Consider the following 55,612-nt stretch of genomic DNA (forward strand, 5'->3'; position numbering starts at 1 on the left):
AACTGGAGCGGGGGCGCCTTCAGCGTGGGCACGTCGAGTACGGCGATGTCGCGCTTCCAGTCGTAGAGGACGACCTTCGCCGCGTACATCCGGCCTTCGCCGCCTATCTGTACGTTCGGCTCGTCCACGCCGCCGACCACGTGCGCGTTCGTCATGACGCGGCGGTCGGCGAAGACGAAGCCGGAGCCTTCGAGGACCTTGCCGCAACTGGGGGCCTGGCCGGTCACCTTGACGATGGAGCGCTTGGCCGTCTGCACGACCGGGCTGTTCGCCAGCTTCGGGTCGGGGGGCTGGACGTCGGTGATCGGCTCGTTCGAGAACGGGCTGAAGACCTGCGGGAAGCCGTTCTGCGCGAGCGCGGACGAGAAGTCCGCGAACCACGTGTTCGCCTGCGTGGGCAGGGCTCTGGACACGCCGAGCAGGACCTTGGAGTTGCGCACTTCCTTGCCGAGCGTGGGCAGCGTCGTGCCGGCCAGGGCCGAGCCGATGAGCCACGCGACGAGGAGCATCGCCACCACGTTCACCACGGCACCGCCCGTGGCGTCCAGGGCGCGGGCCGGGGACCAGGTGATGTACCGGCGCAGCTTGTTCCCCAGGTGCGTGGTGAACGCCTGTCCCACGGAGGCACAGACGATGACCACGATCACGGCGACGACGGCCGCGGTCGTACTCACCTTGGCCTCGTCGGTCACCGCGCTCCAGATGGCGGGCAGGACGTAGACCGCGACGAGGCCGCCGCCCAGGAAGCCGATCACCGACAGGATGCCGACGACGAAGCCCTGGCGGTAGCCCACGATCGCGAACCACACGGCGGCGACGAGCAACAGGATGTCCAGCACATTCACGTGGGCCACCCTGTCATGAGCGCCAGTCGAGTGGGACCTGCTTACTGCGGTCCCAGGGGCGCTCCCATCCCGCGTAGTGCAGGATCCGGTCGATCACTCCGGCCGTAAAGCCCCAGACCAGAGCCGATTCGACGAGGAACGCCGGGCCCTGGTGGCCCCTCGGGTGGACCGCCGTCGCACGGTGGCGCGGATCCGTGAGATCCGCCACGGGGACCGTGAAGACGCGGGCCGTCTCCGCCGGGTCGACCGCCTGCACCGGCGTCGGTGTGCGCCACCAGCCGAGGACCGGCGTCACCACGAAGCTGCTCACCGGGATGTACAGCTTCGGCAGGACGCCGAAGAGCTGGACACCGCGCGGATCGAGCCCGGTCTCCTCCTCCGCCTCGCGCAGGGCGGCGCGCAGCGGCCCGTCCGTACGCGGATCGCCGTCCTCCGGGTCGAGGGCGCCGCCCGGGAAGGACGGCTGGCCCGCGTGCGAGCGCAGCGATGTGGCGCGCTCCATGAGCAGCAGCTCGGGGCCGCGCTCGCCCTCACCGAAGAGGATCAGGACGGCGGACTGGCGCCCGTCGCCGCTCTCGGGCGGCAGGAAACGGCTCAGCTGCAGCGGCTCGACCGTGTCGGCGGCCTTCACGACCGGGTCGAGCCACTCGGGCAGCCCCTCGCGGCTCAGCCGCACGGGCTCGATCTTCGTCACGCGCTCTTCGTGCGCCTCACTGTGTGCATGCGTCATAGGCACCCCCGTCCAACTGAACACAACGCCCGCGCCCTCACCGTTCGTTCCGCGATGCGTCACTCCCCCGTGGCGGGCGGCGCGGTGGCGCCGAGCGGGGGCGCCGGGATACCGCCGGCGTCCAGGTACGACTGCGGGGGCTTCAGGCGCTGGCCGGGGAAGCCGCCCTTCTCGTACTTCAGGAGCTTCTTCGCCTTCTCCGGGTCGGTCTCGCCCTCCCCGTACGCCGGGCAGAGCGGCGCGATCGGGCAGGCGCCGCAGGCGGGCTTGCGGGCGTGGCAGATCCGGCGGCCGTGGAAGATCACGTGGTGGGAGAGCATCGTCCAGTCGCTCTTCGGGAAGAGCTCGCCGATGGCCTTCTCGACCTTGTCCGGGTCGGTCTCCTCCGTCCACTTCCAGCGCCGCACGAGCCGCCCGAAGTGCGTGTCCACGGTGATTCCCGGCCGCCCGAAGGCGTTGCCCATCACGACGAAGGCGGTCTTGCGGCCGACGCCGGGCAGCTTGACGAGGTCTTCGAGACGCCCCGGGACCTCGCCCCCGAACTCGTCCCGCAGTGCCGCCGCGAGCCCCATGATCGACTTCGTCTTGGCGCGGAAGAACCCGGTGGGCCGGATCAGCTCCTCGACGTCCTCGGGGTTCGCGGCCGCGAGGTCCTCCGGGGTCGGGTACCTGGCGAAGAGGGCGGGCGTCGTCTGATTGACCCGCAGATCGGTGGTCTGGGCGGACATCACCGTGGCGACGAGCAGCTGGAAGGGGTTCTCGAAGTCCAGCTCGGGGTGGGCGTACGGGTACACCTCGGCGAGCTCACGATTGATGCGCCGGGCCCGCCGGACGAGCGCGGTGCGGGACTCGGGCTTGGCAGCGGCCTTCTTCGGGGGCTTGTCCGACTTCGCGGCGGCGGCCTTCTTCACGGGCTTGGCGGCGCCGGCCTTCTTCGCGGCAGCACGCTTGCCTCCGGAACCCGCGGCACCACCGGAACCCACGCCACCACCAGTCCTCTTCCCCGCGGAAGCCGCAGCACCCCCGGCGCCATCCCCGGCACCCCTAGCCCGCTTTACCCCTTTTGCCGCTTTCTCGGGCGTGGCCGGGGCCTGTTCGCCCACAGCGGAATTACGTCCCGTGGTCACCGTCCCAGCCCCCTTGGCCTCTGCTCTCACCGGCGTTTTGGACACTCGGCCAGCCTAAAGGCCGCCGCTGACATCCGCCGTGGACCCCGCGGATCAGTCCTCGATTGGCCCCCTCCCCCACAGCTTGCGACGCCCGTGCGGCAGACTTGTGCCTGAGTGACTGATCACACTGTTTGGACCGTCCGGCAAAATGGGGAGCGGGAACCCGGTCCCCGGATGCAGGTCGACATAGGAGAGAAACTCGTGGACGACGTTCTGCGGCGCGCCCCGCTTTTCGCGGCGCTCGATGATGAGCAGGCCGCGGAGCTCCGCGCCTCCATGAGTGAGGTGACCCTCGCGCGCGGCGACGCCCTCTTCCACGAGGGCGACCCCGGAGACCGCCTGTACGTGGTCACCGAGGGCAAGGTGAAGCTCCACCGCACCTCCCCCGACGGCCGCGAGAACATGCTCGCGGTGCTCGGCCCCGGCGAGCTGATCGGCGAGCTCTCGCTGTTCGACCCGGGCCCGCGCACGGCGACCGCCTCCGCGCTCACCGAGGTCAAGCTCCTCGGCCTCGGCCACGGCGACCTCCTGCCCTGGCTGAACGCGCGCCCCGAGGTGGCCTCCGCCCTGCTGCGCGCCGTCGCCCGGCGCCTGCGCAAGACCAACGACCAGATGTCCGACCTGGTCTTCTCGGACGTGCCGGGCCGCGTGGCCCGCGCGCTCCTGGACCTCTCCCGCCGCTTCGGTGTGCAGTCGGAGGAGGGCATTCACGTCGTGCACGACCTGACGCAGGAGGAGCTGGCCCAGCTGGTCGGCGCCTCCCGCGAGACGGTGAACAAGGCGCTCGCGGACTTCGCGGGCCGCGGCTGGCTCCGCCTGGAGGCCCGCGCCGTGATCCTGCTCGACGTGGAGCGCCTCGCGAAGCGCTCGCGCTGACACCTTCGTTCAAGGCGTACGGGTCCCGTCTCCCTCCGGGGAGGCGGGATCACCCGTTCACCGCCGCGGAAAATGCCGGGACTGCAGCCGCCCGACCCGGCACAGTGGGCCCATGGACCTCACCGCCCGCGGCCTGGACGACCGCGGATTCATCGAGCGCGAAGGCTCTCTGAGCCGGATCCAGCCGGACTTCCGCCCCGTGGTGTCCGCGGCGCGCGACGGTCTCCTCGCCGGCTTCGGACCGCGGATGGCGAGCGCGTACCTCTACGGCTCCGTGCCGCGTGGCACCGCCCGCCTCGGCCGCAGCGACCTCGACCTCCTCCTCGCACTGCGCGAGGAGCCGACGGACGACGACAGGGCGGACGCGGGCGCCCTGGCCGAAGGCCTGAACAAACAATTCGCCCAGATCGACGGCGTAGGGCTGCTGATCCTCAGCCGGAGCCAGGTCCTCAGCGACCTCGAACGACACGACCTCGGCTGGTTCGTGGCCTGCCTCTGCACTCCGCTCCTCGGCGAGGACCTGGCCGAATACCTGCCGCGCTACCGCCCCGACTCCCTCCTGGCCCGGGAGACCAACGGCGACCTGCGCCTGCTCCTGACGCGCTGGCGCGAACGCATCGCGCGGGGCGACGACCCGCGCACCCTGGACCGCCAGATCTCCCGTCACCTCGTCCGCACCGGCTTCACGCTCGTCATGCCCCGCTGGAACGGCTGGACCAGTGATCTGACGCAGATGGCCGAGGTGTTCGGCACGTACTACCCGCAGTGGGCGGACGCGATGCGACAGGCCTCCGAGGCGGCGTACGAACCGGTGGGCGCACCGCACACCCTCCGGTCGTACACCGAGGACCTGGGCCCGTGGCTGGCGGCAGAATACGAAGCCGTGCACGGAGTGAAGGCCCCCCGCCCCTGACCCGGGAAGCAGGACACCGATGAGTTCAGCGTCGACGGACAGCCTGGCCGAGCGGTTCGAGGAGTCACGGGGGCACTTGCGCGCCGTGGCCTACCGGATGCTCGGCTCGTTCAGCGAGGCGGAGGACGCCGTACAGGAGACGTGGCTGCGGCTCCAGCGGTCCGACACCTCGGCCGTCGAGAACCTCGGCGGCTGGCTCACCACCGTCACGGGCCGGATCTGCCTGGACCTGCTGCGCTCGCGCAAGGCAAGGGGCGAAGAGCCCCTGGAAACCCACGTACCCGACCCCCTGGTCACGAGCCTCGACACCCCGGACCCCGAACAACAGGCGCTCCAGGCGGACTCGGTGGGCCTGGCGCTGCTCGTGGTCCTGGACTCGCTGGCGCCGTTGGAGCGGCTGGCGTTCGTGCTGCACGACCTGTTCGCGGTGCCGTTCGACGACATCGCGCCGATCGTGGAGCGCACACCGGCGGCGACCCGGCAGCTGGCGAGCCGCGCGCGCCGCCGCGTCCAGGGAGCCCCGCCTCCGGAGACGGACCTGGTACGCCAGCGCGAGGTGGTCGAGGCGTTCCTCTCGGCGGCCCGCGAGGGCGACTTCGAGGGACTGCTGGCGGTCCTGGACCCGAACGTACTGCTACGGGCGGACGCCGGGGCAACAGACCTCTCGCGCCTGGTCCGAGGCGCTCACGCGGTGGCGTCCGGGGCGATCATGTTCCAGCGCATGGCACCGCACGTACGCGTTGTGCTGGTCAACGGCACGATCGGCCTCCTGGCACTGCCGGAGGGCCGCCCGGCATCGCTGATGTCCTTCACGATCACGGACACCGGAATCACAGAGCTGAACGTTCTGGCGGACGAGGACCGTCTGCAGCGCCTGACCCGGGCGGCCCGACCCGGGCGGCCCTCTAGATGAGCCCGTGCTCCGTCAAATAATCGAGCTGAGCCAGCACAGACAACTCGGCAGCAGGCCACAGGGACCGATCCACACCCGCGTACACATGGGCAACGATTTCTGACGCCGTGACATAACCGCTCTCGACGGCGGTCTCGACCTGGGCGAGCCGGTTGGCGCGGTGGGCGAGGTAGAACTCGACGGCGCCCTGGGCGTCTTCGAGTACGGGCCCGTGCCCCGGCAGCACGGTGTCGACCCCGTCGTCGACGGTGAGGGACCGCAGCCGCCGCAGCGAGTCGAGATAGTCCCCGAGCCGCCCGTCGGGATGGGCGACGACGGTGGTCCCGCGCCCGAGCACGGTGTCACCGGTCAGCACGGCGCGATCGGCGGGCAGATGGAAACAGAGCGAATCAGCGGTATGCCCAGGCGCGGCGACCACACGCAACTCAAGCCCGCCAACAGCCACAACATCCCCACCGCCCAGCCCCTCGTCCCCAAGCCGCAGAGCAGGATCGAGGGCCCGCACCTTGGTCCGGGTCAGCTCGGCGAACCTGCCGGCGCCCTCCGCGTGATCGGGGTGCCCATGAGTGAGAAGGGTCAGAGCCACACGCTTGCCGGCAGCCTCAGCGACCGCGACAACCGTCCGCAGATGCACGTCGTCGAGCGGCCCGGGATCGATCACCACGGCAAGCTCGGAGTCAGGCTCGGAAACGATCCACGTATTGGTCCCGTCCAGGGTCATCGCGGAGGCGTTCGGAGCCAGCACGTTGACCGCGCGCGCGGTGGCGGGCCCGGACAGCACCCCGCCACGGGGCTGTCCGGGAAGGGCGGCGGCTTCGGTCATGCGGAGGCTCCCCCGGGCGTGGTCGGAATGTGCTTGGTGAACTCATCATGACCGGGCCAGGACAGAACAATCTCCCCGCCCTCCAGCCGGGCCCGAGCGAGCACAGGGGAAAGATCCTGCGTCGCGGCCCCCACGAGGGCCCCCTCGGCGCTGTCGAAGCCGGCCAGCGCCCGCAGCGTCGCGATCGTGGGCGGCATCATCATCAGCTCGCCCTTGTCGTACCCTTCGGCGGCCTGCTCGGGCCGGATCCACACGGTCCGATCGGCTTCAGTAGAGGCGTTACGGGTGCGCTGCCCCTCCGGCAGAGCGGCGACGAAGAACCAGGTGTCGTACCGCCGGGGCTCGAACTCGGGCGTGATCCACCGCGCCCAGGCCCCCAGGAGATCGGACCGCAGAACCAGCCCACGCCGCCCGAGGAACTCCCCGAACGACAACTCCCTCTGGACGAGCGCCTCCCGGTCGGCCTCCCAGGACTCACCGGTCGTGTCCCCCACCACGGACGCCGCATCGGGCCCGGCGAGCAGCACGCCCGCCTCCTCGTACGTCTCCCGCACGGCGGCACACACGATCGCCTGCGCCGACTTCTCGTCCACGCCGAGCCGAGCCGCCCACGCCGCACGCGAGGGCCCGCCCCACCGCACGACCGACTCGTCGTCACGGGGATCCACGCCGCCGCCCGGATACGCGTACGCGCCCCCGGCGAAAGCCATGGAGGCGCGTCGACGCAACATATGCACTTCGGGACCGGCGACCGCGTCCCGCAGAAGCATGACGGTCGCGGCCCGCCGCGGCACAGCGGCCGCCAGCTCACCCGCCGCGAGCGCACGAATCCGCTCGGGCCACTCCGGGGGATACCACTGCCCATTCGCCATGGCCGGAGGCTATCCGCTACCAAGCGGATGTTCGAGAGCCACAGACGATCAAGTACGGAACAGGGCAACCCGCGATCACCCACGTACGAGCAAGAAGGACCGCCGAACCACCCACAGCCCCGCAGCCACGTACGAACCAGAAGGGGCCGGCGGATCACCCACCGGCCCCCGCCCCCACGAGACGGAGCACACCAGGACGGCCCCGGACCGGACCCGGGACCTCAGCCCCAACTCCCAGCCCGCTCACAATCCTCAGCGGAGCGAAAAGCTCAACCCGAAACGAGCTCGACCTGAACCTCGACCTCAACAGGCGCGTCCAGCGGCAGAACGGCCACACCCACGGCGGACCGAGCGTGCACACCCTTCTCGCCGAGAACCTCGGCGAAGAGCTCACTGGCCCCGTTCACCACACCCGGCTGCCCGGTGAAGTCGGGCGCGGAGGCCACAAAGCCCACGACCTTCACCACACGAGCGACCCGATCGAGATCACCGGCAACGGACTTCACCGCGGCGAGCGCGTTCAGCGCACACGTACGGGCCAGCTCCTTGGCCTGCTCGGCGGTGACCTCGGCCCCCACCTTCCCGGTGACCGGAAGCTTCCCGTCCACCATCGGCAGCTGACCGGCCGTGTACACGTACACACCGGACTGCACGGCCGGCTGGTAAGAGGCGAGCGGCGGCACGACCTCGGGCAGGGTCAGCCCGAGCTCGGCGAGGCGCGCGTCGACGACCCCGCTCATGCCTTCGCCCGCTTCAGGTAGGCCACGAGCTGCTCGGGGTTGTTCGGCCCGGGCACGACCTGGACGAGCTCCCAGCCGTCCTCGCCCCAGGTGTCCAGAATCTGCTTGGTCGCGTGCACGAGAAGAGGCACGGTCGCGTATTCCCACTTGGTCATACGGCCGACTGTAGCCGCTGGACCGGCGATGACCGACAGCCTCCTGCGTAGCCCGCTCGCGGACTGGTTAGGCTCGAAGACGTGAGCAGGCTCCAGGTCGTCAGCGGCAAGGGCGGTACCGGAAAGACCACGGTCGCCGCCGCACTGGCGCTCGCCCTCGCGACCGAGGGCAAGCGCACTCTCCTGGTGGAGGTGGAAGGACGCCAGGGCATCGCACAGCTCTTCGAGACGGAAGCACTGCCGTACGAGGAACGGAAGATCGCGGTAGCCCCGGGGGGCGGCGAGGTGTTCGCACTCGCCATCGACCCGGAGCTGGCGCTGCTGGACTACCTCCAGATGTTCTACAAGCTGGGCGGCGCGGGCAGGGCGCTCAAAAAGCTGGGCGCGATCGACTTCGCGACAACGGTGGCGCCGGGCCTGAGGGACGTACTCCTGACGGGCAAGGCCTGCGAGGCGGTACGCCGAAAGACGAAACAGAACAAATACGCCTACGACTACGTGGTGATGGACGCCCCGCCGACGGGCCGCATCACGCGCTTCCTGAACGTGAACGACGAGGTCGCTGGCCTGGCCAAGATCGGCCCGATACACAACCAGGCGCAGGCGGTCATGCGGGTTCTCAAGTCTCCGGAGACGGCGGTGCACTTGGTGACGCTGCTGGAGGAGATGCCGGTCCAGGAGACGTCGGACGGTATCGCGGAGCTGCAGGCGGCGAACCTCCCCGTGGGCAGGCTCATCGTGAACATGGTGCGCCCTGCGGTCCTGGACGACGCCGAACTGACGCTGGCGCAGGGCGGCGTGCCCAGGGCGGCCATCGCCAAGTCCCTGTCCGCGGCGGGCCTGGGCGGCGCCCGCAGAGGCGGCAACGCCGAACGCCTGGTGACCCCGCTCCTCGACCAGGCGGCGGAGTACGCGGAACGGCACGACCTGGAGCGCAGCCAGCGCGCGGTGCTGGCCGATTCGGGCCTGCCGCTGCACGAACTGCCGCTGCTGACCGAGGGGATGGACCTGGCGGGCCTGTACCGGCTGGCCACGGAACTGCGGAAGCAAGGGATCTAGAGACACATGACGTCGTCCCTGAGCCTGAACCCGACGGACACCCACGTACTCGACGTGGACCCACTCATCGACGACCCCGGGACGCGCATCGTGGTGTGCTGCGGCTCCGGCGGCGTCGGCAAGACGACGACGGCGGCGGCGCTCGGCCTGCGCGCCGCGGAGCGCGGCCGCAAGGTGGTCGTGCTGACGATCGACCCGGCCCGCAGGCTCGCCCAGTCGATGGGCATCGACTCCCTGGACAACACCCCGCGCCGCGTGAAGGGGATCGTCACCGTCGAAGGAGCAGAGGGCGGCGAACTGCACGCGATGATGCTCGACATGAAGCGGACGTTCGACGAGATCGTCGAGGCGCACGCGGACGGCCAGCGGGCCGAGGCGATTCTGGGCAATCCGTTCTACCAGTCGCTCTCGGCGGGCTTCGCGGGCACGCAGGAGTACATGGCGATGGAGAAGCTGGGCCAGCTGCGGGCCCGGGACGAGTGGGACCTGATCGTCGTCGACACTCCGCCGTCCCGCTCCGCGCTCGACTTCCTGGACGCGCCGAAACGTCTCGGCTCGTTCCTGGACGGCAAGCTGATCCGGGTCCTGATGGCCCCGGCGAAGGTCGGCGGCCGGGCCGGCATGAAGTTCCTGAACGTCGGGATGTCGATGATGACGGGCGCGCTCGGGAAGCTGCTGGGCGGTCAGCTCCTGCGCGACGTACAGACGTTCGTGGCGGCGATGGACACGATGTTCGGCGGTTTCCGCACGCGCGCCGACGCCACGTACAAGCTGCTCCAGGCCCCCGGTACGGCGTTCCTCGTGGTGGCGGCGCCGGAGCGGGACGCGCTGCGCGAGGCGGCGTACTTCGTGGAGCGCCTCGCCGCGGAGGACATGCCCCTGGCCGGGCTCGTACTGAACCGGGTGCACGGCAGCGGTGCCGCGCAGTTGTCGGCCGAGCGGGCGCTCGCGGCCGCAGAAAATCTTGACGAGCGCGGCATTGTGGATCAGGGGGACGGGAAGGTAGAGCTGCGTACCGCTCCCGAAGCAGGCTCCCCCGCCCCAGCAAGGGACACGGCCGACGAGCACGCACAGACGCCGGATAAAACCCCACATAGCGCACCCGTGCACGCACACGCACCCAACTCACCTGACGCAGGCACGCCTGCCACCGCGACCACAGACCGCGCGGCCACAGACCACGCAGCGACAGACCAACTCACGGCAGGCCTGCTGCGATTGCACGCGGAACGCATGCAGCTGCTGGCACGCGAGCAGCGCACACGCGACCGTTTCGCGGCGCTCCACCCGGAGGTGGCGGTCACCGAGGTCGGCGCCCTGCCCGGCGATGTGCACGACCTGGCAGGCCTGAGGACCATCGGGGACCGGCTCGCGGCCGGTGCGGACCCGGCCGGAGCTGCGTGAGCCGTACGGACGTCTCCCGAGGCGCGGGCCGCCACACGGCTCGCACCCCTCGGACGCCCCGGAAGGAGCTCGGCCCCCTCACCCCACGGCGGCGTACCTCTCGTACGTCGCGTCGTCATCGATGTCCACGGGCAGCAGGCCCGCACCGCGCTCGTACTCCGTACGAGCCGTCTCGAGCAGCCGGCGCCACGAGGTGACGGTGGGGCGCCTGCGCAGCAGCGCACGGCGTTCCCGTTCGGTCATGCCACCCCACACGCCGAACTCGACGCGGTTGTCCAGCGCGTCGGCCAGGCACTCGGTCCGCACCGGGCATCCGGTACACACCGCCTTCGCCCGGTTCTGCGCTGCTCCTTGAACGAACAGTTCATCTGGATCGGTAGTGCGGCAGGCCGCCTGCGCACTCCAGTCGGTTACCCAGCCCATACCGGCGCCGTCCTCTCCCGAATCGAGGCTCCCCCACGGCGGCAGCGGCATATTCACCGCCGCCAGTTGAGGACGTTACGGAAGGTGGGCACAGCGCAACACCCCCTTCGGGCCCAATCTTGAATGGCCCGAACGGACTATGCGTAAGCGGCAGATCACCCGACGGAGTGAGCCGAGGGCATGTGCGACCAACCCGGCAAACCGGGGCGTTTCAGTTGAGTCACAGCGGACACCGGGTGACACTCAAGGCGGTTTCGGACACGCCCTCACCACCTCGGAACGACCGCGGAGGGGTGGTGAGATGACTACCGGAACGATTCGGGTTCGCCGGACGTCTTGATACGTGACCGTACTGCTGTGACAGTTGAGTGCAGCTTAGGCCAAGGCATATACGCCTGTCCGGAGAATCAGAACGTAGGCTGCCCTCATGGGAAAGAAGCGCTCGGGCGGTGGACTGTCACCGACTCAGCAGGCCGCCAAGTTCCTTGGTGTCAGTGTCCTCGCGGGAGCCGTCCTCGCCGGAATCGCGCTGCCCGCAGCAGGCGCGCTCGGCCTGGCAGCGAAGGGCTCGGTCGAGGGATTCGACGAGATCCCGGCCAACCTCAAGCAGCCGCCACTCAGTCAGCGCACCACGATCCTGGACAACAAGGGCGGCGCGATCGCGACGGTCTACTCGCGCGACCGCACGGTGGTGCCCCTCAAGGACATCTCGCCGTACATGCAGAAGGCGCTCGTCGCGATCGAGGACTCGCGCTTCTACGAACACGGCGCCGTCGACGTGAAGGGCATCCTGCGCGCGATCAACGAGAACGCGCAGAGCGGCGGTGTCGCGCAGGGCGCGTCCACGCTCACCCAGCAGTACGTGAAGAACGTCTTCATGGAGGAGGCCGGCGACGACCCGACAAAGCTCGCCCAGGCCACCCAGCAGACGATCGGCCGCAAGATCCGCGAGCTGAAGTACGCGATCCAGCTCGAGGACAAGCTCGGCAAGAAGCGCATCCTCGCCAACTACCTGAACATCACGTACTTCGGTGAGCAGGCATACGGCGTGGAGGCCGCCTCGCGGCGGTACTTCTCCAAGTCGGCGAAGGACCTGACGGTCGAGGAGTCCGCGATGCTGGCCGGCATCGTCCAGTCCCCGAGCCGCTACGACCCCGTCAACGACGAGGCGGAGGCCACCAAGCGACGGAACGTCGTGCTCCAGCGGATGGCCGAGACGCACGACATCTCCCAGGCCGAGGCGGACCGCGCCAAGGAGAAGCCGCTCGGCCTGAAGATCAGCAAGCCGCAGAACGGCTGCATCACGGCGGTCAAGGGCGCGGGCTTCTTCTGCGACTACGTACGCGAGGTGTTCCTCACCGACCCGGTCTTCGGCAAGACGAAGGAAGCGCGGGCGAAGCTCTGGAACCGGGGCGGCCTCAGGGTGCAGACCACCCTCGACCCGCAGACGCAGGAATCGGTGCAGGCGTCGATCAAGGATCACGTCTACCAGACGGACAAGGTCGCGACGGCGGCCACGTTCATCGAGCCCGGCACCGGCAAGATCCTCGGCATGGGCCAGTCGAAGCCGTACGGCTTCGGCAAGAACGAGACGCAGATCAACTACTCGGTCGACCGCAAGATGAGCGGGTCGAACTTCGGCTTCCCGACGGGTTCGACGTTCAAGCCGTTCCTCGCCGCGGCCGCCCTGGAGCAGGGCACCCCGGTGACGAAGTCGTACCCGGCGCCGTACCGGATGCCGTATCCGAAGTCGGTCCAGACGTGCAGCGGCAAGCCGTGGGTGAACAACGGCGGCTTCACCGTGGAGAACGAGAACGAGTCCGAGTTCGGTCCGTACGCGCTGGAGGAGGCGATGGCCAAGTCCATCAACACCTACTTCGTGCAGATGATCGGCGACACCGGGATGTGCCCGGTGATGGACATGGCCGACAAGCTGGGCGTCGTCCAGGGCAACGGCGACAAGCTCCCCGAGGTCCCGGCCATCGTCCTCGGCTCCAAGGGCATCTCGCCGCTGACCATGGCGAGCGCGTACGCCGCCTTCGCCAACCGCGGCACGTACTGCACGCCGGTCGCCATCGAGTCGATCACGGCCCCCGGCGACAAGTCGCTGCCGGTGCCGAAGTCGTCGTGCTCGCGCGCGATGACCACGAAGACCGCCGACAGCATCAACACCCTGCTGAGCGGCGTGATCGACTCCGGTACGGGCAGGGAGGCCGGTCTGACCGACCGGGCCAACGCGGGCAAGACGGGTACGACCGACAGCCGTAAGAACGCCTGGTTCGTGGGGTACACGCCGAACCTGTCCGGCGCGGTCTGGGTCGGCAGCGCCCTGCAGAACGTCGAGATGGAGAACATCACCATCGGCGGCGTGTACCAGCCGAAGGTCTTCGGCGGCCAGGTCCCCGGACCGATCTGGAAGGACGCCATGGTCGGCGCCCTCGCCGACAAGCCGTCCCCCGACTTCAACCTGATCGACATCCCTGACCCCGATGAGGACGAGGAGAGGGACCATGACAGGGACCATGACAGGGACGAGGAGCCGGGCCGGGGCGGCTCGAAGCCGGGCACCAACAGCGGCGGAAACGGCAACAGCCCGTGGCCGGGCCTCCCGACGGGCCTGCTGGGTGGCGGGAACGGGCACGGGGGCGGGCGCCGCTGAGGCGGCTACCGCTCGGACCGGACGGTGACGGTACGCGGATGGGGCGCCCCCTCTATCGGGGACGCCCCATCGGCATATGTGTGAGGGGTGAGGCGGAAGACCGGAACGAGACCGGAACGTCTTCCCCCACCCCGAAGGGCACTCTCAGCGGGCGAGCACCCCGGCGGACACCTCAGCCGGCGAGCAGCTGCTTCACAACGGCGGCCACGCGGCCGCCCTCCGCCAGGCCCGCGACCTTCGGGTTCACGATCTTCATGACCTGGCCCATGGCGCGCGGCCCCTCGGCGCCGGCCGCCTTCGCCTCCCCGACCGCCTGGGCGACGATCTGGTGCAGCTCGTCGTCGGAGAGCTGCTTCGGCAGGTACTCGGCGAGCACCACACCCTCCGCCTTCTCCCGCTCGGCCTGCTCGGCGCGGCCGCCCTGCGCGAACGCCTCGGCGGCCTCGCGGCGCTTCTTCGCCTCGCGGGTGATCACCTTCTGCACCTCGTCGTCGGACAGCTCGCGCGCCGTCTTGCCCGCGACCTCCTCCTTCGTGATGGCGGAGAGGGTGAGCCGGAGCGTCGAGGAGCGCAGCTCGTCACGCCCCCTGATCGCGGCGGTGAGGTCTTCCTGCAGCTTCGACTTGAGCGTGGTCATGCAGCGATTGTCGCAGGTACGCAATGCCCTACGCCCCTTGATTTCCGGGACCTGCCGGGTCTGACACGATGGGCGTATGCGCGCGCGATACGGGGTTCCCCTGAAAGTGACAGCAGGCATCACGGCGGCGGGCGCCGCCGGACTGATCTACGCGGCGGGGTTCGAAGCCCGTTCGTTCCGTCTCCGACGGGTCACGGTCCCGGTGCTTCCCGCGGGGATGCGCCCGCTGCGCGTCCTGCAGGTGTCCGACATCCACATGGTCGGCGGCCAGCGCAAGAAGCAGCGCTGGCTGCGCTCCCTGGCCGGCCTGCGCCCCGACATCGTGATCAACACGGGCGACAACCTGTCCGACACGGAGGGCGTGCCGGAGGTCCTGGACGCGCTGGGCCCGCTGATGGACTTCCCCGGGGCGTACGTCTTCGGCTCGAACGACTACTACGGCCCCAAGCCCCGCAACCCGGTCCGCTACCTCTTCGAGAAGGCCCGCGGCGCCCACGGCCTCAACGGCAACGCCCCCGCGGTCGGCGTCGTCCACAACCCGTGGGAGGACCTGCGCGACGGGTTCGACTCGGCGGGCTGGCTGAACCTGACGAACACGCGGGGCGCCCTCAAGATCGAGGGCATGGAGATCGGCTTCACGGGCCTGGACGACCCGCACATCAAGCGCGACCGGTACGCGCACGTGGCGGGCGGTCCGGACTCGGGCGCCGACTTCTCGATGGGGATCGTGCACGCTCCGTACCTGCGTGCCCTGGACGCGTTCACGGCGGACGGCTACCCGCTGGTACTGGCGGGCCACACCCACGGCGGCCAGGTCTGCATCCCCTTCTACGGGGCGCTGGTCACCAACTGCGACCTGGACACGGACCGCGTGAAGGGCCTGTCGACCCACGAGTCCGAAGGCCGCCGCTCCTACCTGCACGTCTCAGCCGGCTGCGGCGCGAACCGCTACACCCCGGTCCGCTTCGCCTGCCCGCCGGAGGCGACCCTCCTGACCCTGACCCCCGGACCCTGAGAAAACCGGATTTCGTCTACGGCCGCCGGTCCGCTAAAGTAATCGATGTCGCCACGACCTGCAGAACTGCGGGACAGTGGAGCAACGACATCGGGGTGTAGCGCAGCTTGGCAGCGCGCTTCGTTCGGGACGAAGAGGTCGTGGGTTCAAATCCCGCCACCCCGACAGCTGAAACACCAGGTCAGACCCCCTGCACTCGCTTGAGTGCAGGGGGTCTTTCTGTTTGTGCGGGTAGTCCTGGGAGAAATCTGGGAGAAGATCTTGGAATTTCTCTCCCGAACGGGTTCTACGGACTCGCCCTCCATCGCTCCCGCAAGAGGCCATCGAGCACCGCCACCGGAGACGTGGTGGCGATGCTCGGACTCTGGGATGGAGGGGGCGCCGTGCGCGAGTGCCGGCCGGTTCGTAGCGAGCGTTGCGGGCTCCCATCCCGTCCGCCATCGACCCAGGCAGAGCCGAGCAGACGCGGCCCATGGCGTCCAGGAAGCTCCTATAGATCGTCAAGCGGCCTGTAGGAGGTGTAGACGTGGGATATTCATGCTGGTCAGATGCTTGTAGACCTCTCGCGCGATGAAGCGTTTGAGGCAGCGAAAGATGTCCTTCTTGGACATGCCTTCGGCAGTGCGTCGCGCGACGTAGAGGCGGGTGCGGGGGTCGTAGCGCATCCGCACGAGGGCGATCGTGTGGAGGGCATGGTTGGCCTGGCGGTCGCCGCCGCGGTTGAGGCGGTGGCGGTTGGTCCGGCCCGAACTGGCGGAGATGGGGGCTGCCCCGCAAAGGTGGGCGAAGGAAGCTTCGGACTTCAGCCGGTCGGGATTGTCGCCTGCGGTGATCAGGAGTTGGGCGGCCGTTTCGGTGCCCACACCGATCAAATCCACAAGCCCGGGAGCCGCTTGCGCGACCAGGGGGTCGAGTTCGGCGTCGGCCTCGGCTATCTCCTGGGTGAGGTGCTGGTGGCGGCGGGCCAGACGCCGCAGCGCGGTTCGCACGGCGCAGGTCGGGTCGGCGAGGTCCGCGCCGGGGCGAGAGCGGGCTAGCTGCGCAATCAGTTGGTAGGTGGGCAGGCTGCGCAGTCGTTCCCGGACCTCGGCGGGGGCGGAGACGATGAGCGTGCGGATCTGGTTGATCGTCTGGGTGCGGGACTTGATGGCGGAGCGGCGGACCACCCGCAGGGACCGGATGGCTTCCACGATGCCGTCGCGGGTCTTGGGCCGGCCGTGAGCGCGGCCGGACAGGACGGCGGTCGCGGCGGCATAGGCATCGACGGGGTCGGACTTGCCGTTGGCCCGGCGGGCCTTGCGGTCAGGACGGTCGACGTCGACCACGCTCACCTCGTTCACCCGAAGGAACCGGGCGAGTTCGGATCGTAGGCGCCGGTCCCCTCAACCCCGACGGCGAGCACGTCACCGTGCAAGCGCATCCACTCCACCAGGCGGCGGTAGCCGTCGGGGGTGGTGGGGAACGAAGCGGTGGCCAGGTGCCGGCCAATGGTGTCAATCACGGCTGCCTGGTGGAAGTCAGTGTGGGTGTCCACGCCGCCGACCACCGCGATCTGATCTGCCATGCTGGGTGCTGCTGTCCTTCCGTGCGATACGCGAGGGATTGCACGGGCCGGTCGGGCGTCAGGACAAGACTGTGATGGGACCTTTGGCCGGGCTCCTATGAGGTCACAGGCGCTCGACCGGCCGCGTGCATAGCGGCACCGCCCAGACCGCCGACGATTCCTGGAAAAGACAGCCCGAAGCGTCAATCGTTCGGTGGGTCAGGCCGCCGAGCGGTGCCATGACCAATCCTCACAGTCGTTCGTACAGTGGCGCGCTCCACCTGGACGCCATGAACCACGCCCGCTCCACGGTGTGTGGGTCGACGGCGGACGGGATGGGAGCTGGGGTAGGTAGTGGGGTGAGGGTGGGGCCTCAGCCAGCCCGTTCGCTCTGAGCAGGTACCAGTGCGCGGGATGCCCGGGACGCGTCGGCCATTCCTCCGGATCCCGAGCCCCGAACGGCGCGTCGCCACAGCTGTCCCAGAGCCCGGTAGAAGCGGTCAGGAAGGAACGCGGCGTCCGCGACGATCATGGCGCCGGAGAAGAGCGGCAGGCCCAGGAACACCGCGATACCCACGTGCATGCCCAACAGCATCGCCAACACGGGGTACTTGAGCCTGCCGAACAGGACGAACGGGAAGGCCACCTGCAACAGCACGGTCAGGTAGCAGGCGATGGCGAGCAGTACGTCGTGTTCGTCCGCCACGGCGGAGAGCCCAGGCCAGGGCTGGAACACGTCGAGGTTCAGGGCGTAGTGGAGAGCGGTGCCGTTGTCCCAGGCGGCGCCCTGAACCTTGTACAGGCCTGCGGATCCGTAGAGGAAGCAGACCTGGGCGGCGATGACGAGCATGCCGCAGTTGTGCAGCACGGTGATCACTGTCAGCCGCGCATCGCGGAGGTGGCGTCGTAGCTCGCCGGATGCCTGGTCCAGCGGAAGCCGGACTGCCTTGCCGGTGGATGCTCGGAGCCGGGTCCTGCGCGCGTCGAGGGACCAGCGTCGGCCGCATGCGGTGACGACGAGGTAGAGGACCATGAGGAGGATGAGGGTGTCCCCTCCGTCCGTCATGTAGATCGCCCTGGCGTGGAACGACGTCACCACGACCGCGAACAGCACGGACACCGCTCTGGTCCGCCAGCCCAGCATGAACAGCGCGGAGATGACGAGGGCTGCCGTGTAACAGACCTCGAAGTAGGCCCGGCTGTCGGACAGCGTGAGGATGCTGGCCCACCCGGTCTGGTCGAAGAGTTGCCTGGCCAGTGCCGGCGTCCACGGTGAGCCGGGACCCCAGATCTCGTTGCGGTGGGGAAACTCGCGTAGCAGGAAGGCGAAGTAGAGGAACCCGTAGCCGATGCGCAGAACCGCCGCAGCGTACAGGGAGATGGGCCGCTCCAGCAGGAGAGTGAGGAGCGTACCGATGCGGACGGGCATGCGCTGCGGCGTGCGTGCGCTCGCCCGCTCGGTGCCGTGTCCGGGTCGCGACGGCGATGTCGCCGAAGTCGATGTCTGCTCAGCCTGCTGCATGGCCGGCCACCTTCCACCAGGGCAGGTAACGGGTGCCTGCGGGCCTTGGTGCAGCCGCGCCGGGACCGGGGCCGCCCGCTGCGGACGGCCCGGCGATGGGCAGGATGATCACCCGCAGTTGGATGGACTCGAATGCGCCGTGACGATGGGCGGCGACGCGATCCGCCGCGATGTTGCGCAGGTATTGCTGGATCATCAGAGCGCGTTGCGAGCGCGAGTGGTCGTCGCTGCCGTGCGTTTGGAGGTAGGAATTCCAGGCCCGTCGCAGCATGTTCTGCGCTGTGTGGCTCGGAAAGGGGTCGTGTTTCACTGCGGCTGTGTCGACGGCGGTCAGGTCGAACCAGCCGCTGACCTGAGTGGTGCCGTTCGGGGCGGTGTGCATGGTCCTTGCCGAGATCTGCCGGTTGACCGACTCCGGGTCCGGTGCGAAGAGCCGCCAGTTCTGCTCGAACAACGGGAAGACCCAGGCGTTGACCTGCCGGCTGTACTGCCGGGAGAGCGGATTCGGCGGTGCCACCTGCAGGAACACCAGGAGCACGTGCGTCAGGGCGGTCGCCAGACACAGGACCACGGCGATACGAACTCCGGCCTTCAGAGCGACGGGCGGCTCGGCAGGCCCTTGGAACACAAGAGGGCTCCCGCCCCCGTTCTGTGCGGTCGGCTCAGCGCCGGTCCGGTCCGATTCGTCTGCATCCGCTGATGCCACGCCACCCTGTACGGGCCCATCCGGCCTGTCCGTCTCGACTTCTCTCACCTGCTTCTCCTGAACTTTCGCCGGCGGCGCGCGACGGAATCGATGACGATCCGCGCCGCGCGCCACCCGTCCTACTCCCGCACGCGGGCGGCTGCCCCCGAGCAGGCACCCCCACCGGACAGTTCCATCACGTGATGCAGCTACGCCTTCGCGAACCGCAGGTCGTGCGGGAAGCGCTCCGTGCCGCGCCGACCATCGCGCTAGGCAGCATCACAGCCGTAGCCGTCGTCCTTGCCGCCATAGCCGCTGTCGCCATACCCCTTGTGCTTATCGGGCTTGCAGTCGTGGTCGTGGCCACCTGTGGTTTCGCCCGTGGTTTCACCGGTCGTTTCGCCCGTGGTCTCACCGGTCGTGGTGCCGGTGGTTTCACCGGTCGTTTCGCCCGTGGTCTCACCGGTCGTGGTGCCGGTGGTCTCACCGGTCGTTTCGCCCGTGGTCTCACCCGTCGTGGTGCCGGTCGTGGTGCCCGTGGTCTCACCCGTCGTGGTGCCGGTCGTGGTGCCCGTGGTCTCACCCGTCGTGGTGCCGGTCGTGGTGCCCGTGGTCTCACCCGTCGTGGTGCCGGTCGTGGTGCCCGTGGTCTCACCCGTCGTGGTGCCGGTCGTGGTGCCCGTGGTCTCACCGGTCGTGGTGCCGGTGGTCTCACCGGTCGTGGCGCCCGTGGTCTCACCCGTCGTGGCAGACCCACAATCCGACAGGCCGATCGTGTTGGAGTCCAGCGTCACGGCGCCGTCACCGCGTAGGCCCGCATCGGCCAGCAGCCGGCCGTTGATGGTCGCCCCCGTGGTGGCGGTGATCGAGGTGTCGGCCAAGATGGTGCCCACGAACGTGGAGTCGGTACCGAGCGTGGCCGAGCTGCCGACCTGCCAGTACACGTTGCACGGCGAGGCGCCGTTGATGAAGCTCACTGTGCTGCTGGATGCCGTCGTCAGCGACGAACCGATCTGGAACACCCAGACGGCATCGGGGTTGTCCTCGGCGTCCAGGGTGAGCGTGCCGGTGATCCCGGCGGAGACGTTTGCCTTGTAGAGGCCCGGCGTCAGCGTCTGGCCACCGAAGTCATGGGGATCGTCGGTGTACACCTGGTCCGGCGAAGTCTGTCCGGCGGCCTGGTTGTACGCCGTATTCAGGTCGGTCTTGGCTTGGCCCGCGACGGCATCGGCAGAGTGCAGAACCCCGGGCGGGGTCACAATGCCGGGCCCGGTCGGGGTCGTAGGGAAGAACCCGGTGATGGCCGTCCCCGGGCTCACGCCGACGTTGAGACCGTTGACCACCGTGGGACCGGTGTTGGTGACCGTGGCGCCGGCCAGAACTCCGAAATCTGCCGCAGTGCCCAGTTGCACAGGGCTGGCAACAGCCTGTGCACGTGTCGGCGACATCGCGAGGACGGCAGCGGCGAGCACCACGGCCGTCACCGCCGCGAGCCACACCGAAAATGTGCGCCGAGAAGGCGCGTCAGGGATATTCAGCGTCATTGAAGGGGACAACTCCTTGGGGAGGATGATCATGGAGATTCCCAGCCGCGCAGAATAGGATTCTGCGGCTGGCATATTACGCAGAAAGGGAATCAGATTGCGGCCTCTCCGGGCGGTTTCGCCGAAATGGAAGAATTCGGCACGATCTATATAAATGACTAATGAGCCAGATGGCCCTGCTCTTTATCCGGCTCGATGATGGGCGAACCGCTCAGGATTCCCTGGCCCGCCGGCCCGACAGGCGGGCGCCGGTCACCGCGGTCCGCAGCCGACATAGAGCCGGGGAGTCCGCGCATCAGATTGTGCGAACGGAGCAACCGGGCGCCGTCCAGCTGGCCGGCTGACATAGCCGACGTCGTCAGGCCTGACCGGGCGGCAGGACACAGCTACAGCAGTGCGCAGGCACTCCTGGCAGCTATCAGTGATTCCAGGGCGACTGAAACCGTGCCACAGCCGTGCAAGAACGAGCGGGGAGCCACGGGGACTCAGCGACAATCCCGGCGCTCTCGCCGGAATCTGCCCTAGAACACGCCTCCGCAGCTCCCCCCAGGAACCGCCCGACCTCGCTCCTAAAGCTGTGGTCCCGAGGCACCGCCGAATGGGCCGAATCGAGCCGGGCGCCGTACTCGGATCGGGACCTACACGCGGGAAATCTGAGAGAGACGAATTTCCCTCCCGAACGGGCTCTAACGAACGCGCCCTCAACCGCTCCCGCAAGAGGGCATCGAGCACCGCCACCGGAGACGTGGTGGACATCCCCAGCCGCGCATCGAGCGACGCTTCCCACTCCGCCGTCAGGTCGGCGAGCAGGTCCGCCCGCATCTCGCGCGTGATGTGCGTGCACCTCGCCTGCGCTGAGCCGTCCATGTGGCCGAGGCGCTCATCCATCAGCTTCGTCGGGGTGCGGAACCCTTCCATGCGCGTCTTGTGCGTGTGCCTCAGCCCGTGAGGCGTGAGCCCTTTCGCGATCGGCACCCAGCACGCATCCGCCCGCCCGGTCGCACCCCTCCCCCGCGCCGGTGCGCCCGGCCACGGCTCGGCGAGCACCGGGACGGGACGGGCCGCCTGCGGCGCCTTCTTCGGGTACCAGCCTGAGGCGGCGGGCGTGAAGAGCCAGGTGGCGAAGCCGTTCCTGCGCCAGTGCGCGGCCTGGCCCACGGCGCCGCCCCCTCGGGTGAAGCCGAGAGCTTCGATCGCCTCTCGGACGCGGATTCTGGTTGCTTCGGCTACCGCGTCGGGCCTGTTGAGGACGTTGGCCGCGGGTGCCGGTGGAGACGTCGGCGCGCCTCGCAACGTCCACCTCTGGTGGGGCGGGGTGGCCTAGCAGGGCATCGGTCCACTTGATAACGGATCGCAGGATCGAGTTCGGGGTCGGGCAGCGGCTGGTCGGTGGATCGCGGGCGGTATGACGGTGTGTCTGTACGGCCGCACAGGGTGCGTGTGGCTTGATCGTCGGGCGGTCCCGGCAGGGGCCTGAACATCAACCGACGTCCGTGGCACGTGCTGAGTGCCGCGCTCTTTGTCGAGGAGTCCCCATCGTGAGACCGACCCTGCACCATGCCATGTTCCCTCGACGTGGTGCCGGAGCCGCGGGTGAGCGGCGGCGCCCGGCCAGGCGTGCTGCCGTCCTGCTCGCCACGGTGGCGCTGCCGGCGGCCCTGGTGGTGCCCACGGCCACGCCCGCTGCTGCGGCGCCGGTGACGGCCACCTTCAACGCGGGCGCCGACCAGCCCTTCACCGTCCCGTCCGGCGTCACCCAACTGACCGTCACCGCCACCGGCGCCGCAGGACAAAACGGGCCTGCCGGCGGCACAGGAGGCAATGGCGCCACCGTCACCGGCACCGTCACCGTGCCGCCGAGCACCACCACCCTCTATGTCAACGTCGGCACGGGCGGGGGCGCCGGCGGCGGATCGGCGACTACGGGCGGTGCCGGCGGCGGTTCCAGCGACGTCCGCACCTGCAGCTCGGCCGGCCCCGGCTGCACCCTGACCGGCGTCCCCGGCACCGACCCCCGCCTCATCGTCGCGGGCGGCGGAGGCGGCGGAGGAAGCGGCGTCCCCACCAATTTCCTCAACCCGGAGGCCACCGGCGGAAACGCCGGAAACACCGGGGGTGCCGGCGGCAGCAGAACGAACAGCGGCCAGGGCGGAGGCGGCGGAACCCAGACAGCCGGCGGCGCAGGCGGAGCCGCATGCCCCGCTTCCGGTGGTACATCCGGCACTCCGGGCACGGGCGGTGCGGGCGGCAACGGCGGAGGCAACTTCGGGGCCGGCGGAGGCGGGGGCGGCTGGTTCGGCGGAGGCGGCGGCGGAGGCTGCAACCGTCTTTCTTTTCCTCCCGCTTACGGTCCCGGTGGCGGCGGCGGTGCGTCGAACCGCGTCCCCACGGGTGGTACCTCCGCTCCCGCCGCGGGGCCGGCCCAGGTGACCATCACCTACGAGCCGGCGCCCCCCACCTGCGCGACCGCCACGCCCACCATCACCGGTACCAACGGCAACAACGTCCTGATCGGCACTCCCGGCAATGACGTGATCTTCGCTCTCGGCGGCAACGACGTGGTCGACGGCCGCGGTGGCAACGACATCATCTGCGGCGGCGACGGCAACGACGTACTGTCCGGCGGTGACGGCAACGACCGCATCGAAGGCGGAAACGGCAACGACAACCTGAACGGCAACAACGGCAACGACGCCCTCCTCGGCGGTCCCGGCAACGACGCGCTCTTCGGCGGCACCGGCACCAACACCAACGACGGCGGCCCCGGCACCAACGCCTGCTTCAACCCCTCCACCGGACCCGGCTGCTTCTAACCCCGCACACGTCGCCGAACACGCCTCGGACCTGATCGACGAACATCGGAAACGGGCCCCGGCACGTCCCTCGCCGCAGCGGCGACCGACGCCCGGGGCCCGCTTCAACGCTTTGTCCATCCGAGGCGAGTAAGCCTGCTCGCACGCGGAGCCGAGTCCGGAGGCAGGCAACCCAGCAGCCGCCCCCGAACGGGGCGGAGAGAGCCCGGCCAGCTCAGGTAGATCTACCGACCTCCGCCGTGGGGGCCAAACGGGGGGCCAAAACAGTGAAGCCGGGCAGGGACCATCCCGGACGCTGGTGGACTGCCGCGGAGTGAACACGCGGAGCACAGCGCGCCGAACCAAGGTCACGTAGGGGCGTCATCGCGTTCGGGACGAAGGAGTCGTCGACTCGCCAGGCCAACGAGGGGTTCGCGAAGGTTGTCGCGGCGCGCGGCTCCTTCCAGGACCCGGCGCTCGACCTCGCCGACGAGCTCGCCGGGCTGCTCGGCGAGTGGCTCGCCGGGGACCGGCCGGCGTGGAGCTGGAGTACGAGCTGTACCTCGCCGCGCTGCGCAATCCCGCGCTGCGCCCCGTCGCCGCCGAGTGGTGCCAGGAGCTGTCCGACGCCCTCGCCGAGCGCATCGCTCCCGTCACGGCACGGGCCCTGGTCGCGCTCATGGACGGGATCTCGCTGCAGGTGCTGCTCACGGGCGGGGTGTACGACGCCGGGTACGCACGGGAGATGCCGGCGCGGCTGATCCCGTAGGGTCGCGCCCGCTCCCTGAGAAAATCCTGTGCGGCCGTGAACTCTTCGCGGGGCAACGGGGAACAACGGGTGACACGCTCGACCCCACCCGCTGACGGAGGACCCGTGACCGGACCACCGGCGCTCGACCCCGGCGACGAACGCGACGGCCATGTCATCGCGCAGTCCCTGGAACATCCGGAGCTGTTCGCCCGGCTCTACGACCGGTACGCACCCGACATCCACCGGTACGCGGCCCGGCGCCTCGGCGACCACGCGGCGGACGACGTCACGGCCGACACGTTCCTGACCGCGTTCCGGGTGCGTGCCCGCTACGACGCCTCGCGGGCCAGTGCCCGGCCCTGGCTGTACGGGATCGCCGCGCACCTCATCGGCAAGCAGCGCCGGAAGGAAGTACGCGGTCTGCGGGCGCTGGCCAGGACCGGCCAGGACCCCGTCGCGGCCGGCTGGGTCGAGGACACCGCGGACCTGGTCGCCGACCGCGCCCCGCTCGCGGACGCGCTCGCCGCGCTGTCCGCCGCCGACCGGCATGTGCTGCTGCTCGTGGCCTGGGCCGACCTGACCTACCAGGAGGTCGCCGAGGCGCTCGGCATACCCGTCGGGACCGTGCGGTCCCGGCTCAACCGGGCCCGCCGCAAGGTACGGGCCGCGCTGGGTGCCGACCCGGCGTTTCTGGGCGAAGTGGCGGAGGTGGTCCGGCCGTGAACGTGGACGAGATGAAGGACGTACGCGAGTTCCGGGCCGGGACGCCGAAGCCCGACCGGGCACGGCTCGCCGAGGGGCGGGACCGGCTGAGCAGCGCCGCGGGGCGCGGCCGGGGACGCAGGCTGCGGGCCGACTGGCGGCTCGCAGCGGTCGGGGCCGCCGCCGCGCTCACTGCAGTGGCCGTGCTGGCCTCCGGCCTCGGAGGGAGCGGCCACAGTGGTGCGGAGCGCACGGTGCCGGCTGGGACGGTGCCGGGTTCGGTGCAAGAGGTGCTGGAGCGAGCCGCGTCCACCGTGGAGCGGGCTGATCCGCCGCCCACGCCGCACGCGGGCCAGTGGGTCTACGACAAGAAGCTCTCGGCCAGTCCCGGAATCTGGCCCAAGAGCAAGGCGGCCCAGCCCGAGCCGGAGCCGGAGCCCCAGGAGCACTGGAAGCGGTACGCGGACCCGCGCTTCGAGAACGGCAAGGAGGGCGACGACCGCTCCATGCGCGAACGGCTCCGCTTCCTCGACGAGCTGCCGGACGACCCGGCCGCCGTGCTGAAGAAGGTCCGCGCCTACTATCCGTCCGGGAAGGGCAGCCCCGTCTCTGAGGGGGAGCACGACATGGGTGCGCTGAGTGTGCTGTTCGCGTCCCAGCCCATGCCGCCGCAGGCGCTCGCCAAGCTGTACCGCGCGCTGGCCGCGGTCCCCGGCGTCGAGGTCACCGACCCCGACCATCTCGTACGGGACCTCGCGGGCCGGGACGCCCTCGCGGTCTGGCACGACGAGAAGGGGCAGAAGGTCCGCAGCGAGATCCTGATCGACCCGCACACATACCAGTACCTCGGCGACCGATTGCTCGTCGTCAAGGACTACAAGCATACGTATCCGGGCGCCCCCGACACCCCTGACCGGCCCTGGAAGGCGGGCGACCTCATGTCCCAGAACGCGCTCCTGGCCACGGGAATCGTCGACCACAAGGGCGACCGCCCCTGACATCCGGCGGGGGCGCCGAAGCTGTTCGCATGTACGACGAGATTGCGCGCGTGCTCGACGGCATCAAGGCTCCACCGCCTGCGGACGCTCCTCCCCTACCAGTCGTCGACAACGGATATCTCGCCACGACACCGCCCACGCCCTCAAAGGTCGCGACACCGACTTCGCCCAAGACCTGACGCTGGGAGAAATCCGGGAGAAGATCTTCTCCCGGGGGCGTTCGTGAACCTCGCGATACCAACGCATCCCAAAGCGCTGACCAGCCGAAATACCGACTAGAGGCGCTCTGGACACTGCCCTGATCTTATTCGGGACGAAGAGGTCGTGGGTTCAAATCCCGCCACCCCGACAGCTGAAACACCAGGTCAGACCCCCTGCACTCGCTTGAGTGCAGGGGGTCTTTCTGTTTGTGCGGGCAGCCCTGGCCCACGGAAGACGTACGTCTTGCCGTGGCACGGGCAGGGACTCTGGGTATCTGCTTCCAGCTCGCGGCGGATCCCTTCACGCGGCGCGGGTGAACCGCGTAAACGGGCGTCGCGCTCTTCGGGGCGAGCGGTCGGCGTGCAGAGGACTCATCGGTCAGGTTGCGCTAACGAACGGCCAGTCTCGTACGACCCTGTCAACCCCTTGAGCCGTCTACGGCACCGTCCGGCTTCGACCATGGTGAGCACGACATGCGGGTAAGGCTCACGTCCACGCGAAGACGGTCTCTGGAGTCACACGATGAGACCGCCGCGAGTCCGCCGCGATCCGGACTCAGTGCGAGCTCCGACATGAGTCGCCTTCCGGCAATGGGCCGGCGACCTGACCGGACTTGGCACGCCCCTAAACGGGGACCTGTTGACGATCGACACCCTCTCCTACAGCCCGGACAGCCACACGTCGGCCGGCGGCAGCGGCGACGGGACGGTCCGGCTCTGGGACAGCACCGACCCCCGAAACTCCGCTCCGGTCGGCCCCTCCAAGGCCGGCCACACTGACGCGGTCGTATCTCTGACATCCAGTCAGGAAGGTCCCACCCTGGCGAGCGGGAGCAACGGCAACTTGGACGGGCCGGCTGTGGGACGTCGCCGGCCCCTCCAAGGCCTCCCTCATCGGTCGAAGACCTCGGTGATGAACCGGCCGAAACCATCGTCGCCGTATGAAAGTCAGGGAGGAGCCTCACGCCCGCCCGGGCCTGCGCAGGTGCGTGCCGTCGACCAAAGGGACGCCCACACCTTGGAGAGGCGCTGGGCGGGGAACTCACGGTTGGCAAGCGTCTGCTCGCGAATGGCCTCAGGCAGATCAGGCATGGCAAGGAGCCGGTCGCATGCCTGGTAGGAGCCCGCCCAGTCCCCGACGCAGTACGCAGTGATCGAGAACTCGAACAGCAGCCCCCATCGGTACACCCAAGGGCTGACGAACAGCAGGTCGTCCGGAACAGGCCGGTTGAGACCGGCGGAGGCGAAGGCATGTGCGGCCCGGTAGTGGCCCATGGCACGCAGCCTCGAGCACAGTTGGTAACAGGCTTCCAGCCGCTCGGGCCGTGTCTCCCAGGCGCGCACAAGCGCATCCATGGCGCCTGGCCAGTCGCCCGTCTCAGCCTTGAGGACACCGGCCTGGAACTGCGAGAAGTAGACCTCTTCCGGCCAGCCACCCATGGCGGCGCGGCCCTCGAACAGAGCGATGGCCTCTTCGTTCCTGCCCATGTCTCGCATGGTCTGAGCCAGGTAGAAGACAGTGCGGGGGTTGTCCGGGTCTCGCTCGAGTTCGGCACTCAGCAGACGTGCGTCACGCTCGGACTTGTCGTGACGCGACCCTCCGTCGGCATGGTCCACGATGACCAGAGCGTCGAGTCTTGACTGATCGGCCGGCTCGTCGGTGGTGAGGTACTCGTGGGTGACACCCTCGTAGCGCCAGGCGATGTCCCCCCTGACCAACCGCCTGATCCAGTACTCGAAAGCGCCTTCATGCCGCAACATGTAGGCGTCGGCCGTCAGCGGCGGCAGCGCGTCGTCCTGCCGGATCTCATGGTCGGCATCGAGCAGGAGCAAGTAGTCGGCTTTCCCGCGTGCATGACTGATGTTCAGGCTGCGGTTCTGACCGAAATCGACCCACGGCTCCTCGTGAAGCTCGCCGGGGATGTCTCTGAGTGCGTTGCGGATGATCTTCTGCGTGCCGTCCGTGGACCCGGTGTCGGAGATCACCCAAGTGGTGATGAGGTCACGGACCGACGCGAGGCAGCGTTCGATGACGCCGGACTCGTTCTTTACGATCATGCATAGGCAAATGGACGGCTGCACAATCATCGGGCTCCCTGTCGGACTGAGCGCGCTTGGTTACGAGGAGCCTGGCCCGGGCCTGCGCGATCCGGCGCAGGCCCGGGCGGCAGCCCTCCGCGTCACCCCTGTCTCACAACATGCCTGTGGGGGTCTCTCCTGTGGGAGTCCCACCCGTGGGAGTTCCACCCGTGGGAGTCCCGCCGGTAGGAGTTCCACCCGTGGGAGTTCCACCCGTGGGAGTTCCACCCGTGGGAGTTCCACCCGTGGGGGTCCCGCCCGTGGGGGTCCCGCCCGTGGGAGTTCCACCGGTGGGGGTCCCGCCGGTAGGAGTTCCACCCGTGGGGGTTCCGCCGGTAGGAGTTCCACCCGTGGGGGTCCCGCCGGTAGGAGTTCCACCCGTGGGGGTCCCGCCCGTGGGAGTTCCACCCGTGGGGGTCCCGCCCGTGGGAGTTCCACCGGTAGGGGTCCCGCCGGTGGGAGTCCCACCCGTGGGGGTCCCACCCGTGGGAGTTCCGCCGGTGGGGGTCCCGCCCGTGGGGGTCCCGCCCGTGGGAGTTCCACCCGTGGGAGTCCCGCACGTCGATGTGTTTGAGCCACCCTGCTGATTGTTCTGACAGACCGGCCCGTTGATTGTTGAATCAATTATTTGGTTGATCTGGTTGATTGTCTGGTTGACCACCGTTGCCGGCAGACCGAGGCTCTGCGCCTTGGCTTGTGCAGCCGCTGTGCCCTGCGCCCTCGCCTGCGCCGGGGAGGCGCCTCCGCTTATGGCCGCTTTTGCTGCGCTCGTTCCGGCTGCTGCGACAGCGGACGCCCCAGCTGCACTTCCTGCGGAATCCCCTCCCGCACTTCCCGTGCAGGACGCGGAACCTACAGAGAAAGGCCCTGTACCCGCGACGGTCACCGGTCCGATACGGCCGTCGGAAGAAGAACGCACAGTCTGCCCACCGGGCGAGGCGGTGAACGTTCCATTGGGTGCGAAATTCTCGCCGGTCAGCGAGCCGCTTGCGACCTGGCAGGTTTGATTCGGGGCTGCAGAGGCCGGCTCCACTACGCCGACAGCCATTCCTCCGACCACCGCAGTCATCGCGGCAGCGCTCAGTGCTGTTTTCCCTCGCATGAAACTCTCCTTAGCCTGCACTTCACCCAGGCGATTGGGGACGTGTCGGTCCAGAGAACACCACGCTAACTCTATTTTTCCACTAAGGCATCTAGAGTTGCGAGCATTAGTGGCGCGCACTACGCTAACTCCATTCAATTACTCCCGCGACTACGGACCGTACTCGTCGACCGCTCTGACCTGCTAGGACGAGCGAAGAGCCGACCTCCCCGGCAACCGATCCGCATTAAATGCCTTCGAAGTCCTCAAATTTGAGGTTGACACCATACAGGTTGATTCCACTCTCGGCGCGAATAGAAAAGTCGAACATTAAATTGATTTCTTGACTAATGCAGCAGGGTGCGGCCCAGTTCATTTCCACGCCGGGGGCGACAGCACGGCCAAGATGTCGCTACGAATCATTTCTGCCTGTTAATCAGTCGGACAGGGTGAGAATGGTTCAAGAATCCCGAAATTACGCCACAAGGCCGCAGGGCACGCGAACGACGAACAGTCCATGGCCACGGGCACAGGGACTCAGACGGGCTCAGGAGAACTCACGGGATGGCGCCCGCTCCACGTGACGCCGACCGCAACCCATCATTCTTCGCTCGGTAGTTGACGACGCCGCGGCCGAGAGGGCCAGGCCGAGGAAGAGCCACGACTTACCGACCTTCGACGACTGCGAGCTCGCGCCCCGATGATGCGGGCCCCGCGATCACTCCGCGGGGCCCCTGGTCTCGTAGCAGTTTTCAGGCACCTGCTCCTCAGATGTCGTTGCCAGCACGGCCGTCGATGACGTCATTGCCGCCGAGACCGAAGACACGATGGTGGGCGTCGCGTTGGCGCAGGTGAGAGACGCCCTCGTGGAGGAGATGGTCAGAGTCGGCCGAACGGCTGTGGTGCTTGCGCCGGTGGTGGCATCGCCGGCCCCGGGTGGGTGAGGTGTAGGACTATCCCGCGCCACCGCCGGTGGCGGCCCCACCCTGGCTGCCGGAGCCGTTGGCGCCGGAACCGCCCGCGACGGTGATCCCGGTCAGCTGGTGACCCCGGCGGGCGAGGTGAACACGAACTCGCCACCTCTGTCGCCCGTGACCGTGTACGTGCAGGTGACGACGTTGCCGCTGGTCTGGGCGGTGATTCCCGCGGTGCTGTCGCCGGAGGCTGTGCCGCATTCGGTCTGTGCGTGCGCAGGCGTGGCCATCAGCAGGGGACCAGCGAGACATGCCATCGCGATCACGGCCGCCAAAGCCAGCATCCGCAGCGAGATGCGTCGTTCGCGACCTGAAGTCATGTGCCCGTAGCGGGCCTTGACGTGTACCGACATGTGGTGTCCGTCTCCTTGAGACTGAAAGGTGCATCCGCCCGGCACCGTCACCCTTCTCAGCCGGGTGGGCGCGCGGGGAAGTGCCGGATCGAAGGGCCGTCGAGGCTTCCGCGACTCCCGGGCAGCTGATCAGATAAGCCCAGGACCGGCAGGCCAACACACCGTGACGGCAGCCAAAGTCCACGCAGCGGGACTACGTCACCAGCGGCGGCAGGGACAGCACACTGCATCCGCCGTCGGGCGACACCGCGGAAATGACACGCGCCGGTGAAGGGCTCTCAGCCGTGCCAGGCCGGCAGAGCGGTCGGGCAGGGCGGTGGTGTTCCGCGCCGGTATCGGGACTGCGGCTATCGGGGCAGGGTTTGGGTCACGCACCACAGTCGGCGGGGGAGGGCGCCTTCCTCGAAAGCGTGGACCTCCTTCAGATGCCGGCCGTTCGCCACGGTGTCGACCAGGGTGCGGGGGAAGAAGTGCTCTGCGAAACCGGCGCGTTCGTAGATGTCGTCGCCGTGAGCCGTGCCGGTGCCGTAGTGGGCGTCGCCTGCGTGGCGGACCGTGCAGACCAAAGTGCCGCCCGGTCGCAGTACCCGGCCGAGGAAAGGGTTCTTGGGCTGTCGGACCGGCGGGTGCAGGTGGTGGACTGGGCTGGTCACTCACGTGAGGCCTCCCCGTTCGCGGCTCAGGCGGTGCCGTTCGGGCAGCGTACGGCTGTGGGCTTGGCGGCTCGGACTGTCGCTGCGTGCATTCCGTCGGCTACGGCGTGGGTCGGGGTGATGTCGATGTCCGTGAACCCGGCCGACTCCAGCCCCTCTCGGTACTCGCTGAAGGACAGGGCGCCGGCGATGCAACCCACGTAGTCGCCGCGTTCTGCCCGCTGGGGAGAGGTGAGTTCGTCGTCGGCGACGACGTCTGAAATACCGATGCGGCCGCTGGGGGCCAGGACCCGGAACATCTCGGCGAAGACCGCCTGCTTGTCGGTGGACAGGTTGATGACGCAGTTGGAGATGACCACGTCGACCGTGTTCGCGGGCAGCGGGATCGCCTCGATCGTGCCCTGGAGGAACTCGGCGTTCGAGGCGCCGGCCTTGCGCTGATTGGCGAGGGCGAGCGCGAGCATCTCCTCGGTCATGTCCAGCCCGTACGCCTTGCCGGTCGGGCCGACCCGGCGGGCGGACAGCAGGACGTCGATGCCGCCGCCCGAGCCCAGGTCGAGGACGACCTCCCCTTCGTGGAGGTCGGCGACGGCGGTGGGGTTGCCGCAGCCGAGGGAGGCGGCGACCGCCTCGGCCGGGAGAGCGTCACGCTCGTCGGCCGCGTAGAGGGTGGCGCCGAAGTGGTCGTCGATCTCGATGGCCTGCGGGCCGCAGCATGCGGTGCCGCCCTCGGTGACCTGGGTGGCGGCAGCCGCGTATCGCTCGCGGACCGTCTCACGTACATGCAGGTCAGGATGCTGCTCACTCATGACGCCGACCCTCCGGTTGTTGTTCTGACGGTTGTTGTTCTGACGGTTGTTTTGATGCTTCTCGATACAACCTTGCGCTCTGAATCGAACCTCGTCAATATAGAAGTATGTCAAAACAAGAGCTTGTGGTGCTCGATCAGACGGCGGATGAAGACGGGTGCTGCCCCCGGTTGCTGACCGCACCACTCGACGAGAACCAGGCCGTTGAGCTGGCCAGAGTCTTCAAGGCCCTGGGCGACCCGGTGCGGCTGCGGCTTCTGTCGATGATCGCCTCACGCGAGGGCGGCGAGATCTGCGTCTGCGATCTCACGCCCGCCTTCGACCTGTCCCAGCCGACGATCTCCCACCACCTCAAGCTCCTGCGCCAGGCCGGCCTCATCGACTCCGAGCGACGCGGAACCTGGGTGTACTACTGGCTGGTACCCGAGATGACCGACAAGCTCGCCGGGATCCTGACCCGCCCTGCCGGGACGGCCGCGGCAGCCGGGTCCGCCTCATGACCGAGACAGCCACCATGCCGCCCGCGGGCCCGGTTTCGGCCCGGTTGTCGTTCCTGGACCGGTTCCTCGCGGTATGGATTCTTGCCGCGATGGCCGCCGGCCTCGGGCTCGGACGCCTGGTCCCCGGGCTCGGCGACGCCCTCGCCGAGGTCACCGTCACCGGCGTCTCCCTGCCGATCGCGCTGGGCCTGCTCGTGATGATGTACCCAGTGCTCGCGAAGGTCCGTTACGACCGGCTCGACACCGTCACCCGCGACCGCCGCCTGGTCATTCCCTCCCTGGTCCTGAACTGGGTGCTCGGCCCGGCACTGATGTTCGCGCTCGCCTGGATCCTCCTGCCGGATCTGCCCGCGTACCGCACCGGCCTGATCGTTGTCGGCCTCGCCCGCTGCATCGCCATGGTCATCATCTGGAACGACCTCGCGTGCGGCGACCGCGAGGCCGCCGCCGTCCTGGTCGCCCTCAACTCCCTGTTCCAGGTACTGGCGTTCGGCCTGCTCGGCTGGTTCTACCTCTCCGTACTCCCCGGGTGGCTCGGCCTGGAACAGACCGCGCTCGACGTGTCCGTATGGGAGATCGCCCGCAGCGTCCTGATCTTCCTCGGCGTCCCGCTGCTCGCCGGATACCTGACCCGCCGGCTCGGCGAGCGGGCCAAGGGCCGCACTTGGTACGAGGCGAAGCTGATCCCGCGTATCGGACCGTTCGCCCTGTACGGGCTGCTGTTCACCGTCGTCGTGCTCTTCGCCCTCCAGGGCGACGCGATCACTTCCCAGCCGCTGGACGTCGTCCGCATCGCGCTTCCGCTGCTGGTGTACTTCGCCGTCATGTGGGCCGGGTCCATGGCCCTGGGCAAGGCCGTCGGTCTCGACTACCCGCGTGCCACCACGCTCGCCTTCACCGCCGCCGGCAACAACTTCGAGCTCGCCATCGCGGTCGCCATCGCCACCTTCGGCGCCACCAGCGGCCAGGCCCTCGCCGGTGTCGTCGGTCCGCTCATCGAAGTGCCGGTTCTCGTCGGCCTCGTTCACGTCGCCCTGGCCGCCCGCCGCTATTTTCCCCGGCCCGGCCCCGCGGTCGCCGAACCGGACACCCCGGCCGCCGAACCTGCCCCCGCCCGCGCCCCCATCAAGGAAGGCCCCGCTCGTGCCTGACCCCAACCCCTCCGTGCTCTTCGTCTGTGTCCACAACGCCGGGCGTTCCCAGATGGCCGCCGCCTGGCTCACCCACCTCGCCGGCGACCGCGTCGAAGTCCGCTCCGCGGGATCCGCCCCCGCCGACACCATCAACCCCGCCGTCGTGGAAGCCATGCACGAGGCCGGCATCGACATCTCCGCCGAGGCGCCCAAGATCCTCACCGTCGAAGCCGTCCAGGCATCCGACGTCGTCATCACCATGGGCTGCGGCGACACCTGCCCCGTCTTCCCGGGCAAGCGCTACCTCGACTGGAAACTGGACGACCCCGCAGGTCAAGGCGTCGCCGCCGTACGGCCCATTCGCGACGCGATCGAGTCCCTGGTCCAGGGTCTGATCACGGAGATCGCTCCCCAGTAGTCCGCAGATCCCAACTCGCCGCTGCCACCAGGGGCTTTCGTTCGGATCAGGCCGGATCAGGGAGCGGGTTCTGATCCGGCCTGATCCAGACGAAAGCCCCTAAGCCGCGAGTTCTCCGCTGAGCTTCTCGTGGATCTGGGCGCTGGACCGGTTCAGACCGATGATCTCGACGGTCTTGCCGCGCTGCTCGTACTTCGTCTCGATCGCGTCGAGGGCAGCTACGGAGGAGGCGTCCCAGATGTGGGCGGCGCTCAGATCGATGACGACCTTGTCGGGGTCGGTGGCGTAGTCGAACCGGCCGACGAGGTCGTTGGAGGAGGCGAAGAACAGTTCGCCGGTGACGCGGTAGACGACGGTCGCGTCGTCGGGGTCGGTGACCGCGGTGACCTCGGCGAAGTGGGCGACTCGCTTCGCGAAGACGACCATCGCGGTGATCGTGCCGACCACGACGCCGATGGCGAGGTTGTGGGTGCTGACCACGCACACGACGGTGATCACCATGACAGCGATCTCGCCCGTGGGCATCCGCTTCAGCGTCCTGGGAGCGATGGAGTGCCAGTCGAACGTCGCGAAACACACCATGACCATCACCGCGACCAGCGCGGCCATCGGGATGTCGGACACGATCGGGCCGAAGACGATGCACAGCACCATCAGGAACACGCCCGCCAGGAACGTGGACAGACGGGTGCGGGCGCCGGAGACCCGTACGTTGATCATCGTCTGGCCGATCATGGCGCAGCCGCCCATGCCGCCGAAGAAGCCGGTGACGATGTTGGCGATGCCCTGGCCGATGGACTCACGGGTCTTGGAGGAGTGGGTGTCGGTGATCTCGTCGACCAGCTTGGCCGTCATCAGCGACTCCATCAGGCCGACCAGCGCCATGGCGAGTGCGTACGGGGCGATGGTGGTCAGCGTGTCCAGGGTGAAGGGCACATCCGGCAGGCCCGGCACCGGCAGGGACGAGGGCAGGTCTCCCTTGTCACCGACGGTCGGGACCGCGATCCCCGCGGCAACGGTGATGACGGTGAGGATGACGATCGACACCAGCGGCGCCGGGATCACCTTGGTGACCTTGGGGAAGAACACCATGAGCGCCAGGCCGCCCGCGATCAGCGGGTAGACCGGCCACGGCACGTCGTGCATCTCGGGGACCTGGGCCATGAAGACGAGGATGGCCAGGGAGTTCACGAAGCCGACCATCACGCTGCGCGGCACGAACCGCATCAGCTTCGCCACTCCGAGGGCGCCGAGAACGATCTGGAAGACGCCTGCCAGGATGACGGCGGCGACGAGATAGCCGAAGCCGTGCTCGCGGTTGAGCGGGGCGATGACCAGGGCCACGGCGCCGGTCGCGGCCGAGATCATCGCCCGGCGCCCGCCGACGATCGCGATGGTGACGGCCATGGTGAAGGCCGCGAACAGACCGATCGCCGGATCGACCCCGGCGATGACCGAGAACGAGATCGCCTCCGGGATCAGGGCCAGGCCGACGACCAGGCCCGCGAGAATCTCGGTCCGCCAGACCTTCGGGTCGGACAGCCAGTCGGGCTTCAGTCCACGCAGCCGGGCCACGGGGGACAGTGCGGCGGTGGACGGTGCGGACGTGGAGGACGGTGCGGGAGTGGACAAGGGAGGAAGAACCTGTCGTGCTCGGGCACGCCAGGCGTCATCTGGGGCGGCGTGCGTGAGGGCGCGGGAGGGCGGGCGGCTTTCCGCGGCGTCCGCGAGCGGCGGACTGAAGTCACTGGCGGCGGGCACCAGCCGTACGAGCCGGGCGCCGCTCCAGAGGCGAACTGTCAGCGAAGGGTCACGGCGGGCAGGCGGCGGCGCTGAGCATCATGGGCATCCGCTCGCTCGCTCTCTCTCCTGCCGGCATCGGTCTTCGGTCTTCGCCGGGGGCGCCATCGGCCCCGACACGGCAGAAGGTGCGGGACGTAGCCCGCACCCTGGAAGCCAATTCTACGGCGCGTTCTCAGCGCGGTTTCCGGCTCTGCACCGAGGCCGACGTCGCACGCCGCCCCACCGCTCTCCCTGCCCCTCCCCCGGAGGGCCCTGAGCCCGCTACCCCGCAGCGACCGCCCGGCCCTTCGGGCCATGTCCCGTCACAGCGGCGATCACAGCGGAAAGCGCCGAGGTCACGACCAGGCTCCCCACCATGACAAGCCCCACGCCGATCACGAAGAGGCCGCTCGCGTCGTCCGACCAGTCGTAGTACGCGGCCACGGTGAGACCGGCCGTGGGGCCGAGCACCGCGGCCACCGTGCAGCGCCGGGATGCCGCCCAGTACACCGGTGGCAGCAGGGTCAGTACGAGGCCGATCACCTGCCACGTCTCGTACGGGCCGGTCGTCGAGCCGTCGGGGTGCACGTCACGTTGCTGGTCCCAGCCCAGCCAGCCGGCCCACGCCGCCAGTGCCACCGCGGCCGGCGCGATGACCGCCAGCAGTTGGAACATTCGCTTCGGCAGTCGCTCATTCGTATCCATGGGCCAAGGGTTTCGCCTCACGCCACAACGGCCCAGAGCGCTGGTACTCACCTGTGACCGAGTACCGAATACCGAGTACAACCGGCACGCGGCCGCCACCTCCCCGAAACTCCCCGGCAGCCCCCTCAGCCCCTGACAGGTCCTGTCAGTCCCTGTCAGCCGCCTGTCCGCCGTCTGCCAGCGGCGCTCGGCATCGTCGTAGTCACCGAGAACGACGACAGCGAAACCGCGGGCTGTCGCGGCGGGACGCCAGGGCGCGGGCCGCCGAGCTGCTGGAGCAGTTCGAGCTCACCGCTGCCGCCACCCGCCCCATCAGCACCTTCTCGGGAGGCATGCGCCGCAGGCTGGACCTCGCGGCGAGCCTCGTCGGGCGGCCGCAGGTGCTGTATCTGGACGAGCCGACCACCGGCCTCGACCCGCACGCCCGCCAGGAGGTCTGGGGCGTGGTCCGGCGCCTCGTCGCGGACGGCGCCACCGTGCTGCTCACCACGCAGTATCTGGAGGAGGCCGATCAACTCGCCGACGGAATCGCCGTGTTCGACCACGGACGCGTGGTCGCCGAGGGCCGGCCGGACGAGCTCAAGCGGCGGGTCGGCGGCCAGACGCTCCAGGTCCGCCCGACCGTCCTCGCCGATCTCGGCCAAGTCGGCCTGATTCTCGCCGAGTTGACCGGCACCGCCCCCGTCCACGACGCGAACACCGGCCTGCTCACCGAACCCGGCAGAGCGACTCGCACAAGTCCCGCCTCCCCCATGTCCCGCCCCTGGCCCGCGTGCGGAGAGGCCGGTGGCGTACAGATCTACCACGCGCCCGATCGCCCGCACCGGGACGGGCGATTCCGTACGACTTCGGTACGCCTCTCGGGTGGGCGGGCCGTCACGCCCGTTTCCCCCGGCACCCGACGGCCGTTGCTGAAGGCATGATCTCCACACGACGTGTTCTCGCCGCGGTCGCTCTGGCCGCCGGCGCCTCCGCTCTCGCCATGCCCGCGGCCGAGGCCGCTCCCGTAGGTCCCCTCGGCAACATGAAGCCGATCAGCCTCGACGACCTCACCACCAGCGGCATTCCGGCCGAGCACAGGGCCGAGATCCCCACGATGAACGAGCAGCTCGGCGGCCTGAACCGGCTGAACGAACTGCACCAGGTCACCGACCTGGTGGCGCCGGTGACGGGGCTTCTGCCGTCGGTGAGCTAGCGAAGCCGGCAAGCAGAAGCCGGTAAGCAAAAAACGGGCACAGAAAAGCGGGGGCAACCGGAATCCGGTTGCCCCCGCTTTCGTGGCTGCTAGTTGTTGCTGACGCCGTTGGCGGCGAGGACCGGGATGTCGTTCAGGATGTGCGAGAGCGGCTCGTCGCCCTTCGCCTGGGTGGAGTTCTCGACACACTGCTGGTTCTGCGGGGCCGACAGGACCGGGATGTCCTGGACGGCGATCGGCACGAGGCCGACCAGCGAACCGACGTTGGCCTTGGCCGGCAGACCGACGCAGGGCTTGTTGAGCGAGCCCTGGACGAGCCCGAGCTGTGGGCTCATGCTCCCGTACGTCGAGGAGTTGCCGAACGCCTGCACGGCGTTGTTGCCGCTGTTCGACGTGGTGCCCGTGTCGTCCCCGACGGCGAGGGCCTGGGGGGCGGCGACTGCCGACATACCAGCGACGGAGGCAGCGATGGCCGCGGTTGCCCACAGTTTCTTCATGGTGAATCCCTTCAATCGGCGGGCTCCGGTCACGGAGCCGCATGGTCATCAACTGAGCCGGGCTGATGCGGTTTCGCGGTGCAACCCGATTGGCCCAGCGCACTTACGGTCAGGAACAGCCCAGCGTGTTCCCGCGCACCGCCGTCTCGACCCCGATGCGCGGGGGGTCAAAGGGCTGCACGGTGGAGTTGCGCGGAGTGAGGGTCCGGTCCTGGTTGAGCGTGGCGAACGTCTTCTCCGCCGCCGTCTCGTCCCACTCCAGCGTCGTGCCGACGCCTTCGATGACCGGGTTGATCCCGGCGATGGGCACGACGGTGAACTCGGTCTGCGTGGCGGGCAGCCGGCTGAGCGCGCTGCTGAGGGAGCCGAGCTCCTCCGGTGTGAACCCCTGGTCGACCTTTGTGGCACCGAGCACCGTCCGCGCCAGGCCGATCGCCCTGCCCGGATCGGCGAGGATCCCGCCGGTGGCGAGTCTGTGCATGACACTGATCAGGAAACGGTGCTGGCGCTGGATCCGCCCCAGGTCGGCGCTTGCGTCCACATGCCGCGAGCGGACGTACTGCAAGGCCTGACCGCCCCCGAGGCGGTGCCGACCGGGCCGGAGGTCGAGCTTCGTGGCCGAGTCGGACAGCCGCCTCGGGGTGCAGACGTCCACCCCCTCGACCGCGTTCACGCTGTCGATGGACCGCCTGAAGTCGATCTGCAGATAGTGGTCGACCCTGAGGTTCGTCATGGCCTCCACCGTGCGGACCGAGAGCGCGGGACCGCCCTCCGCGAAGGCCGCGTTGATCTTCGCGGGATGGGCGGGGAACTGCTCCCCGGTGCCCGGGTCCCGGTGCGGGGATCTGCGCCAACGAGTCCCTGGGGAGGCTGACCACGCTGACCTCGTCACGCCGCTGCGAGACATGGATCAGCATCAGCGAATCGGTGCAGCCGCAGGCGACGCCACCGGCGTGGAACTTCTTCTTCTCCTGGCTCGAGAAGGCGTCCCGGCCGTCCGTCCCCATGAGCAGAATATTTGTGCCGGGGCCCTCGGCAGGCCGCTTCACGGCGCCGCTGAACGCATCGACCCGCTGAATCCTGTCCGGCAGAGCGGAAACGGAATTGCCCGCCACGGAAACCGCCGTAGCGAGAAGTGCGCCCAGGGCTGCCGCGCCCAGGCAGACATTTCTCCGACGGCTCATTCGTGAAGGGCGTTTCGTCACCTGATTCGCTCCACAGCAGAGGGACAGCTCTGACGGCACCGTATGCCAGCCGCCGAATAGGTTGAACGGTGACCACCCCGCGCGCCGCCGGGAAGTAACTCTTTCGCCCTAAAGAGAACTGTTTCGACTTCCGGAGAAGATGGAACAGAGAGCCATAGATCGCCACGAGGAAGGCGAAGTGCTGTGCCGGAGAACAAGAACCGCCGACCACCCAAGGGCTTTATTCCGCAGAGCCGGGAGTCGCCCGAATACCGAATCGACGAACCCCTTTACGGGGCGCTGTTCGACAACTGGAGGCAGCGGGGCAGAACGCTTCCCGGGCAGCCCGACCGGGAGTGGGACGAGATCGCCGCCCGGGACATCTGGCCCCGCGACGGCCAGGGCCGTTGGGCCGCCGGACAGGCGGACGACCCAACGGAATGAGGCCGCGGCTCAGTCGTTGGCCGTGCCGTTGGCCGACAGGACCGGGATGTCCTCGAGGATGTGCGAGAGCGGCTCGTCGCCCTTGGCCTGCGTGGAGTTCTCGACACACTGCTGGTTCTGCGGGGCCGACAGGATCGGGACGTCCTGGACGGCGATCGGCACGGCGCCGACGAGCGAACCGACGTTGGCCTTGGCCGGCAGGCCGATGCAGGGCTTGTTGAGCGAGCCCTGGATGAGCGCCATCTGCGGGCTCATGCTGCCGTACGTGGCGGAGTTGCCGTAGGCCTGCGCGGCACCGACGCCGCTCGTGGACGTGGTGCCACCGTCGTTGTCGATCGCCATGGCCTGGGGGGCTGCGACCGCCGAGATACCGGCGACCGAGGCGGCGACTGCTGCAGCCGCCATGACCTTCTTCATCATGATGAATTCCCTTCTCGTTGCCCCCGACCCGGGAGCCACCTGCCCAACTCCGATTTACGCACATGGTTGTCCGGGTTCACTCTGACGGGTTCACCCGGGCGTTGCCGAATAAATGACTATCAGCAGATCACTATCTGCACGTGCAGCCCGACCGAGTGAAGTGCCGCAACCATTGCAGCCGAGGCCCTGTTGTCCGGGCAGCGTTAACTGGCGTCTGTGCGAAAAGGAACTGGAAATGCTTAAGAAGGCAATGGCAGCGGCTGCGGTCGCCGTTTCGGTCGTCGGCGTCTCGGCTGCGGCCGCCCCTCAGGCTCTGGCCCTCGGTGACGACGGCAGCACGACGTCCACGAGCGGCGTCGGTGCCGCGCAGGCGTTCGGCAACTCCACGACCGACGGTGCCCAGAGCCCGCAGCTCGGCGCGGTCCAGGGCTCGCTGAACAAGCCCTGCATCGGTCTGCCGGTCAAGGGCAACGTGGGCCCGCTGTTCGGTCTGCTGGTGCCGGTCGCCGTCCAGGACGTCTCGGTCCTGTCGGCACCGCAGAACCAGCAGTGCGCGGAGAACTCCACGCAGGCCAAGGGCGACGAGCCGCTCTCGCACATCGTGGACGGCGTCCCGGTCCTGTCCGCGAACGGCGAGCAGAACGGCTGATCCACCAGCCCCGGGAACCCGGGCCGCCCGCCTTCTCCGGCGCGGCGGCCCGGTCTTCTTTGCTTTGAGAGCCACTTCTTTAACGCGGACGGCTCAGTTCCCTTCCGCCTCACGGCTCGTTTTCACACCGAGGCAATGACCTCAGTAATGAACGACGCGAGAAGGGTAAGAGAGTGAATCTCAAGAAGAGCGCGACGATCCTCGCCGGCGCTGTGCTGGCCCTGGGCATGGCCGCTCCGGCGTTCGCCGACACGGGTGCCGAGGGTGCCGCGGTCGGTTCGCCGGGTGTCATCTCCGGCAACGTGGTGCAGGTCCCGGTCGACGTCCCGGTCAACCTGTGCGGCGACACCGTCGACGTGATCGGCGTTCTGAACCCGGCGCTCGGCAACGGCTGCGCCAACGACGACTGACTGACGCCGCGGCCGTCGGGCCGCGGCTCCGCCGGCCTTGGACACATCTCGTACTCCAAGGCCGGCTTTCATCTGCGAGCAGGAAGACAACTTGATGCGACAGGCCCTGAACTTGGGAATGGTCGCGGCAGCGGCCGCGACGAGCATTCTGTCCCTGCCGGGCTCCAGTGCGTTCGCCGCGTCGGGCGCAGACGGGCAGGCGGCGGGCTCCCCCGGCATTCTGTCGGGCAACACGGTCCAAGCCCCCCTGGACATCCCGGTGAACGCGTGCGGCAACACGGTCGACGTCGTCGCCGCACTCAATCCGACCTTCGGCAACTCCTGTGAGAACAGGGGGAGTTCGCAGCCGCCGTCCGTTCGCGGAGGCGGCTCCGACCGGGCCGTCGGCGGAGCTTCCCACGGGACCGGGGACGGCGGATACCGCGGCGGTGACAGCAGGTCCGAGGGCGGTGCGCACGCCGAGAGTGACGCGCACGGGTCGCCCGGCATCCTGTCGGGCAACTCCGTACAGGCTCCGGTGCACATTCCCGTGAACGCGTGCGGGAACTCCGGGAACGTGGTCGGTGCGGCCAACCCCGCGACGGGCAACCACTGTTCCTCCGGAGTGGCCACCCCGGAGGAGATCTCCGAGGTGCCTCCGCCGCCCGTGCGTGCCGTCGAGCCGCCGGCCCCGGTGCAGCCCCCGGCCCCGGTGCAGCCGCCGGCGACGCAGCGTCTGACTCCCCCGGACGTGACGGCGCCCGTGCCGCACGCCCATGTCACGGGCGGGCACACGCAGTTGGCGGAGACCGGGACGGATCAGGATCTGCTGGCCGCCGCGGCGGCGAGTGCGGGGCTGCTGATCGGCGGCGGGATCCTCTACCGGCGGGGACGTGCCGCCGCCCGGTGAGGTGATCGCCCTACGCCAGGCCGGGAAGAGCCGACGTTCATGCTCTTCCCGGCCGGCGGACAGGGCCGTTCAACCGCTTGCTGCCTACCCACGGCGTAATCGCCGGCGGCTGACGGGGAAGACAGCCGGCCCGTCTCACAACCGGGCCAGTCCACCACCGGGCGGCCGCCGCTGCGGAACCGATTCACCCGTTCGCCCGCACCGTCACTCCAAAGGACGCCACGGGCGCGAACGCACCCGCGGCGGTCCCGGTCACCTGTCCGACCGTTCAGCGGTCGGCCGTCGCCGGCGGGGCGCGCGCCGACCTGCTGCCCGGCAGCGCGAGGCCGCCCGAGGGGCGCCCGCCGCGCAGTCGCCGCCGGACCCCGTCCGCGAGATGCGGCACGCTGGACGACGCGCCGTCCACGAAGCGCATCGAGGGGCCCCAATCCGCCGCCGTCATCAGGCCCGCGAGGAACACCCCCCGGCCTGCGGGACTCGAGGCCTGAGCCGACGCGGGGCGTCGCCTGCGCGCCCGCGCCGAGTCCGGCCCGCAGCGCGGGCGCGAGCATCCCCATGCGGCCGCGGGACGCCCGGAACCCGGTCGCCGCGATGACGTGATCCGTCTCGATCGGCGGCACGCCCACACCGGACCAGGAGGTAGCAGGTGAGGAGTTCCTCCCGCAGCCTCCGGGTCACCGCAATGGCTCCCTCGTCGTCCATGGGAATGAGGACGGCCGGTCCCGCGACGCTCGCCGGGACCCGGCGCAGTCTGGCGCCGATCTCTCCAGGGAGGCATCCGGGCCCGGCGGCGGATGCTCCCCGCGGGGAACGCCGGTGTCGGGCACGCGGGGGCCTCCTTCCTGGTGATAGCCCGAACGGGCGACGAGAGAGGCGTGCCTGCCGGTCCCCAGTTGGCGCAATGCCCATTCGTGTGACTCAGTGTCAGCAATGAAGGAAGTGCGGCACGAGGAGTAGGCATGTCCCCACAACGCCGAAGGACCCTGAGCCGGCGCATCCCCTTGATGACGGCCGGGATCTTCGCGTCAGCGGTGATCGCGGCCGGTTCCGTCTCCGCCGCACCCGCCGGGACCCCCGCACCGGCACCGGTCGACGAGCCCGCCCCGACGACGGCACCCGCGCCAGGCGGTGTGAAGGATGCTCCGGGGGACACCTCGACGTTCCCCGCGTTCGGCGCCTACCTCGACTACGGGCCCAGAGGCGTGCAGCGCATGGGGCAGCTCAGCAAGTGGCTCGGCGGCTCCGAACTGCGCGTCGGGCACACCTACCTGCCGGGCGACCGGTGGAGCAACATCGAGGGGGCCCCCGGGTTCCTGGAGGACTGGGCGCAATGGCGGCGCGAGCGGGACGACCGGCTCTTCGTGCTCAACGTGCCGATGCTGGAGCGCAACGAGGAGCGCGTTTCCGACACGGAGGTCCGCTCGCTCCTCGCGCAGGGCGCGGCCGGCGACTTCGACGAGCACTTCCGGCGCCTCGCCCAGCGCCTCGTCGACCTCAAGGTCCCGGACACGGTGCTCGTGCCCGGCTGGGAGATGAACGGCACGACGTACACGCACCGGTGCGGGCCCGATCCGGAGGCATGGAAGACGTACTGGAAGCGGATCGTCACCACGATGCGGTCGGTGCCGGGGCAGAAGTTTCGCTTCGACTTCACGCCGACCCGTGGGCTCGACGCCGTGCCCTGGACCAAGTGCTATCCGGGCGACGACGTCGTCGACGTGATCGGCATGGACTCGTACGACCAGCCCGAGGGCAAGTCGTTCTCCGAGCAGGTCTCCGAGCCGTACGGGCTTCAGGAGCACGTCGACTTCGCCAAGGCGCACAACAAGGCCATCTCGTACCCGGAGTGGGGCCTGTTCCGTAACGGGGACAACCCGGAGTACATGCGGCGCATGATCGGGTGGATCGACCGGTACAAGCCTCTCTACAACACGATCACGGACTACTGCCCGCACGGTGTGTGGCAGTGCGACGACAACCCCCAGTCGTCGCTGGTCTACCGCTCGATGCTCTCCGGCCGCCTGGAGCCGTCGGTGCCGTCGGTGCCTGAGCCGACCCAGCCCACGCAGCCCGAGACACCCCAGACACCCCAGACACCCGAGACGCCGCAGACGCCGCAGACGCCGCCGGTCAAGCCTCCGGTGACCCCGCCCGACTGCGCGCCGCTCAGCCTCGGCGACTGGGTGGAGTACTGGCTCGGCGGGAAGCTGTGCCTGCGGTTCGACTGGTGGTCGCGGCGCTCCTGACGCGCCGCAGTCCCGGTCGGTGGCGACGGGGTCGTTACGACGCGTCGCCACCCCGGGCCTTCCACGCGTGCAGCGCTCTCTTGCCGAGGCGGCGCGCCGTCACGTCGCCGACGGCGAGGGCGAGCCCCGCCGCCGTGCCGGGTCGGGCCAGTACGAAACGCTGGTTGACGACGCTGTGGGGACGCCAGTGGTGCTTGTACGGCTCGTCGCCGCGCAGCAGGCTCAGGGAGCCGGACGCGCGCTCCTGGACGTGCTCACTGCACGAGCGCAGCAGCATCGTGGCGACGTCGGCCTTGCGTTCACGCAGGCCCGGATGGGCGCCGTACAGATATCCGCCGGTCAGGCACGAGGACAGGAGGGTCAGGTCGGCGGCGAGGACCGTCTCGTCGATACGGAACTCGGTCACGATCGCGTCGCCCGACCTGGCCATGAGGGAGACCGAGCGGGTGAGGTGCTCGGAGAAGCGCGGCCTGAGGTGTTCCGTCGTCACCTTGCGCCCCTCCCACTGGAGTTGGTGCAGTTCGACCAGGCGGCGCACCGAGCCGTCGATCTGGTCCGGCGGCACGACGCGGCGCTCGATCCCGAGGGCGTCCAGCTTGCGCACCTTGGCGCGGGCACGCTGCGCGCGGGCCCGCGGCAGCCGGCCCACGATGTCGTCCATCGGTACGGGCGGCAGCTCCAGGCAGAGCGAGTCGTCGAGGCGGCGCCTTGGCCCCGGCCACTGGTCGTAGAGAGCCTCGACGGCGCTTCCCGGGCGGGCCTCACGGAAGTCGATCACGTGGGTGCGGGCGAGCCGCCACAGTGCGTCGCCCAGCGCGCGGACCCGGCCGCCCTCACCGTCACCGTCATCGTCGACGAGGACGTCGCAGAAGTCGGAGATGCTCCCGCCCAGCGGCACCAGTACCGGCAGGGGCCGCCACCGCCGCATCAGCGGCGCCGCGGCGACGAGCCGGCCTCCGTCCCGGACCAGGACCACGCACAGGCCATGCCCGGACCCGTACGAGAGCCACCACGAGTGCAGCCAGGCATGGCTCTGGAACGGGGTGGCGGCGCGCGACCTGCGGTACAGCGCCTCCCACTGCGGGCCCAGCGAGCCGAACCGGACGCCGTCGGTGCACACCTCGGCCGACAGGTCCCCGCCCCCGGGCCGCATCAGACGCTCCCCTGCAGGTCCGCGGCCGCCGCGGGCCCGGGGACGGTCGCCGCCGTCTCCGCCGGCTCGCGCCGGGGACGGACCAGCATCGCGAGCCCGCCGAGGAGGCCGCCCGCACTGGCGCCCACGAGCGCGGTCACCTTGGGGGACGCCGACGACGGCGCGGTGGGCTTCACCGCGCGCGAGAACTGGAGGAGCTTCACCTTGGTGCCGGCCTGCGTGCGGTTGGCGTCGGCGGTCAGCGCCAGCGCCACCGCGTTGGCCATGTCGGCGGCCTTGCGCGGCTGCGCCGACGTCGCCGACACCGCGACCATCGGCGCGTCCGGTGAGGTCTCGGCCCGCACGCTGGCCTGGAGCACCTTCACGGGCACGCCCGCCCGCACCTGGGCGTCGCCGAGGACCGCGATCTGGGTGGCTACGCGGCCGTAGGCCTGGGCGAAGCCGAGCGCGGTCGACGGGTCGGACATCTCGTCCGGCACCGCGATCACATAGCTCGTGGCGGAGTACTGCGGCGTCTTCAGCACGCCGTACAGGCCGCCCGCGAGGCCGCCGAGGAGGACCCCGGCCACGATCAGCGGCCACAGGGGGAGGCGCTTCACGCGGCCGGCCGGCCGGGCGAGGGGACCGGCCGGGCTGACCCGCCGGTGAGGAGCATCGGTCATCACTTACTCACTCTCGAACTCTCGAATCCGAACCGCCCAGGACCGCCTCGTACAGCCGCAGGTGCTGTTCGGCGCTTCGGGCGATGCTGTAGTGGCGGGCTGCCGGGGACGGGGTGCGGCCGGAGGGCCGGGCCGCCACGATCCGCAGCGCCTGCCGTGCGAACGACTCCGGGTCGCCGGGGACGCGGACGGCCGTGGACTCCAGGTGCGGCGGCAGGTCCTCGACCGCCGGGCAGCTGACGTAGAGGACGGGCAGCCCGGAGGCGAGCGCCTCCACGACGGCGAGGCCGAACGCCTCGCCGTCCGACGGGGAGCCGAGCAGGTCCATCGCGCTCATGAGGGCCGGCAGATCGGGGTCGCCGACGCGGCCCGACGGCGAGGCGTAGGGGCGCTCCCCGGCGAACACGACGCGGCGCACGACGCCCACTTCCTGGGCGAGCCTGCGCAGCCGCTCCTCCTCGGGCCCGTTCCCGACGAGCAGAAGCCTTACGTAGTCCGGCAGTTGAGCCAGCGCCCGTACGAGGACGTCGAAGCGCTTGCCGGGGACGAGGCGGCCGACTCCGCCGATGACGAAGTCGTCCCGGTGCAGGCCGAGCAGGTGGCGGGTGGCGTCCCGTAGCGCCGGGTCGTGTGCGAAGCGGTCGACGTCGATGCCGTTGGGCACGACGTGGATACGGTGCTGGGGCACCCCCCACCGCGCGAGGCGCTCGGCCACCGAAGGGGAGACCGCCAGAGTGGCCTGCCCCACCCGCTCGCCCGCCAGATAGAGCGCGCGGACACCGGCCGAGAGCGGACGCCCCTCCATCCGGCTCTCCCCCAGCGAGTGCTCGGTGGCGACCACGGCGCGGACCCCGGCGAGGCGCGCGGCGAAGCGGCCGTAGACGCAGGCGCGGTACAGGTGGGTGTGCACGAGGTCGTAGCCGCCCTCGCGCACGAACCTGGTGAGCCGGGGCAGGGCGCCCAGGTCGCGGTTCCCGGTCATGCCGAGGTGCACGACGCGGACGCCGTCGGCGGTCAGGCCGCGGGCGACGGTGCCCGGGTTGGTCAGGGTCACCACGTCGCTGTGGACGGGCAGATGGCGCAGCAGGAGCCGCAGCTGCTGTTCGGCACCCCCGGTCCCGAGGCCGGTGATGACGTGCAGGGTTCTCATGTACGGGCCTCCGGCGCGGGGGACGGGCGACGGCGCAGGCGGTGCAGGCGCAGCTTCAGTTCGAGGCGCCAGGCCGCGTCCTCCTGGCCGACGTGGACGCGCGGCAGGGCGAATTCGCCGGTGAGGTCGCCCGGCGAGATGGCGCAGGCGTAGCGGTATCCGGCGCGGCGGACGGCGTCCGCGACACGGCGGTCGACGGTGCCGTAGGGGTAGCAGAAGCCGGGGACCTCGCGTCCGGTGAGTTCCTCGAGGCGTCTTCGGCTGTCCTCGGTCTCCGCGCGCAGGACGCGGTCGTCGACGTGGGTGAGGTCGACGTGGGTCAGGCCGTGCGAGCCGATCTCGATGCCCGCGGACGCGGCGGTCCGGATGCCGCGCTCCGACAGGAGCGGCTTGCGCGGGCCCAGCGGGTCCCACTCGTTGACGCCGTCGAGGCGGCCGGGCAGGACGAACAGCGTCGCGCCGCAGCCGTAGTGGCGAAGCAGCGGCAAGGCGTTGTCGACGAAGTCGCAGTAGCCGTCGTCGAAGGTGAGCCCCACCAGGCCGCGGTCCGTGCCGAGCGCGCGGGCCTCCAGGAGCGCCGCCACGCCCACCCCGCGCAGCCCGCGCCTGCGCAGCCGGCGGAGCTGTTCGTGGAGGCGCTCGGGGGAGACGGTGACGCGGTACGGGTCGTCTCGGCAGTCGTCCACGGAGTGGTACATCGCAATCCACATCGGCCGCTCGGGGAGCAGCCGGCGGGTGCGGTCCGGGAGCCACGGCCGTGCGCGCGGAACGGTTCTTGTCCCGGTGCGTCCTGTGTCATCGGTGCGTCCTGCGTCAACGGGCATGCCGGAGCTTTCTGGTCGCGGAGCGGACAACGGGAACGAGGGGCGCGAGGGACTCGGCCCTCAGCGCCCACAGGAGGACGACGAACACGGCCGCCACGGCGAGACACCCGGCCCCGCCCGCCGCGAGCGGCGACGTGAAGGAGGCCGCAGCCATCAGCCCCGCCACCGTCGCGCCCGCGGCGGCGAGCAGCGGCTTGCCCATCTCGGCCAGGACCTTGGAGACGTCGACGGGGACGCTGCGCCGGTCCATCCCGGCAAGGAGGAGTACGGCGGTGAGGGTGATCCCGAAGGCGTTGGCACCCGCGATGCCCCGTACGCCCCACAGGTCGACCGTCCGGGCGCCCACGCCGGCGGTGGCGGCCATGCCCACGGCCATCGCACCCACCGGGTACCAGGTGGGGCGGCCCGCCGAGAAGTAGGAGCGGACCAGGGCGCCCACCATGGAGTGGCCGAGGAGGCCGAGGGCGTACACGCGCATGACCGAGGCCGTGGCGGCGGTGTCGGCGGCGGTGAACGCGCCGCGCTGGAACAGGACTTGGATGATCTGCGGGGCGCAGGCGAAGATCGCGGCGGCGCCGACGAGGACCACGCAGGCGGCGAGGCCGAGGTCGCGCTCGATGCGGGCGCGGGCCGCCGCGACGTCGCCGCGCGCCACTGCCTGCGCCACCACCGGGAACGTGACGGTGCACAGCATCAGGGAGAACGACATCGGCAGCTGGGCCACCTTCTGGGCGTAGTTCAGGTGCGAGATGGAGCCCGCGGCGAGCGACGACGCGAGGAAGCGCTCGATGAACACCTGCGACTGCTTGCACAGGGCGAAGGCCAGGACGGCGGCGATGAGCCCGAGGTGCATGGCCCGGACCTTGGCCGCGGTCTCGCCCCCGGGCTCGTCCGCGAGGTTCTCGCCGGCTTTCGCTGTGTTCAACCGCCTTTGAAAAGCAGGCAGTTGGACAGCCACCATCAGACAGCCGCCGACGGCCACCCCCATCGCGGCGGACCGCACGCCGAGGCGCGTCCCGCACACGAGCATCGTCGCGATGATGCCGATGTTGTACGCGACATAGATCGCGGCCGGTGGCAGATAGCAGCCGTGGGCCCGCAGCGCCGCGCTGCAGTATCCGGCCAGGCCGAACGTGAGGACACACGTGGCGGTCAACCGGGTGCAGTCGACGGCCAGTTGGGGGTCGGGCAGGCCGGGCGCCAGGACGTGTACGAGGAACGGCGCACCCGCGATCAGCAGCACGGTCGCGGCCAGGAACGCGAGGCCGAAGCGGGGCAGTGACGACGAGACGAGGGACCGTACGGGATCGGTGCCTCCGGCCTGCGCGCGGCGGGCGATGGCCGCGCTGAACGCGGGCACGAGCACGAACGCCAGGCCGTCCTCGATGAGGAGCGTGGAGGCGAACTCCGGGACCGTCCACGCGACCAGGAACGCGTCGGTCTCGCTGCCCGCGCCGAAGAGGTGCGCGAGGGACTGGTCGCGGCCGAGACCGAGGATCGACCCGGCGGCCGAGAGGACGGCCGTGAGCAGGGCGGCCCGCGCGAGGCGGCTGTTCGACGCTCCGGGGGATTCGGGGGCGGCCGGCTCGGCCCTGAGCTGGGCGGGCAGGCCCGCTGCCGTACGGGTGTCGCCGTCCGCGGTGGGGATGGTCACGGCGTCGCCGCCTCCTTCAGGAGCGCCTGCGGCGCCAGGCCCCACCAGGCGGCGAGGCCGATGACGAGGGCGGCCAGCACGGTCGATGGACCGCCGATGTCGGCGTACACGAAGTCCACGAGCTGCCAGCCGAGCAGGCCGCACGCGACGAGGCCGCAGTCCGGGCCTGGCCGGGTGCGCGCACCGCGGCCGAGGCGGCGCAGGGCGAGCAGCAGCAGGGCGATCCAGCCGCCCGCGAGGGCCATCAGGCCGATCAGGCCCTGCTCACTGAGGACGAGCAGATACATGTTGTGCGGGGACAGCAGCGGCTGGCGCTTGAACGCGGCGCCCGCGCCCGCCGTGTCGCTGCCCGAGGAGAGCGCGAGCGAGGCGTGGGTGTCGCGGTGGGCGGGGAACCCCTTGAGACCGACGCCCGTCGCCGGGTGCTCGCTCCACATGTCGACCGCCGCGGCCCACATCGTGTACCGGTCCGTGACGGACTGGTCGGGAGCGTCGGCGACCTGCGTGATGCTGCTCATGCGCTCCTGGAGGAGCTGCGTCCCGATGCCGAAGCCGCCCACCAGGACGACGGCGGCCGCCGCGGTCACGGCGAACAGGCGGACGGCGCGCCGCACCCCGGCGAGCAGCACCTGCGCGCCGCAGGCTACGACGGTCGCGATCCACGCACCCCGGCTGAAGGAGAGCGCGAGCGGCAGGAGCAGCGCGAGCGCGCACAGCAGGGCGGGGGTGCGCCAGGCGGCGGTACGGGCACCGAGGGCCAGGCCGACGGCGGCCACGAGCCCGTACGACACCACCGTCGCCATTCCCATGACGTCCGTGGGGCCGAAGGTGCCGACGGCGCGGATGTCCTCGCCCATGTACGAGGCGCCGGTCCCGGTCAGGTACTGGTGGATGCCGATGCCGCCCTGCCACAGGGCCAGCCCCACGAACGACCAGGCGAGCAGCCGGAAGTCACGGCGGTCGCGGACCAGGACGAGGACGGACACGGGGACGAGGACGAAGATCTGGCAGTAGCGGACCATGCCGACGAGCGCGGTCGACGACGAGTCGGCGCCCACCGCGGCGACGGCGATCCCGACGACGGGCATCCCGAGGAGGATCGCGGCGGTACGGGCCAGGGGGCGCTCGGCGCGACGCAGGGTGACGGCCACGCAGACGGCGACGACCAGGCCGGAGACCGCGTCCGCGAGACTGCCGCCCCCGGTTCCCGCCGAGCCGGGCGTCAGCGGGAGGCCGAGCACGGCGACCATCAGGACGACGGGGAGCACGGGGGCGTACCGGCCGAGGACGGCGACGAGCGCAGCGGCCGGGGCGGGGCGCACACCGGTCGGACCTGGAGCCGTACGCAGCCCGGCGTCCGCGGGAGAGGCAGTCACGCGGTCAACTCCCCGTGGAGCGTACGAGGGCGGCCGCGGTGCGCACCAGGATGCTGATGTCCTGCCACAGCGACCAGCTGTCGATGTACGCGTTGTCGAAGCGGGCGCGGTCCTCGATGGAGGTGTCGCCGCGCAGACCGTGGATCTGGGCGAGGCCGGTGATCCCGGTCGGCATGCGGTGCCGCTCGGCGTATCCGGGGTGGGCCTGGCTGAACTGCATGACGAAATAAGGGCGTTCGGGGCGCGGGCCGACGAGGCTCATGTCGCCGCGGAACACGTTCCACAGCTGGAGCAGCTCGTCCAGGGAGGTGCGCCGCAGGAACCGGCAGAACCACGCCATCTGCTTCTCGTCGGCGACGCTCCACCGGGTGGCGGACTCCATCGCGTCGATCGGGCGGTGCGTGCGGAACTTCAGCAGCGTGAAGGGCTTCCCGTCCTTCCCGACGCGCTCCTGCCGGAAGACGACGCCGGGCCCTTCGGCGAGGCGCAGCCACACGGCGCACACGAGCAGGACCGGGCTGGTCAGGACGAGGAGGGTGCCGGAGACGACGAGGTCGAGCGCGCGCTTGCCGGCGCTGCCACGGCGGCGGGCCGGCGGTCGCGGCCGGTAGCGGAACCCGGCGAGGTGCCGGGCCGCGTCGCCGGAGCGCGCCAGGTATGGGTCGGCCGACGGGTCGAACTCCCAGACGCCGCAGCCGTACTCGCCGAGCACCGCCAGCCAGGTCGCCCGGTCGGGCGCCGCGCCGTCGAGGAGGAGCGCCCGCCGCACCCCGTTCCGGATGATCGCGCGGCGCAGTTCGTCGGCCGTGCCGAGGACGGGCAGGTCGGGCCCGTCGCGGTCGGGCGGCCGTTCGGGCCCCTTGTCCGCCAGGATGCCGACGGGGCGTACGCCCGAGCGCGGGTGGCGCAGCAGGGCGGCGGCGACCGGCCGGGCGATGGTCTCGGGGCCGATGAGGAGGGTCGGGCAGGGGCGGCGCGCGGCGGCCTCGCGGCGCCGCCGGTAGACGAGGCCCCGGCCCGCGCCCGCGAGGAGACAGTGCAGAGCGGCGCCCGCCGCGAGCGTGGCGGCGGGCAGCGGGTCGAGCTGCGGGAACCCCGCGAGCCCGGCCGCCATGGCGCACCAGATCACCACGATGCGGCCGCCGATCGCGGGCCAGTCGTCTAGCAGAAGGCGGGGCGCGTCGCCGCGGTAGAGGCCCGCGCGCGCGTTCGCCGCCACGACCCCGGCGGCCAGCGCGATCACGAGCAGCGGGTGGTGCTGGACCGGCGCGATCACGAGGGTGCTCAGCACGGCGGCCGTACCGTCCGCCGCGAGGAGGGGCGTACGGGAGGGGTGCCGCTCGGCGGCGCGCCTTCCCGCAGGTGACCGGCGGCCGCCCGCCTCGGCACGTGGCGGGATGACCGAGGCGGTGAGGGTGCTCGGCGCAGTGGCGCGTGGCTGCCCCGCGGGGGAGGCAACGGTACGTTCCGCGGTCACGTGTTGATGGGCTCCCTGCACTCTGTGGGCTCCACGCCCAGTAGTTCGCGGTACACGTCTGCGACCGCGTCGGCGGTGCGCCGCACGTCGTGGTGCGTGCGCGCGTGCTGGAGGGCGAGGCCGCCGAGCGCGCCGAGCCGGTGGGGGTCGCGCAGCAGACCGGTCAGGGCGCGGGCGAGTGCCGCGGGGTCGTCCGGCGGGACGAGGCAGTCGGCCACGAGGCCGGCGGGCAGGCTCTCGCGGGCGCCGTCCACGTCGGTGACGACGACGGGCCGCCCGCAGGCCATGGCCTCCAGGGGCGCGAGCGCCATGCCCTCCCAGCGGGACGGCAGCACCACGAGGTCGGCCTGCCGGTACCAGGGCACGGGGTCGTCGGCGCCCACGAACCGTACGGAAGCGGTGGCCTGCCGGCGCAGCGCCGGCACGTCGGGCCCGTCCCCGACCAGCACGAGCCGAGCTCGCGGGAACCTCTCCTGTACGAGGGGCCAGGCGCGCACCAGGACGTCCTGGCCCTTCTGCCGGCAGATGCGCCCGACGCAGACCACCAGCGGATCGGCGGTGGCCTCGCGCGGTTCGGGCGCGGGCACGAAGCGGGTGAGGTCCACGCCGTTGGGGATGACGTCCCAGCGCGCGGTGATCCCGGCGCGCTCGCCCGTCGCGCGCTCCGCCTCGCTGACGCACACGACCCGGGAGGCCCAGCGCGCGCCCCGGCGCTCCCAGGCGAGGGCGATCCGGGCGGTGGCGCCGTCGACCGCCTCGAAGGACCAGGCGTGCGGCTGGAACACGGTGGGCACCCGGCCGCGGACGGCGAGGCGCGCGACGAGTCCGGCCTTGGCGCTGTGCGCGTGGACGAGGGTCGGTCGCGCCTGCGCCACGAGGCGGGCCAGGCCGCGTACTTCGCGCGCGATACCGGGCCCGGGCGAGCGGGTCGCCTCCCAGGGCAGAACGTCGCAGCCGATGCGGCGCAGCGATCCGGCGAGGGGACCGTCGGGCGGGCAGGCCACGCTGATCCGCATGCCGGCCGTGAGCTGAGCCTCGGTCAGATCACGGACGACGCGGGCCACTCCGCCGTCGACGGGCTGGGTGACATGGAGGACACGCGGTCGAGAGGGTGTCGCTGTCAGTTGCATGCGCGTTTCCCTTCGTCATGGAGGAGGGAGACGCGCTAGGGCTTGGCGTCGACCGCTGCGAAGAGCACGCCGATCCAGGCCGTGTCCCGCCGCGATGTCATCCGGAGGTCTAGCCCCGGCCCCCGCTGTCCGATGCCCCGGCCGAGCGCGAAGACGTCCGAGTCGTAGCCGAGGGTGTCGGCGTACGCGGGGACCCTTCTCGGCTGCGCGCGTCCCGGTTCACTGATGCTCGAATTGAGCACGTCGTCGGCCGGGTTGGCCGCGTTCTGGAGCGCGACGGGCAGGGCCCCGCGTCCCGAGGAGACACTCAGCGCGTCACCCTTGACGCCGCGGTCGCCGTTGTACGCGACCATGCCGACACGTCCGGCGCCGACGGGCAGCCCGGCCAGGTGGACCGTGTGGTCGCGGTGCCGCGCGTCGAAGGAGGCGAACCCGTCCCACAGCGCGAGCCGCCGCAGCGGCTCCGACGCCTTCTCGTACGCGGCGACCAGCGTCCAGCCGCCCCAGGCCCCGGCCGCCGAGCGCCCCTTCGCCACATTGAGCTGCGCGACGGTGTACGACCCGCCGCCGGACGCGCGCACGAGCCGGGTGACATCGGCGGACGCCTGATAGGCATCGGCGCCGCCCGCGACGCGGTGCCCGATCAACGTGTCCGCGCGCACCGCCCTGTACTTCCCGCCGGGTTCGTGCAGCAGCACGCGGCCGTTGTCCCTGGCCGGCTTCTGCTCGCCCGCGCGGAGATTGCCACCCCAGTAGAGCCGCGCGTACGTGACCCTCGCGCCGGCGGGCAGCCGGACCTCCGCGCTGCTGGAGTTGTACGTGTTCGGGTCGCGGTCGATGTCCGTGTAGACCATGTCGAAGTCACCGTTGGCCGCCGCCCTGCCCGAACGGGCCGCGGGGCACGACACCTTGGCCCCGACGGCAGCGGTCCGGCAGCTGATCGCCGCGTTGGCCGCCCGCACCACTCCACCGTGCTGAAGCGCCCGGTAGCGCTGGGTGAAAGCGATGCTCTCCGCCTCACGGGCCGGCGGCGCGACCGCGGCGCCACAGGTCGCGGAAACCGCTGCAAGAGCAATGACGCCCACCGCCGTGCGGCGCAGGAACGAGCCCGTGTGATGACGCATGGCCGATTCCCTTTCAGGGACAAAGAGCTTCTGAATCACGGAAATGAGAATGCGAAAGTCACATTTGATGGGAAACGGTTCTGCGCCCCGCCTCGCCGGGCCGGGAGGTGAGCCACTGTAGCGACAGATGAGGATTTATCTGGGAAACCCGACATGTGTGTCTGAATGGTGAAGAAGTGAATTATCCGCCACGCGGTCACCCGATCGGGGGCGCAACCCCGCACGGGTGGCGCACGTTGATCCACGAGCCGGGCGCTTGCCCCGGAGACGTATCAACCGACCGAGGAGCACTCCCCCATGTCGCGTACCGCGAAGGCCTTTGTCTTTTCCACCGTTGCCGCCGCCGCTCTGGCCGGCACCGCCGGCGTCGCCGCCGCCGACAGTGGCGCGCAGGGTGCCGCCACCCACTCCGCCGGCGTGATCTCGGGCAACACCGTCCAGGTTCCCGTTCACGTCCCCGTGAACGCCTGCAGCAACACGGTCGACGTGATCGGCCTGCTGAACCCGACGTTCGGCACCCGCTGCGCCGTCAACTGATCCGGTTTCCCCTCGGACACTTCCGTGCGGCCGCCCCTTTCGGGGCGGCCGTTCTTGTGTGCGTTGCGCCGTATGGGGGAGGGCCCCGCAGACCCCCGAACGGCCGCCCCACCTGGCACGACACGCCGAGAGAC

General features: G+C 70.0%; 52 protein-coding genes, 1 tRNA gene and 5 pseudogenes (1 of these 58 running past the window's edge). 25 read left to right on the forward strand and 33 right to left on the reverse strand.

Annotated features, from left to right (window positions below; genetic code table 11):
• The 3 genes in view from OG574_RS23000 to nth are tightly spaced (at most 59 nt apart) and all read right to left on the reverse strand, a layout consistent with a single transcriptional unit that may run on beyond the window.
• Nucleotides 1-845, reverse strand: the 5' portion of a protein-coding gene (locus OG574_RS23000) for a MarP family serine protease (protein ID WP_100596517.1). The gene continues 355 nt to the left of window position 1, outside the view; 845 of the gene's 1,200 nt are visible here — the first part of the coding sequence; its start codon is at nt 843-845; the stop codon falls past the left edge of the window.
• A gap of 13 nt (nt 846-858) precedes the next feature.
• Nucleotides 859-1,575, reverse strand: coding sequence for an NUDIX hydrolase (locus OG574_RS23005; RefSeq protein WP_199841925.1), 717 nt, complete (start codon nt 1,573-1,575; stop codon nt 859-861).
• Between the two features lie 59 nt (nt 1,576-1,634).
• A complete protein-coding gene (nth, locus tag OG574_RS23010; RefSeq protein WP_326774749.1) occupies nt 1,635-2,558 on the reverse strand; it encodes an endonuclease III in 924 nt (307 codons plus the stop codon).
• A 387-nt stretch (nt 2,559-2,945) separates the two neighbouring features.
• Here nth and OG574_RS23015 point away from each other — a divergent pair, with 387 nt between their 5' ends.
• The 3 genes from OG574_RS23015 to OG574_RS23025 all read left to right on the forward strand — a co-directional run bounded on the left by OG574_RS23015 (nt 2,946) and on the right by OG574_RS23025 (nt 5,446).
• Complete coding sequence (locus OG574_RS23015; RefSeq protein WP_100596519.1) at nt 2,946-3,620, forward strand: Crp/Fnr family transcriptional regulator; 675 nt, start codon at nt 2,946-2,948, stop codon at nt 3,618-3,620.
• Nucleotides 3,621-3,732: 112 nt separating this feature from the next.
• A complete protein-coding gene (locus tag OG574_RS23020; protein WP_326774750.1) occupies nt 3,733-4,533 on the forward strand; it encodes a nucleotidyltransferase domain-containing protein in 801 nt (266 codons plus the stop codon).
• A 19-nt stretch (nt 4,534-4,552) separates the two neighbouring features.
• A complete protein-coding gene (locus OG574_RS23025; protein WP_326774751.1) occupies nt 4,553-5,446 on the forward strand; it encodes a sigma-70 family RNA polymerase sigma factor in 894 nt (297 codons plus the stop codon).
• On the opposite strand, the gene OG574_RS23030 is transcribed toward OG574_RS23025, so the two are convergent.
• The 4 genes from OG574_RS23030 to OG574_RS23045 all read right to left on the reverse strand — a co-directional run bounded on the left by OG574_RS23030 (nt 5,439) and on the right by OG574_RS23045 (nt 8,036).
• On the reverse strand, nt 5,439-6,269 hold the full coding sequence (locus tag OG574_RS23030) for an MBL fold metallo-hydrolase (protein ID WP_326774752.1): 831 nt from the start codon (nt 6,267-6,269) through the stop codon (nt 5,439-5,441). The genes OG574_RS23025 and OG574_RS23030 overlap by 8 nt on opposite strands.
• Nucleotides 6,266-7,141 (reverse strand): NUDIX hydrolase, encoded by an 876-nt coding sequence (locus tag OG574_RS23035; RefSeq protein ID WP_326774753.1) that lies wholly within the window; start codon nt 7,139-7,141, stop codon nt 6,266-6,268. The genes OG574_RS23030 and OG574_RS23035 overlap by 4 nt, the downstream gene beginning before the upstream one ends.
• A gap of 269 nt (nt 7,142-7,410) precedes the next feature.
• Nucleotides 7,411-7,881: a RidA family protein gene (locus tag OG574_RS23040; RefSeq protein ID WP_100596330.1), complete on the reverse strand. Its 471-nt coding sequence runs from the start codon at nt 7,879-7,881 to the stop codon at nt 7,411-7,413.
• Nucleotides 7,878-8,036: a DUF4177 domain-containing protein gene (locus tag OG574_RS23045; RefSeq protein ID WP_020129281.1), complete on the reverse strand. Its 159-nt coding sequence runs from the start codon at nt 8,034-8,036 to the stop codon at nt 7,878-7,880. The genes OG574_RS23040 and OG574_RS23045 overlap by 4 nt, the downstream gene beginning before the upstream one ends.
• Before the next feature lie 81 nt (nt 8,037-8,117).
• Here OG574_RS23045 and OG574_RS23050 point away from each other — a divergent pair, with 81 nt between their 5' ends.
• Complete coding sequence (locus OG574_RS23050; protein ID WP_326774754.1) at nt 8,118-9,095, forward strand: ArsA family ATPase; 978 nt, start codon at nt 8,118-8,120, stop codon at nt 9,093-9,095.
• Between the two features lie 6 nt (nt 9,096-9,101).
• A complete protein-coding gene (locus OG574_RS23055) occupies nt 9,102-10,499 on the forward strand; it encodes an ArsA family ATPase (RefSeq protein ID WP_326774755.1) in 1,398 nt (465 codons plus the stop codon).
• Between the two features lie 78 nt (nt 10,500-10,577).
• Here the strand turns inward: OG574_RS23055 and OG574_RS23060 are convergent, their stop codons facing one another.
• Nucleotides 10,578-10,922: a WhiB family transcriptional regulator gene (locus OG574_RS23060; RefSeq protein WP_199841926.1), complete on the reverse strand. Its 345-nt coding sequence runs from the start codon at nt 10,920-10,922 to the stop codon at nt 10,578-10,580.
• A 427-nt stretch (nt 10,923-11,349) separates the two neighbouring features.
• Here OG574_RS23060 and OG574_RS23065 point away from each other — a divergent pair, with 427 nt between their 5' ends.
• Nucleotides 11,350-13,581, forward strand: coding sequence for a transglycosylase domain-containing protein (locus tag OG574_RS23065; protein ID WP_326774756.1), 2,232 nt, complete (start codon nt 11,350-11,352; stop codon nt 13,579-13,581).
• A gap of 172 nt (nt 13,582-13,753) precedes the next feature.
• On the opposite strand, the gene OG574_RS23070 is transcribed toward OG574_RS23065, so the two are convergent.
• Complete coding sequence (locus OG574_RS23070; RefSeq protein WP_100596335.1) at nt 13,754-14,218, reverse strand: GatB/YqeY domain-containing protein; 465 nt, start codon at nt 14,216-14,218, stop codon at nt 13,754-13,756.
• Between the two features lie 76 nt (nt 14,219-14,294).
• Here OG574_RS23070 and OG574_RS23075 point away from each other — a divergent pair, with 76 nt between their 5' ends.
• Both OG574_RS23075 and OG574_RS23080 read left to right on the forward strand, forming a co-directional pair.
• Nucleotides 14,295-15,233 (forward strand): metallophosphoesterase, encoded by a 939-nt coding sequence (locus OG574_RS23075; protein WP_326774757.1) that lies wholly within the window; start codon nt 14,295-14,297, stop codon nt 15,231-15,233.
• A gap of 91 nt (nt 15,234-15,324) precedes the next feature.
• A tRNA-Pro gene (locus OG574_RS23080) sits at nt 15,325-15,398 on the forward strand.
• A 335-nt stretch (nt 15,399-15,733) separates the two neighbouring features.
• Here the strand turns inward: OG574_RS23080 and OG574_RS23085 are convergent.
• The 5 genes and pseudogenes from OG574_RS23085 to OG574_RS23105 all read right to left on the reverse strand — a co-directional run.
• A pseudogene (locus tag OG574_RS23085) lies at nt 15,734-16,797 on the reverse strand (IS110 family transposase).
• A 352-nt stretch (nt 16,798-17,149) separates the two neighbouring features.
• Nucleotides 17,150-18,205, reverse strand: coding sequence for an HTTM domain-containing protein (locus tag OG574_RS23090; protein WP_326778583.1), 1,056 nt, complete (start codon nt 18,203-18,205; stop codon nt 17,150-17,152).
• A 79-nt stretch (nt 18,206-18,284) separates the two neighbouring features.
• Nucleotides 18,285-19,118 carry a DUF5819 family protein gene (locus tag OG574_RS23095; RefSeq protein ID WP_326774758.1) on the reverse strand — a complete coding sequence of 278 codons (834 nt, stop codon included), beginning with the start codon at nt 19,116-19,118 and terminating at the stop codon, nt 18,285-18,287.
• A 134-nt stretch (nt 19,119-19,252) separates the two neighbouring features.
• Nucleotides 19,253-20,602 (reverse strand): ice-binding family protein, encoded by a 1,350-nt coding sequence (locus tag OG574_RS23100; protein WP_326774759.1) that lies wholly within the window; start codon nt 20,600-20,602, stop codon nt 19,253-19,255.
• A gap of 618 nt (nt 20,603-21,220) precedes the next feature.
• Nucleotides 21,221-21,830: pseudogene (locus tag OG574_RS23105) on the reverse strand (LacI family DNA-binding transcriptional regulator); the annotation flags it as partial.
• 235 nt (nt 21,831-22,065) lie between these two features.
• Here OG574_RS23105 and OG574_RS23110 point away from each other — a divergent pair.
• From OG574_RS23110 to OG574_RS23135, 6 genes and pseudogenes are all read left to right on the forward strand, one after another.
• Nucleotides 22,066-23,340, forward strand: coding sequence for a calcium-binding protein (locus tag OG574_RS23110; protein ID WP_326774760.1), 1,275 nt, complete (start codon nt 22,066-22,068; stop codon nt 23,338-23,340).
• A gap of 383 nt (nt 23,341-23,723) precedes the next feature.
• Nucleotides 23,724-24,088 (forward strand): annotated as a pseudogene (locus OG574_RS23115) (TetR/AcrR family transcriptional regulator); the annotation flags it as partial.
• 105 nt (nt 24,089-24,193) lie between these two features.
• Nucleotides 24,194-24,793: an RNA polymerase sigma factor gene (locus tag OG574_RS23120; RefSeq protein WP_266739087.1), complete on the forward strand. Its 600-nt coding sequence runs from the start codon at nt 24,194-24,196 to the stop codon at nt 24,791-24,793.
• A complete protein-coding gene (locus OG574_RS23125; RefSeq protein ID WP_326774761.1) occupies nt 24,790-25,770 on the forward strand; it encodes a CU044_5270 family protein in 981 nt (326 codons plus the stop codon). Before OG574_RS23120 ends, OG574_RS23125 begins: the two co-directional genes overlap by 4 nt.
• A gap of 29 nt (nt 25,771-25,799) precedes the next feature.
• Nucleotides 25,800-25,949 (forward strand): hypothetical protein, encoded by a 150-nt coding sequence (locus tag OG574_RS23130; RefSeq protein WP_326774762.1) that lies wholly within the window; start codon nt 25,800-25,802, stop codon nt 25,947-25,949.
• Nucleotides 25,950-26,610: 661 nt separating this feature from the next.
• Nucleotides 26,611-26,805 (forward strand): annotated as a pseudogene (locus tag OG574_RS23135) (hypothetical protein); the annotation flags it as partial.
• A gap of 113 nt (nt 26,806-26,918) precedes the next feature.
• Here OG574_RS23135 and OG574_RS23140 read toward each other — a convergent pair.
• From OG574_RS23140 to arsM, 4 genes are all read right to left on the reverse strand, one after another.
• Nucleotides 26,919-28,058, reverse strand: coding sequence for a glycosyltransferase (locus OG574_RS23140; RefSeq protein ID WP_326774763.1), 1,140 nt, complete (start codon nt 28,056-28,058; stop codon nt 26,919-26,921).
• A gap of 2,108 nt (nt 28,059-30,166) precedes the next feature.
• Nucleotides 30,167-30,457, reverse strand: coding sequence for a hypothetical protein (locus OG574_RS23145; RefSeq protein ID WP_326774764.1), 291 nt, complete (start codon nt 30,455-30,457; stop codon nt 30,167-30,169).
• 347 nt (nt 30,458-30,804) lie between these two features.
• Nucleotides 30,805-31,110 carry a hypothetical protein gene (locus tag OG574_RS23150; RefSeq protein ID WP_326774765.1) on the reverse strand — a complete coding sequence of 102 codons (306 nt, stop codon included), beginning with the start codon at nt 31,108-31,110 and terminating at the stop codon, nt 30,805-30,807.
• A 26-nt stretch (nt 31,111-31,136) separates the two neighbouring features.
• Entirely contained in the window at nt 31,137-31,919 is a 783-nt protein-coding gene (arsM, locus tag OG574_RS23155) for an arsenite methyltransferase (RefSeq protein ID WP_326774766.1), read from the reverse strand.
• Between the two features lie 107 nt (nt 31,920-32,026).
• On the opposite strand from arsM, the gene OG574_RS23160 reads away from it, so the two are divergent.
• From OG574_RS23160 to OG574_RS23170, 3 genes are read left to right on the forward strand one after another with little or no spacing between them, the layout of a single operon-like run.
• Nucleotides 32,027-32,419 (forward strand): ArsR/SmtB family transcription factor, encoded by a 393-nt coding sequence (locus tag OG574_RS23160; RefSeq protein ID WP_326774767.1) that lies wholly within the window; start codon nt 32,027-32,029, stop codon nt 32,417-32,419.
• Nucleotides 32,416-33,570 carry an ACR3 family arsenite efflux transporter gene (arsB, locus tag OG574_RS23165; RefSeq protein WP_326774768.1) on the forward strand — a complete coding sequence of 385 codons (1,155 nt, stop codon included), beginning with the start codon at nt 32,416-32,418 and terminating at the stop codon, nt 33,568-33,570. The genes OG574_RS23160 and arsB overlap by 4 nt, the downstream gene beginning before the upstream one ends.
• On the forward strand, nt 33,563-33,970 hold the full coding sequence (locus OG574_RS23170; RefSeq protein ID WP_326774769.1) for an arsenate reductase ArsC: 408 nt from the start codon (nt 33,563-33,565) through the stop codon (nt 33,968-33,970). Before arsB ends, OG574_RS23170 begins: the two co-directional genes overlap by 8 nt.
• A 99-nt stretch (nt 33,971-34,069) precedes the next feature.
• Here OG574_RS23170 and OG574_RS23175 read toward each other — a convergent pair whose 3' ends face one another.
• A complete protein-coding gene (locus OG574_RS23175) occupies nt 34,070-35,554 on the reverse strand; it encodes a SulP family inorganic anion transporter (RefSeq protein ID WP_326778584.1) in 1,485 nt (494 codons plus the stop codon).
• 480 nt (nt 35,555-36,034) lie between these two features.
• The gene (locus OG574_RS23180; RefSeq protein ID WP_326774770.1) at nt 36,035-36,457 is read right to left on the reverse strand and encodes a hypothetical protein; all 423 of its coding nucleotides are present in this window, start codon (nt 36,455-36,457) and stop codon (nt 36,035-36,037) included.
• A 230-nt stretch (nt 36,458-36,687) separates the two neighbouring features.
• Between OG574_RS23180 and OG574_RS23185 the strand changes: the two are divergent.
• Both OG574_RS23185 and OG574_RS23190 read left to right on the forward strand, forming a co-directional pair.
• Nucleotides 36,688-37,176: pseudogene (locus OG574_RS23185) on the forward strand (ATP-binding cassette domain-containing protein); the annotation flags it as partial.
• Between the two features lie 200 nt (nt 37,177-37,376).
• Complete coding sequence (locus OG574_RS23190; RefSeq protein ID WP_326774771.1) at nt 37,377-37,652, forward strand: hypothetical protein; 276 nt, start codon at nt 37,377-37,379, stop codon at nt 37,650-37,652.
• 89 nt (nt 37,653-37,741) lie between these two features.
• On the opposite strand, the gene OG574_RS23195 is transcribed toward OG574_RS23190, so the two are convergent.
• Nucleotides 37,742-38,149 carry a rodlin gene (locus OG574_RS23195; protein ID WP_326774772.1) on the reverse strand — a complete coding sequence of 136 codons (408 nt, stop codon included), beginning with the start codon at nt 38,147-38,149 and terminating at the stop codon, nt 37,742-37,744.
• A 109-nt stretch (nt 38,150-38,258) separates the two neighbouring features.
• On the reverse strand, nt 38,259-39,056 hold the full coding sequence (locus OG574_RS23200) for an LCP family protein (protein WP_326774773.1): 798 nt from the start codon (nt 39,054-39,056) through the stop codon (nt 38,259-38,261).
• Nucleotides 39,057-39,537: 481 nt separating this feature from the next.
• Here OG574_RS23200 and OG574_RS23205 point away from each other — a divergent pair, with 481 nt between their 5' ends.
• Nucleotides 39,538-39,777 carry a hypothetical protein gene (locus tag OG574_RS23205; protein WP_326774774.1) on the forward strand — a complete coding sequence of 80 codons (240 nt, stop codon included), beginning with the start codon at nt 39,538-39,540 and terminating at the stop codon, nt 39,775-39,777.
• A 9-nt stretch (nt 39,778-39,786) separates the two neighbouring features.
• On the opposite strand, the gene OG574_RS23210 is transcribed toward OG574_RS23205, so the two are convergent.
• Entirely contained in the window at nt 39,787-40,197 is a 411-nt protein-coding gene (locus OG574_RS23210; RefSeq protein WP_326774775.1) for a rodlin, read from the reverse strand.
• 235 nt (nt 40,198-40,432) lie between these two features.
• Between OG574_RS23210 and OG574_RS23215 the strand changes: the two genes are divergently transcribed.
• The 3 genes from OG574_RS23215 (at nt 40,433) to OG574_RS23225 (ending at nt 42,145) form a co-directional block, all read left to right on the forward strand.
• Nucleotides 40,433-40,846: a rodlin gene (locus tag OG574_RS23215; RefSeq protein WP_326774776.1), complete on the forward strand. Its 414-nt coding sequence runs from the start codon at nt 40,433-40,435 to the stop codon at nt 40,844-40,846.
• Between the two features lie 227 nt (nt 40,847-41,073).
• On the forward strand, nt 41,074-41,256 hold the full coding sequence (locus tag OG574_RS23220; RefSeq protein ID WP_326778585.1) for a chaplin: 183 nt from the start codon (nt 41,074-41,076) through the stop codon (nt 41,254-41,256).
• Nucleotides 41,257-41,350: 94 nt separating this feature from the next.
• On the forward strand, nt 41,351-42,145 hold the full coding sequence (locus tag OG574_RS23225; protein WP_326774777.1) for a chaplin: 795 nt from the start codon (nt 41,351-41,353) through the stop codon (nt 42,143-42,145).
• 268 nt (nt 42,146-42,413) lie between these two features.
• On the opposite strand, the gene OG574_RS23230 is transcribed toward OG574_RS23225, so the two are convergent.
• Nucleotides 42,414-42,587, reverse strand: a complete 174-nt coding sequence (locus OG574_RS23230; RefSeq protein WP_326774778.1) for a hypothetical protein — start codon at nt 42,585-42,587, stop codon at nt 42,414-42,416.
• Nucleotides 42,588-43,104: 517 nt separating this feature from the next.
• On the opposite strand from OG574_RS23230, the gene OG574_RS23235 reads away from it, so the two are divergent.
• A complete protein-coding gene (locus OG574_RS23235) occupies nt 43,105-44,391 on the forward strand; it encodes a glycoside hydrolase family 26 protein (RefSeq protein WP_326774779.1) in 1,287 nt (428 codons plus the stop codon).
• A gap of 34 nt (nt 44,392-44,425) precedes the next feature.
• Here the strand turns inward: OG574_RS23235 and OG574_RS23240 are convergent, their stop codons facing one another.
• From OG574_RS23240 to OG574_RS23280, 9 genes are all read right to left on the reverse strand, one after another.
• Nucleotides 44,426-45,544 (reverse strand): GNAT family N-acetyltransferase, encoded by a 1,119-nt coding sequence (locus tag OG574_RS23240; RefSeq protein ID WP_326774780.1) that lies wholly within the window; start codon nt 45,542-45,544, stop codon nt 44,426-44,428.
• Nucleotides 45,544-46,206: a lipopolysaccharide biosynthesis protein gene (locus tag OG574_RS23245; RefSeq protein ID WP_326774781.1), complete on the reverse strand. Its 663-nt coding sequence runs from the start codon at nt 46,204-46,206 to the stop codon at nt 45,544-45,546. Before OG574_RS23245 ends, OG574_RS23240 begins: the two co-directional genes overlap by 1 nt.
• 7 nt (nt 46,207-46,213) lie before the next feature.
• The gene (locus OG574_RS23250) at nt 46,214-47,356 is read right to left on the reverse strand and encodes a glycosyltransferase (protein ID WP_326774782.1); all 1,143 of its coding nucleotides are present in this window, start codon (nt 47,354-47,356) and stop codon (nt 46,214-46,216) included.
• Complete coding sequence (locus tag OG574_RS23255) at nt 47,353-48,054, reverse strand: polysaccharide deacetylase family protein (RefSeq protein WP_442816933.1); 702 nt, start codon at nt 48,052-48,054, stop codon at nt 47,353-47,355. Before OG574_RS23255 ends, OG574_RS23250 begins: the two co-directional genes overlap by 4 nt.
• Nucleotides 48,055-48,169: 115 nt before the next feature.
• Nucleotides 48,170-49,834 carry a murein biosynthesis integral membrane protein MurJ gene (murJ, locus tag OG574_RS23260; protein WP_326774783.1) on the reverse strand — a complete coding sequence of 555 codons (1,665 nt, stop codon included), beginning with the start codon at nt 49,832-49,834 and terminating at the stop codon, nt 48,170-48,172.
• The gene (locus OG574_RS23265) at nt 49,831-51,084 is read right to left on the reverse strand and encodes an O-antigen ligase family protein (RefSeq protein WP_326778587.1); all 1,254 of its coding nucleotides are present in this window, start codon (nt 51,082-51,084) and stop codon (nt 49,831-49,833) included. Before OG574_RS23265 ends, murJ begins: the two co-directional genes overlap by 4 nt.
• A gap of 130 nt (nt 51,085-51,214) precedes the next feature.
• Nucleotides 51,215-52,687, reverse strand: a complete 1,473-nt coding sequence (locus OG574_RS23270) for an exopolysaccharide biosynthesis polyprenyl glycosylphosphotransferase (protein ID WP_326774784.1) — start codon at nt 52,685-52,687, stop codon at nt 51,215-51,217.
• Nucleotides 52,684-53,817 carry a glycosyltransferase gene (locus OG574_RS23275; protein WP_326774785.1) on the reverse strand — a complete coding sequence of 378 codons (1,134 nt, stop codon included), beginning with the start codon at nt 53,815-53,817 and terminating at the stop codon, nt 52,684-52,686. Before OG574_RS23275 ends, OG574_RS23270 begins: the two co-directional genes overlap by 4 nt.
• A gap of 35 nt (nt 53,818-53,852) precedes the next feature.
• Nucleotides 53,853-54,941, reverse strand: a complete 1,089-nt coding sequence (locus OG574_RS23280; protein WP_326774786.1) for a DUF3344 domain-containing protein — start codon at nt 54,939-54,941, stop codon at nt 53,853-53,855.
• A gap of 297 nt (nt 54,942-55,238) precedes the next feature.
• Between OG574_RS23280 and OG574_RS23285 the strand changes: the two genes are divergently transcribed.
• The gene (locus OG574_RS23285) at nt 55,239-55,478 is read left to right on the forward strand and encodes a chaplin (RefSeq protein WP_326774787.1); all 240 of its coding nucleotides are present in this window, start codon (nt 55,239-55,241) and stop codon (nt 55,476-55,478) included.
• Nucleotides 55,479-55,612 lie beyond the last annotated feature (134 nt).

The sequence above is a fragment of the Streptomyces sp. NBC_01445 genome, from assembly GCF_035918235.1.
Lineage (GTDB): Bacteria > Actinomycetota > Actinomycetes > Streptomycetales > Streptomycetaceae > Streptomyces.

What these genes read in the sequence shown, in the direction of transcription:
- OG574_RS23285 (WP_326774787.1), top strand. Translation starts at nt 55,239, where the DNA reads ATGTCGCGTACCGCGAAGGCCTTTGTCTTTTCCACCGTTGCCGCCGCC.
- OG574_RS23255 (WP_442816933.1), bottom strand. Translation starts at nt 48,054, where the DNA reads ATGTACCACTCCGTGGACGACTGCCGAGACGACCCGTACCGCGTCACC.
- OG574_RS23275 (WP_326774785.1), bottom strand. Translation starts at nt 53,817, where the DNA reads ATGCAACTGACAGCGACACCCTCTCGACCGCGTGTCCTCCATGTCACC.
- OG574_RS23265 (WP_326778587.1), bottom strand. Translation starts at nt 51,084, where the DNA reads ATGGTCGCCGTGCTCGGCCTCCCGCTGACGCCCGGCTCGGCGGGAACC.
- OG574_RS23220 (WP_326778585.1), top strand. Translation starts at nt 41,074, where the DNA reads ATGGCCGCTCCGGCGTTCGCCGACACGGGTGCCGAGGGTGCCGCGGTC.
- OG574_RS23250 (WP_326774782.1), bottom strand. Translation starts at nt 47,356, where the DNA reads ATGAGAACCCTGCACGTCATCACCGGCCTCGGGACCGGGGGTGCCGAA.
- OG574_RS23140 (WP_326774763.1), bottom strand. Translation starts at nt 28,058, where the DNA reads ATGATTGTGCAGCCGTCCATTTGCCTATGCATGATCGTAAAGAACGAG.
- OG574_RS23130 (WP_326774762.1), top strand. Translation starts at nt 25,800, where the DNA reads ATGTACGACGAGATTGCGCGCGTGCTCGACGGCATCAAGGCTCCACCG.
- arsM (WP_326774766.1), bottom strand. Translation starts at nt 31,919, where the DNA reads ATGAGTGAGCAGCATCCTGACCTGCATGTACGTGAGACGGTCCGCGAG.
- OG574_RS23100 (WP_326774759.1), bottom strand. Translation starts at nt 20,602, where the DNA reads ATGCCAGCCGCAGAATCCTATTCTGCGCGGCTGGGAATCTCCATGATC.
- OG574_RS23245 (WP_326774781.1), bottom strand. Translation starts at nt 46,206, where the DNA reads ATGACCGATGCTCCTCACCGGCGGGTCAGCCCGGCCGGTCCCCTCGCC.
- OG574_RS23025 (WP_326774751.1), top strand. Translation starts at nt 4,553, where the DNA reads ATGAGTTCAGCGTCGACGGACAGCCTGGCCGAGCGGTTCGAGGAGTCA.
- OG574_RS23160 (WP_326774767.1), top strand. Translation starts at nt 32,027, where the DNA reads ATGTCAAAACAAGAGCTTGTGGTGCTCGATCAGACGGCGGATGAAGAC.
- OG574_RS23020 (WP_326774750.1), top strand. Translation starts at nt 3,733, where the DNA reads ATGGACCTCACCGCCCGCGGCCTGGACGACCGCGGATTCATCGAGCGC.
- OG574_RS23195 (WP_326774772.1), bottom strand. Translation starts at nt 38,149, where the DNA reads ATGAAGAAACTGTGGGCAACCGCGGCCATCGCTGCCTCCGTCGCTGGT.
- OG574_RS23190 (WP_326774771.1), top strand. Translation starts at nt 37,377, where the DNA reads ATGATCTCCACACGACGTGTTCTCGCCGCGGTCGCTCTGGCCGCCGGC.
- OG574_RS23005 (WP_199841925.1), bottom strand. Translation starts at nt 1,575, where the DNA reads ATGACGCATGCACACAGTGAGGCGCACGAAGAGCGCGTGACGAAGATC.
- OG574_RS23060 (WP_199841926.1), bottom strand. Translation starts at nt 10,922, where the DNA reads ATGGGCTGGGTAACCGACTGGAGTGCGCAGGCGGCCTGCCGCACTACC.
- OG574_RS23200 (WP_326774773.1), bottom strand. Translation starts at nt 39,056, where the DNA reads ATGTCTCGCAGCGGCGTGACGAGGTCAGCGTGGTCAGCCTCCCCAGGG.
- OG574_RS23090 (WP_326778583.1), bottom strand. Translation starts at nt 18,205, where the DNA reads ATGCCCGTCCGCATCGGTACGCTCCTCACTCTCCTGCTGGAGCGGCCC.
- arsB (WP_326774768.1), top strand. Translation starts at nt 32,416, where the DNA reads ATGACCGAGACAGCCACCATGCCGCCCGCGGGCCCGGTTTCGGCCCGG.
- OG574_RS23215 (WP_326774776.1), top strand. Translation starts at nt 40,433, where the DNA reads ATGCTTAAGAAGGCAATGGCAGCGGCTGCGGTCGCCGTTTCGGTCGTC.
- OG574_RS23225 (WP_326774777.1), top strand. Translation starts at nt 41,351, where the DNA reads ATGCGACAGGCCCTGAACTTGGGAATGGTCGCGGCAGCGGCCGCGACG.
- OG574_RS23065 (WP_326774756.1), top strand. Translation starts at nt 11,350, where the DNA reads ATGGGAAAGAAGCGCTCGGGCGGTGGACTGTCACCGACTCAGCAGGCC.
- OG574_RS23235 (WP_326774779.1), top strand. Translation starts at nt 43,105, where the DNA reads ATGTCCCCACAACGCCGAAGGACCCTGAGCCGGCGCATCCCCTTGATG.
- OG574_RS23145 (WP_326774764.1), bottom strand. Translation starts at nt 30,457, where the DNA reads ATGTCGGTACACGTCAAGGCCCGCTACGGGCACATGACTTCAGGTCGC.
- OG574_RS23180 (WP_326774770.1), bottom strand. Translation starts at nt 36,457, where the DNA reads ATGGATACGAATGAGCGACTGCCGAAGCGAATGTTCCAACTGCTGGCG.
- OG574_RS23035 (WP_326774753.1), bottom strand. Translation starts at nt 7,141, where the DNA reads ATGGCGAATGGGCAGTGGTATCCCCCGGAGTGGCCCGAGCGGATTCGT.
- OG574_RS23045 (WP_020129281.1), bottom strand. Translation starts at nt 8,036, where the DNA reads ATGACCAAGTGGGAATACGCGACCGTGCCTCTTCTCGTGCACGCGACC.
- OG574_RS23280 (WP_326774786.1), bottom strand. Translation starts at nt 54,941, where the DNA reads ATGCGTCATCACACGGGCTCGTTCCTGCGCCGCACGGCGGTGGGCGTC.
- OG574_RS23230 (WP_326774778.1), bottom strand. Translation starts at nt 42,587, where the DNA reads ATGACGGCGGCGGATTGGGGCCCCTCGATGCGCTTCGTGGACGGCGCG.
- OG574_RS23075 (WP_326774757.1), top strand. Translation starts at nt 14,295, where the DNA reads ATGCGCGCGCGATACGGGGTTCCCCTGAAAGTGACAGCAGGCATCACG.
- OG574_RS23055 (WP_326774755.1), top strand. Translation starts at nt 9,102, where the DNA reads ATGACGTCGTCCCTGAGCCTGAACCCGACGGACACCCACGTACTCGAC.
- OG574_RS23210 (WP_326774775.1), bottom strand. Translation starts at nt 40,197, where the DNA reads ATGATGAAGAAGGTCATGGCGGCTGCAGCAGTCGCCGCCTCGGTCGCC.
- OG574_RS23030 (WP_326774752.1), bottom strand. Translation starts at nt 6,269, where the DNA reads ATGACCGAAGCCGCCGCCCTTCCCGGACAGCCCCGTGGCGGGGTGCTG.
- OG574_RS23040 (WP_100596330.1), bottom strand. Translation starts at nt 7,881, where the DNA reads ATGAGCGGGGTCGTCGACGCGCGCCTCGCCGAGCTCGGGCTGACCCTG.
- OG574_RS23070 (WP_100596335.1), bottom strand. Translation starts at nt 14,218, where the DNA reads ATGACCACGCTCAAGTCGAAGCTGCAGGAAGACCTCACCGCCGCGATC.
- OG574_RS23240 (WP_326774780.1), bottom strand. Translation starts at nt 45,544, where the DNA reads ATGCGGCCCGGGGGCGGGGACCTGTCGGCCGAGGTGTGCACCGACGGC.